42 protein-coding genes (2 of these 42 cut by a window edge) are annotated in these 57,671 nt (G+C 62.3%); 28 read left to right on the plus strand and 14 right to left on the minus strand.

All coding sequences use genetic code 11. The features are described 5' to 3' along the window. Positions 1–1,224, plus strand: the 3' portion of a protein-coding gene (locus tag PLANPX_RS02185; RefSeq protein ID WP_152097140.1) for a sulfatase. It extends 210 nt beyond the left edge of the window; the window shows 1,224 of its 1,434 coding nt (coding positions 211–1,434); its start codon lies beyond the left edge, outside the window; the stop codon is at positions 1,222–1,224. 168 nt (positions 1,225–1,392) lie between these two features. Here the strand turns inward: PLANPX_RS02185 and PLANPX_RS02190 are convergent, their stop codons facing one another. Next, entirely contained in the window at positions 1,393–1,977 is a 585-nt protein-coding gene (locus PLANPX_RS02190; RefSeq protein ID WP_152097141.1) for a hypothetical protein, read from the minus strand. Positions 1,978–2,546: 569 nt separating this feature from the next. Here PLANPX_RS02190 and PLANPX_RS02195 point away from each other — a divergent pair. Beyond that, positions 2,547–3,608 (plus strand): 3-isopropylmalate dehydrogenase, encoded by a 1,062-nt coding sequence (locus PLANPX_RS02195; protein WP_152097142.1) that lies wholly within the window; start codon positions 2,547–2,549, stop codon positions 3,606–3,608. 165 nt (positions 3,609–3,773) lie between these two features. On the opposite strand, the gene PLANPX_RS02200 is transcribed toward PLANPX_RS02195, so the two are convergent. Further along, entirely contained in the window at positions 3,774–4,268 is a 495-nt protein-coding gene (locus PLANPX_RS02200; RefSeq protein ID WP_152097143.1) for a pyridoxamine 5'-phosphate oxidase family protein, read from the minus strand. 314 nt (positions 4,269–4,582) lie between these two features. On the opposite strand from PLANPX_RS02200, the gene PLANPX_RS02205 reads away from it, so the two are divergent. Beyond that, positions 4,583–7,024 carry a hypothetical protein gene (locus tag PLANPX_RS02205; protein WP_152097144.1) on the plus strand — a complete coding sequence of 814 codons (2,442 nt, stop codon included), beginning with the start codon at positions 4,583–4,585 and terminating at the stop codon, positions 7,022–7,024. A 280-nt stretch (positions 7,025–7,304) separates the two neighbouring features. Here PLANPX_RS02205 and PLANPX_RS02210 read toward each other — a convergent pair whose 3' ends face one another. Continuing rightward, positions 7,305–8,801, minus strand: a complete 1,497-nt coding sequence (locus PLANPX_RS02210) for a hypothetical protein (RefSeq protein WP_152097145.1) — start codon at positions 8,799–8,801, stop codon at positions 7,305–7,307. 294 nt (positions 8,802–9,095) lie between these two features. On the opposite strand from PLANPX_RS02210, the gene PLANPX_RS02215 reads away from it, so the two are divergent. The 3 genes from PLANPX_RS02215 (at position 9,096) to fhcD (ending at position 12,739) form a co-directional block, all read left to right on the plus strand. Next, positions 9,096–10,283, plus strand: a complete 1,188-nt coding sequence (locus tag PLANPX_RS02215; protein ID WP_152097146.1) for a TlpA family protein disulfide reductase — start codon at positions 9,096–9,098, stop codon at positions 10,281–10,283. Positions 10,284–10,629: 346 nt separating this feature from the next. Further along, on the plus strand, positions 10,630–11,787 hold the full coding sequence (locus PLANPX_RS02220) for an STN domain-containing protein (RefSeq protein WP_152097147.1): 1,158 nt from the start codon (positions 10,630–10,632) through the stop codon (positions 11,785–11,787). A 64-nt stretch (positions 11,788–11,851) separates the two neighbouring features. After that, positions 11,852–12,739, plus strand: a complete 888-nt coding sequence (gene fhcD / locus PLANPX_RS02225; RefSeq protein WP_152097148.1) for a formylmethanofuran--tetrahydromethanopterin N-formyltransferase — start codon at positions 11,852–11,854, stop codon at positions 12,737–12,739. A gap of 129 nt (positions 12,740–12,868) precedes the next feature. On the opposite strand, the gene PLANPX_RS27865 is transcribed toward fhcD, so the two are convergent. Then, a complete protein-coding gene (locus PLANPX_RS27865) occupies positions 12,869–13,048 on the minus strand; it encodes a hypothetical protein (protein ID WP_232536279.1) in 180 nt (59 codons plus the stop codon). Positions 13,049–13,073: 25 nt separating this feature from the next. Here PLANPX_RS27865 and PLANPX_RS02230 point away from each other — a divergent pair, with 25 nt between their 5' ends. The 5 genes from PLANPX_RS02230 to PLANPX_RS02250 all read left to right on the plus strand — a co-directional run bounded on the left by PLANPX_RS02230 (position 13,074) and on the right by PLANPX_RS02250 (position 18,529). After that, complete coding sequence (locus tag PLANPX_RS02230; protein WP_232536280.1) at positions 13,074–14,129, plus strand: amidohydrolase family protein; 1,056 nt, start codon at positions 13,074–13,076, stop codon at positions 14,127–14,129. Between the two features lie 259 nt (positions 14,130–14,388). Then, the gene (locus PLANPX_RS02235) at positions 14,389–15,891 is read left to right on the plus strand and encodes a 30S ribosomal protein S1 (protein WP_152097149.1); all 1,503 of its coding nucleotides are present in this window, start codon (positions 14,389–14,391) and stop codon (positions 15,889–15,891) included. 261 nt (positions 15,892–16,152) lie between these two features. Next, positions 16,153–16,611 carry an SRPBCC family protein gene (locus PLANPX_RS02240; RefSeq protein WP_152097150.1) on the plus strand — a complete coding sequence of 153 codons (459 nt, stop codon included), beginning with the start codon at positions 16,153–16,155 and terminating at the stop codon, positions 16,609–16,611. Further along, entirely contained in the window at positions 16,598–16,945 is a 348-nt protein-coding gene (locus PLANPX_RS02245) for an ArsR/SmtB family transcription factor (RefSeq protein WP_152097151.1), read from the plus strand. The genes PLANPX_RS02240 and PLANPX_RS02245 overlap by 14 nt, the downstream gene beginning before the upstream one ends. A 117-nt stretch (positions 16,946–17,062) precedes the next feature. Further along, positions 17,063–18,529: an Nramp family divalent metal transporter gene (locus PLANPX_RS02250; RefSeq protein WP_152097152.1), complete on the plus strand. Its 1,467-nt coding sequence runs from the start codon at positions 17,063–17,065 to the stop codon at positions 18,527–18,529. Positions 18,530–18,659: 130 nt separating this feature from the next. On the opposite strand, the gene PLANPX_RS02255 is transcribed toward PLANPX_RS02250, so the two are convergent. The 3 genes from PLANPX_RS02255 to PLANPX_RS02265 are packed head-to-tail and all read right to left on the minus strand — an operon-like array spanning position 18,660 to position 22,781. Continuing rightward, the gene (locus tag PLANPX_RS02255; RefSeq protein WP_152097153.1) at positions 18,660–20,342 is read right to left on the minus strand and encodes a J domain-containing protein; all 1,683 of its coding nucleotides are present in this window, start codon (positions 20,340–20,342) and stop codon (positions 18,660–18,662) included. After that, positions 20,342–21,055, minus strand: a complete 714-nt coding sequence (locus PLANPX_RS02260; RefSeq protein ID WP_152097154.1) for a hypothetical protein — start codon at positions 21,053–21,055, stop codon at positions 20,342–20,344. The genes PLANPX_RS02255 and PLANPX_RS02260 overlap by 1 nt, the downstream gene beginning before the upstream one ends. Then, positions 21,048–22,781: an Hsp70 family protein gene (locus tag PLANPX_RS02265; protein ID WP_152097155.1), complete on the minus strand. Its 1,734-nt coding sequence runs from the start codon at positions 22,779–22,781 to the stop codon at positions 21,048–21,050. The genes PLANPX_RS02260 and PLANPX_RS02265 overlap by 8 nt, the downstream gene beginning before the upstream one ends. A gap of 253 nt (positions 22,782–23,034) precedes the next feature. Between PLANPX_RS02265 and PLANPX_RS02270 the strand changes: the two genes are divergently transcribed. The 3 genes from PLANPX_RS02270 (at position 23,035) to PLANPX_RS02280 (ending at position 26,984) form a co-directional block, all read left to right on the plus strand. Continuing rightward, positions 23,035–24,699, plus strand: coding sequence for an arylsulfatase (locus PLANPX_RS02270; protein ID WP_152097156.1), 1,665 nt, complete (start codon positions 23,035–23,037; stop codon positions 24,697–24,699). A gap of 47 nt (positions 24,700–24,746) precedes the next feature. Continuing rightward, positions 24,747–26,000, plus strand: coding sequence for a dockerin type I domain-containing protein (locus PLANPX_RS02275; protein ID WP_152097157.1), 1,254 nt, complete (start codon positions 24,747–24,749; stop codon positions 25,998–26,000). Between the two features lie 102 nt (positions 26,001–26,102). Beyond that, positions 26,103–26,984: a hydroxypyruvate isomerase family protein gene (locus PLANPX_RS02280; protein ID WP_152097158.1), complete on the plus strand. Its 882-nt coding sequence runs from the start codon at positions 26,103–26,105 to the stop codon at positions 26,982–26,984. A gap of 445 nt (positions 26,985–27,429) precedes the next feature. Here PLANPX_RS02280 and PLANPX_RS02285 read toward each other — a convergent pair whose 3' ends face one another. The 3 genes from PLANPX_RS02285 to PLANPX_RS02295 form a co-directional block, all read right to left on the minus strand. Then, a complete protein-coding gene (locus PLANPX_RS02285) occupies positions 27,430–28,128 on the minus strand; it encodes a hypothetical protein (protein WP_152097159.1) in 699 nt (232 codons plus the stop codon). Between the two features lie 30 nt (positions 28,129–28,158). Next, on the minus strand, positions 28,159–28,866 hold the full coding sequence (locus PLANPX_RS02290) for a YndJ family transporter (RefSeq protein ID WP_152097160.1): 708 nt from the start codon (positions 28,864–28,866) through the stop codon (positions 28,159–28,161). A gap of 698 nt (positions 28,867–29,564) precedes the next feature. Further along, a complete protein-coding gene (locus PLANPX_RS02295; protein WP_152097161.1) occupies positions 29,565–33,056 on the minus strand; it encodes a choice-of-anchor Q domain-containing protein in 3,492 nt (1,163 codons plus the stop codon). 711 nt (positions 33,057–33,767) lie between these two features. On the opposite strand from PLANPX_RS02295, the gene PLANPX_RS02300 reads away from it, so the two are divergent. The 4 genes from PLANPX_RS02300 (at position 33,768) to PLANPX_RS02315 (ending at position 42,593) form a co-directional block, all read left to right on the plus strand. After that, a complete protein-coding gene (locus PLANPX_RS02300) occupies positions 33,768–34,154 on the plus strand; it encodes a DUF1801 domain-containing protein (protein ID WP_152097162.1) in 387 nt (128 codons plus the stop codon). A 264-nt stretch (positions 34,155–34,418) separates the two neighbouring features. Further along, positions 34,419–39,860 (plus strand): FG-GAP repeat domain-containing protein, encoded by a 5,442-nt coding sequence (locus PLANPX_RS02305; RefSeq protein ID WP_172991814.1) that lies wholly within the window; start codon positions 34,419–34,421, stop codon positions 39,858–39,860. A 253-nt stretch (positions 39,861–40,113) separates the two neighbouring features. Next, positions 40,114–41,277 (plus strand): Gfo/Idh/MocA family protein, encoded by a 1,164-nt coding sequence (locus PLANPX_RS02310; protein ID WP_152097164.1) that lies wholly within the window; start codon positions 40,114–40,116, stop codon positions 41,275–41,277. Between the two features lie 164 nt (positions 41,278–41,441). Then, positions 41,442–42,593 (plus strand): Gfo/Idh/MocA family protein, encoded by a 1,152-nt coding sequence (locus PLANPX_RS02315; RefSeq protein ID WP_152097165.1) that lies wholly within the window; start codon positions 41,442–41,444, stop codon positions 42,591–42,593. A gap of 104 nt (positions 42,594–42,697) precedes the next feature. Here PLANPX_RS02315 and mutY read toward each other — a convergent pair whose 3' ends face one another. Continuing rightward, positions 42,698–43,810: an A/G-specific adenine glycosylase gene (gene mutY / locus PLANPX_RS02320; RefSeq protein ID WP_152097166.1), complete on the minus strand. Its 1,113-nt coding sequence runs from the start codon at positions 43,808–43,810 to the stop codon at positions 42,698–42,700. Positions 43,811–44,266: 456 nt separating this feature from the next. Here mutY and PLANPX_RS02325 point away from each other — a divergent pair, with 456 nt between their 5' ends. The 4 genes from PLANPX_RS02325 (at position 44,267) to PLANPX_RS02340 (ending at position 45,854) form a co-directional block, all read left to right on the plus strand. Then, positions 44,267–44,464, plus strand: a complete 198-nt coding sequence (locus PLANPX_RS02325; protein ID WP_152097167.1) for a cold-shock protein — start codon at positions 44,267–44,269, stop codon at positions 44,462–44,464. A 93-nt stretch (positions 44,465–44,557) separates the two neighbouring features. Further along, complete coding sequence (locus PLANPX_RS02330) at positions 44,558–44,776, plus strand: hypothetical protein (RefSeq protein ID WP_152097168.1); 219 nt, start codon at positions 44,558–44,560, stop codon at positions 44,774–44,776. A gap of 32 nt (positions 44,777–44,808) precedes the next feature. Beyond that, complete coding sequence (locus PLANPX_RS02335; RefSeq protein WP_152097169.1) at positions 44,809–45,540, plus strand: hypothetical protein; 732 nt, start codon at positions 44,809–44,811, stop codon at positions 45,538–45,540. 56 nt (positions 45,541–45,596) lie between these two features. Further along, complete coding sequence (locus PLANPX_RS02340) at positions 45,597–45,854, plus strand: DNA-directed RNA polymerase subunit omega (protein ID WP_152097170.1); 258 nt, start codon at positions 45,597–45,599, stop codon at positions 45,852–45,854. 3 nt (positions 45,855–45,857) lie between these two features. Here PLANPX_RS02340 and lpxA read toward each other — a convergent pair whose 3' ends face one another. The 3 genes from lpxA to PLANPX_RS02355 form a co-directional block, all read right to left on the minus strand. Beyond that, a complete protein-coding gene (gene lpxA, locus PLANPX_RS02345; RefSeq protein ID WP_152097171.1) occupies positions 45,858–46,652 on the minus strand; it encodes an acyl-ACP--UDP-N-acetylglucosamine O-acyltransferase in 795 nt (264 codons plus the stop codon). Between the two features lie 310 nt (positions 46,653–46,962). Continuing rightward, complete coding sequence (locus PLANPX_RS02350; protein WP_152097172.1) at positions 46,963–49,011, minus strand: hypothetical protein; 2,049 nt, start codon at positions 49,009–49,011, stop codon at positions 46,963–46,965. A gap of 225 nt (positions 49,012–49,236) precedes the next feature. Beyond that, positions 49,237–50,769 carry a carboxypeptidase M32 gene (locus PLANPX_RS02355; RefSeq protein WP_232536281.1) on the minus strand — a complete coding sequence of 511 codons (1,533 nt, stop codon included), beginning with the start codon at positions 50,767–50,769 and terminating at the stop codon, positions 49,237–49,239. 340 nt (positions 50,770–51,109) lie between these two features. On the opposite strand from PLANPX_RS02355, the gene bshB1 reads away from it, so the two are divergent. The 6 genes from bshB1 to PLANPX_RS02385 all read left to right on the plus strand — a co-directional run. After that, positions 51,110–51,799: a bacillithiol biosynthesis deacetylase BshB1 gene (bshB1, locus tag PLANPX_RS02360; RefSeq protein WP_152097173.1), complete on the plus strand. Its 690-nt coding sequence runs from the start codon at positions 51,110–51,112 to the stop codon at positions 51,797–51,799. A gap of 439 nt (positions 51,800–52,238) precedes the next feature. Beyond that, complete coding sequence (locus tag PLANPX_RS27870; RefSeq protein WP_232536282.1) at positions 52,239–52,508, plus strand: hypothetical protein; 270 nt, start codon at positions 52,239–52,241, stop codon at positions 52,506–52,508. A 170-nt stretch (positions 52,509–52,678) separates the two neighbouring features. Beyond that, the gene (locus PLANPX_RS02370) at positions 52,679–54,004 is read left to right on the plus strand and encodes a hypothetical protein (RefSeq protein ID WP_152097174.1); all 1,326 of its coding nucleotides are present in this window, start codon (positions 52,679–52,681) and stop codon (positions 54,002–54,004) included. 296 nt (positions 54,005–54,300) lie between these two features. After that, complete coding sequence (locus tag PLANPX_RS02375; RefSeq protein ID WP_152097175.1) at positions 54,301–54,552, plus strand: hypothetical protein; 252 nt, start codon at positions 54,301–54,303, stop codon at positions 54,550–54,552. A gap of 288 nt (positions 54,553–54,840) precedes the next feature. Next, the gene (gene xerC / locus PLANPX_RS02380) at positions 54,841–55,740 is read left to right on the plus strand and encodes a tyrosine recombinase XerC (protein WP_152097176.1); all 900 of its coding nucleotides are present in this window, start codon (positions 54,841–54,843) and stop codon (positions 55,738–55,740) included. Positions 55,741–56,439: 699 nt separating this feature from the next. After that, positions 56,440–57,671, plus strand: partial view of a sigma-54-dependent transcriptional regulator gene (locus PLANPX_RS02385; protein WP_152097177.1) — the 5' portion only. It continues 148 nt past the right edge of the window; only the first 1,232 of its 1,380 coding nucleotides appear in the window; its start codon is at positions 56,440–56,442; its stop codon lies off the right edge, out of view.

The following is a 57,671-nucleotide window of genomic DNA, read 5'->3' on the forward strand; positions in this document are numbered from 1 at the left end:
GCGCCCACCTGCACCGCGTCGCGGGCTGCCTTCATGACCGGCTGCTACCCGGTGCGCGTTGGCATGGGCGACGTGATCGCGCCTCGCGCCGATGGGACTGTTTCGCCAAGTCGCGTGCTCTGGCCGAACTCGCCGTTCGGCATCAGCGCTGACGAAGTCCTCATCCCTGAAGTACTGAAAAAGGTCGGCTACACGACCGGCCTCGTCGGCAAGTGGCATCTCGGCGATCCGCCGGCATTCAGCCCGGTGAAGCATGGCTTCGACGAGTTCTTCGGCGTCTACTTCAGCAACGACATGAAGCCATATCGTTACTACCGCAACGACGACCTACTTGAAGAGCCGATCGAACGCGACCTCCAAACAAAGCGCTACACTACCGAAGCGGTCGACTTCATCAAACGCCACAAGGACGGACCGTTCTTCCTCTACCTCGCCCACGCGATGCCGCACATCCCGCTGGCGGCCTCGCCCGAGTTCCGCGGCAAGAGCAAGCGCGGCCTGTACGGCGACGCGGTGAGCGAAGTCGATTGGAGCGTCGGCCAAGTCTTCGAGACGCTCAAAGAACTCGGCATCGACGACAACACGCTCGTGATCTTCAGCTCCGACAACGGCGGCTGGTTAATGCGTGGCGAAGAAGGCGGACTCAACACTCCTCTCCGCGGCGGTAAAGGCGGGACCTACGAAGGGGGACTCAACGTCCCGACGATCGCCTGGTTCCCCGGCAAGGTGCCGGCCGGCTCCGAGTGCAAGAAGCTCGCCTCGCAAATGGACCTGCTGCCGACCTTCGCCGCGCTTGCCGGCGGCGAGACGCCGCAAGATCGCATCATCGACGGCCACGACATTACGCCGCTGCTGTACGGCGAGAAAGACGCCAAGTCGCCGTGGGAAGCGTACTTTTACTACTTCGGCAACGAACTCCACGGCGTCCGCAGCGGCAAGTGGAAGTTTCGTGCGAAGAACGTCCTTAAGAACGAGAACATTTACTACGGCCTGTGGCGCGACACGGAAATGGGCGACTCGCCCATGCCGCCTGCGCTGTACGACCTATCGCGCGACATCGCCGAGACCAAATCAGTCCTCGATAACCACCCGAATATCGCCAAGCGGATGCGTGGCTACATGGATCAGGCCCGCAACGACCTGGGCGATTCGCTCACTGACGTGAAGCCCACGAACGTCCGCGAAATCGGCCGCCAAGAGGTGAAGAGGGATTTCCCCAAGTAGCCGCCGGTCAACGACCGGCCGGAGCGGCGCTCAAGCGACTCGCACCAAACGAACAAAGGCGGAATCACCCTTAGTGGTTCCGCCTTTGTCTTTGTTGATCGGTGCGCGCACTTGATCGGCTTGCAGCGTTGCGATCTCCGCTCCGGCGGCTCGTTGAGCCGCGGCTACTTATTCGCTGGGGTCGGTCGCGCGACCGAGTCCTTCCGGCGGCGTGGCGTCGATCGGTTCGGCAGTCTTCGGCGCTCCCGCCCCGCGGCCAAGTTCATACGCCACGAGCGCTCCGATTGCTATCCACACGAACTGCCACGGATTGAGATCAGAGGCGCGCGTTTGCATCGTCCCCATGCCGCCAAGCGCAGGGTTCGCCGTTTCTTGGGGCGTCTCCACCGGTTCTTGAGCAGTGGCGGCCGCGCCGTCCGCCGCTTCGTCACCAGTCGCCTCGTCGACGGCCGTTGTAGCAGGCTTCGCCGCGATCGAGACATCCCGCTTCTTCATGATTTCGGCGATCACCACCGTGCTGCCATAGATCGCCGCAAGCGCGACGATGCCGGAGATGGCGCCGCGGAGGTAGCTCCGCTCCATGTGCTGCCGATTCGCTTGCCGGACGCCGACGCCGGTTAGCAGTCCGATGATGATCGCGAACCACGACGCTTCGATCGGTTTGCCGAGCAGGCCGGTCTCCAGCAACGTGTGCAGGCCCACGCCCACGGCCGCTCCCACGATTCCGCCCAGCAGAGTCGGACCCACGCCCATCGCGACCACCTTTGAGGGCAACCCTCAATCGAGAAGAGGCCTCCGGCGCCGCGAGCCCCGTCATCCGCGGTTCGCCCCCGAAGGTCGCCGCTGATTCTAGGGACTAGTAAGGACTTACGTCAAACTTTTCCGCCGTTTGGGGCCCGTTTCGCACCCCCCGCCGAGCCGCTAAAATCAAGGATTCGCTTGCCCTCGCCGGTGGGCGGTAAAGTCTCTCGCAAAGACGCAAAGACGCAAAGACGCAAAGACGCAAAGACGCAAAGACGCAAAGAAGAATAGGGAAATGCGTTTAACCACGAAACACACGAAAGGAACGAAATAAGAAGTTAGAGATAGATGCCAGCGCGGCGGCGGCGAGCAGTGAATGCCGCTCTCGGTTTTTTTATTTCTCAATTTTTATCCACCCTTTCGTCCTTTTCGTGTGTTTCGTGGTTAATCCTCTCCCGAACGTCCGAGCGAGCACGAACGCAACGCATTCTCTGCGTTCGTCCTCTGCGCCTTAGCGCCTTTGCGAGAAATAATTTCTTCGCCTTCCAACTCACACGACAACCATTCAACGGAAAGTAGCAATGAACATCGCAGTCATCGGCGGCGACGGCACCGGACCTGAAGTAGCGGCCGAGGGCGTCAAAGTCCTCAAGGCAGTCGCCAAGCTCGAAGGCTTCGACAAAGACCTGAAGCTCACCGACCTTGACTGGGGCGGCGACCGCTACCTGAAGACCGGCGAAGCCCTCCCCGCCGACGCTCTCGACCAGCTCCGCAAGTTCGACTGCATCCTCCTCGGCGCCGTCGGCCACCCCGACGTGAAGCCAGGCATCCTCGAGCGCAAGCTGCTGCTCGACCTTCGCTTCGGTCTCGACCAGTACATCAACCTCCGCCCGGTGAAGTTGTTCCCCGGCGTCGAGTGCCCCATCAAGGGCAAGACTCCCGAGGACATCGACTTCGTCGTCGTTCGCGAGAACACCGAAGATCTCTACTGCGGCGTCCAGGGCTTCATGCACAAGGGCACGCCGAGCGAAGTCGCGACCCAAACCGCTCTCTACACCCGCAAGGGTTGCGAGCGGGCGATCCGCTACGCCTTCGAGCTTTGCAAGAAGCGTAACAACCCGAAGGGGAAGAAGCTCACGCTGGTCGCGAAGACCAACGTGATCCTCAGTCACGACCTCTGGTGGCGCACGTTCCAGGAAGTCGGCGCCGAGTATCCGGACATCGAGAAGGACTACAACCACGTCGATGCCTGCTGTATGTGGATTGTCAAGAACCCTGAGTACTACGACGTGATCGTCACGACGAACATGTTCGGCGACATCATCACCGACCTCAGCGGCATCATCCAAGGCGGCATGGGCGTCGCCGCCGGCGGCAACATCAACCCCGACAAGGGGGGCGTGAGCATGTTCGAGCCGATGGGCGGCAGCGCGCCGAAGTACACCGGCACGGGCAAGATCAACCCGATCGCCGCCATCAACGCCGTGAGCATGCTGCTCGACCAGCAAGGCCACCCGAAGGCCGCAAAGCGCGTGATGGACGCGATCATGAAGGTGACCGCGACGAAGATGAAGAGCCAGAACGCGGGGAAGATGGGCTACACGACGAGCGAAGTCGGCGATTTGGTCGTCGAAGCGCTGTAGTCGTTCATCACGTTGCGATAACGCGTTCTCAATCCGAACCGCTCACTAGCCCCCGGCCCTCCAGGCCGGGGGTTTTTTGTTTCCCTCTTCAGGGCATGGTCAGTCGCTCCTCAGCGGAGGATGACTTCGCGAAGTGTGCGCCACGAGGTTATCGACGTTAGCCGATCACAGCGCCACCTTCGCATGAATCTTCGTATCCCCTTCCACATCAGGCCGCGTGCCGCTGAGGTACGCCTTCCCCGCCTCGATGAGGTACTTGATCCCGCTCGCTCCGCTGTTGTCCCAGTACTCGCCCGTCTCGCCCTGCACTTTCAATAGCACGAGATGCGGATCGTTCTTCCCGCCGGGGAACCACACCTTCCACGCCTCGTTCCATAGCTCTTCGACCTTGCGGCTATCCTTCACGAGCGCCGCCTTGCCGCTGATCGAGACGAACTTCAGCGACGATTGCATCGCGACGTTCACGTGATGATCGGTGTTGATCTCGTCGATCTTTCCCGAATCGTCCTGCGTGAGAAACCAGAGCGTTCCGTCGGCGTCGAGTCCTGCCACAGCCATCGGCCGCGACCGCAACGCCCCATCGGGCCGCCGCGTGACCAACATGGCGGCGTCGAAGTCGTCGAGCAGTTCCCGAAGTTTGTCATCGGCGGCGGCAGTCATGGCGATTTCTCCCGCGGGAGTGAGCGAGTTCAGTCCATCTTGGTCGAGACGGAAAAGAGTCAAAGCAAATCGCGGGCCACGCTCCGTACCTCAAACGTTCATCGCCAAAAACGCCGCCGCATTCCCCCCTTTTCGGATGGGCTGATATACTGTCTTGGCTAGCTTCATTTTCGCTCCCAGGCGTGCCTCGTGGCGCTGGGTCTTCCTTGTGAAACAGTTGAAAAACGCTCTTCTCGAACGGTGCGGAGTCGATGGCTCACCCAACGCGACCTCCTCTTTCAGATCAGCCGCATCCTCCCCATGCACCGTCAGGCATGTCGTCGAAGAAGATCGCCGCGATTGTTTCCGCCGTTTTGCTGTCCATCGTGCTGGCTTACTTGCAAGAGGTCTACGTCAGCCGCAGCTTGAGGAACTCGTGGGCGCCGCAAGAAGCAAAGCCCGCTCCCGGCGGCAATCGCGGACGACAAGCGAACAATTCGCCCGCGCCGCCCGCCCGCGACAACTCTCCTCGCTTCGACGCCTGGGATGCGGATCATCTGCCGCTGATGAAGAGCTCCTACTCTGCGGCGCCGATCAACCGGAATCTGCTGCTGGGGTCGGTCGAGAAAATCGAGGGGTTGGACGTGCAGCGACTCGATTTCCAGCTTCCCCGTCTTCATCTGTGCGCCTGGAGTTCCGACGGTAAGACGCTGTATGTCGCCGATGAAGATGGAGTGCTGCGCATCGATGCGACCACCTGGCAGGCGACGCATCGGTTGGATCTCTCGAGTGCGAACGCGCCGATCAAAGGCGTGGCGCTAACCTCCGAGGGGGTCGTGGTGGCGATGCGTGCGGTGAACGCCGACAACTGGGAAATGCCGACCCCCAATGGCCAGCGGATGATCCGAATCGACCCGCGCACGGGCCGCCCTCCCGAGACGCGCAGCTTTCGGCTGCTTGTCGTCGCCGATCCGGACAACCTGCAGGTCGTGCGGCAATTCATTGGCCCGTCGAGCAAATTAGCCGGAGCTCCTAACTCGCCGGTGGTTTGCGTCAGCGAAGTCGATGAGCCCGCAAAGTTAGTGGATCTGCGCACCGGCGAGGTTCTTGATCAATCGCAAGGGCGGGCGAATGAAACTGATGCCTATGTTCCCCAAATCACTGGCTTTGACGATGTGATGATGTCGCCGGACGGGGCGAAGCTTTATTACACGGCGTCGCGAAACGGCGTTTTTGAGACGGACGTCTCAGCAGGAACGTTCGGCCCAACTCGCGAGTTGGAGCCGTCGGCGGACATGATGAGCAACGTTCCATTCGAACATCAGTTGCTTCGCCTATCGCACGACGGGCGACATCTCGCCGTGAACGTCGGCGATTCTCTGCATGAGGGCGGATACTCGATTATCGATACTGCGGGCGATGGTCGCGATGTGGAGCACCATTTGATCGCCACCCGCAGCACGGCATTCGCATTCGCCGGACCTGCGAATCGTCGAGTGGCCAATTCCAACGTGATGGAAGGAATCAACGCGAACGACTTGCAGTGGGTCGATTACGACCTCGTGATCTTGTCGGAATACGGCAAGCCGTCCGAGCTGCGTCAGCTGTCGAAAGCCGGAACACTGGCGGAAGCGACGATGCTCGGCGTGCCCACTGCCGACTACGTTCTCATGGATTCGGGCCACGAGCCCACGGTGCTCGTGAAGCTACCCGCCGGTGCGTCGACCAAAAAAATCGCGAGGCGCCCCACTGCCCTGCGCGGCGAAAGCCCCGACGAGCCGCGGAGATTTGCAGTGCGGAAATCTGAGAATTCTTGGGGTCCGCCGCCGCTGCTGACGGTTGCCGCTCTCCCTGGTTCGTCGATTTCGCTGTCGGAGCACGGAGATTGGCTCTATCTCGTTTCGCGAGACGGCGTTCTCAGCGCGTTCAATACGACGACCTTAGAGGAGATTCGTCGCGTTCAACTCGGCTCTCCTCCGTCGGGAGGTCGTTTTACGCTCTACCCGACGGCGTCCGGACTGCTGGTGGAACATGGCGCGCCTAATTCTTACGTCCTGCTGAATTACGAAACGCTCGATGGAGAAGCCGTTTTGGAACTTCCTCGCGGTCTCATCGCGACGGATCAAGGTTCCAATCTTATCGTCGTCACCAACATGGGGCCCGGGTCGAAAGCTTTAGAGGCATACGACGTTCGCAGCGGCGAACTCGTTACGCGTCTCACGCCGATACAGTTAGATGCCTTGGAGCCTGCGGCGGCGGACGACATGCCCTATATGGATCGCCCCATTCGCGAGCTGAAGTTCGTCGAACAAGGCAAATGGTTCACCTGTCGCTATCGTTTCTGGCATCTCTTCTCCGTTACTGACAGCGAAATGTCGCACAAGGCGACGCTCGTAGCGCCCGACGACTCCAGCGGTCCCATTCAAGGTTCGATCCATCCAATCCCTGAACGTGATATCTGTTACGTCCAGAAGTACAACCTCGAAGTTCACGAGTTTCCCAGCCTCGAAGACACGAAACGAACCGTCGCTCTCGACCGGAAGGACGAGATTGTCATGTACGACGCAGAGGGTCGCATCTATTGCCGCCGGCAAGACTCGTTGCTTATGCGCGTCTACGACATGGAAGGCAAGGTCGTGCGGTGGGGGGAAGCCGTGGAAGGGAAGAATTACCCGATTGAGCAGGCGATCCCGATGCATGGACGGCCCGAGCGCGTGTTTGTGCTCGTCGACGGATCGTTGTACTGCGTTGATCTCGTCCCTTATGCTCCCAAGTGACGCGGTCTTTAGAATCGTCGCCGACGACGATGTGCGGCATGATTTAGCCTCGCCCCGCCGCCTCTAGCGTTGCCAGATCGAGCTTATTCATCTGAAACAGCGCCACCATCACCCGCCCCGTCTTCGCCTTATCGGGCCCGCTCGCCAATTTCTCAAGCGCCCTCGGTACAACCTGCCACGACAGCTCGACCCCTTCCGTCGCTTAGTATCGGTCAAAAAAATCGGCCCGTCGGATCGACGATCTGACGGGCCGATGAACACATTAGACTGCCATTCAAGCTCAATGCTTGGCCAGCGTGGCTGATTGAACGCTGTACACGTTGTCGAGCACCCACTGCGGCCGGCCGTTGATGTATTCCCAACCGGTTTGGAACAGCTGATCGACCGCCGAGGGCGAGAGCCGACGTAAGCTGTCGACGCCAGCGCCGCCGTCGAGGGTGAGCTTCTTCGCCCGCAGGTGGGCGATCGTCATGTTGTCGTTACCTTCGCCCATGCGGATCTCGGCCGTTTCGTACAGGAAGCCCGCGGCGAAGCCGGTGTCGTTGCCGGCGCCTGCGTCGACGATCACGTAGCCGCCCCAGTTGCCGGCGGTCAGGCTGAACTGATCGTCGCCGCCGCCCAGCCAGATGTATGTCGCGAAACCAACCTGGCCGATCGGAATCGTCACCTTGTCGGCGTCGGTCTCGGCCAGCGAATCGTACGTTTGGATGATGAGCGAGCCGTTGATCTCCGGCATCGGATCGCCGACGTCGATCAAGCTCGAATCGAAGTCGACCGTCACGTCATCGGCGCCGGCGCCTGTGTAGAGCAGCAAGTTGCTCCAGTGCGTCGGGCCGTTGCCGAACTTTGCGGCGGAGATATCGACGACGTCGTCGCCGGCGCCGAGGTAGGCTTGGAAGTTACTGTTCGTCATGAAGCCGATTCCCGTGAAGTACGGGTCGGTCGAATCGCCGAGCCACAGATTATCGGCGCCGCCGCCGGTGTAGATGCTCACGTCGCCAGTGACGTAGGTCGGACGCGTGTTGAACGAACTGTCGAGCGCGCTGTCCATCCACACCATGTCGGCGTCGTTCTCGTTGACGTTCGCGTAGGTTTGAATTCGCAGGTTGCCGAGCAGCGTCGTGCCTTTGATCGAGGCGGTATCGGCGCCGGCGCCGGTGTTGATCGTCAGATTGTCGTCGCCGAGTCCGTCGCCGAGGAACGAATTGCTGATGAAGACCCAGTCGTTGCCGACGCCGGTGTTCACGTTGACGGCGCCGCGGGCGTTGAAGCCCCAGCCAAAAAATTGATCGGCGTCCGGAGGGTCGAACGCGCCGCCGACTCCGCCGATGCCGCCCTTGGCGACCTGAGCCTTCTGGGCGATCACCAAATCGGGGGCGGCCATGTTGATGTTGACGTTGTTAAAGCTCGGAGCGCTCGATCCGCCGTCGAAGCCGAGGTGCAGCCGATCGTTGCCGGCGCCGAGGTTGACGTTCAAGTCGCCGCTGATCGCGAAGTCTTGGTACAGCTGCCCGTTGATGCGGCTCAATGAGCCGTCGTTGTTGTTGGCTTCGGCCCCCTGCACTCGCACGATGCCGGGCGATACCTGGTAGATCCGCACGCCGTTGTCGAGCCCCGTCGAGCCAAGGGCTTCGTTGATGTAGAGGTTGCCGTTCACGACCGAGGCGGCGACGTCGCCGGCCATCATTTGGCGATTCTCCAGCATTTCCATGCGGAACCGCGACGGAGCGGACGACGTGGGTTTGTTCGGACGGCGGCGAAGGAGTTTGGAAAACATGGGAGAGGCCTTTGCTTGAAACTGTGTGAGGTTCCGAGGCAGGCAATCGGCCTCGCTGCATTGGGAGGCGCGAGGCCCGGCCGAGTGTTACAGCGTTTGTTTCTCGCGATTGACGACGATTCCCGTCCGCAACGCGCACAACTGCGCGGCGGCGCCGGAAAATCCCCTATTTTGCCACTCGCTTGCCTTCACGCCCCAGATCGCCAAAATGACAGCTTCGCAAGCCTACTTAGGCCGCGGCGGCAGCATCTACCCGGCCACCTACCTCAGCGCTCCGATAAGCGAGACCTCTGCATGACACGCTCTCTCCTTGGTTCTTTTCGCGTCCTCTGGTTCTTGGCGCTGGCACTGGCAGCGGGAGCGACTCTGCAGCACGCCGCGCCGGTCCACGCTCAGGCGACCGCCGAGGCCGATCTCTTCACGGTGCCTGAAGGCGACGTGAAGAAGCTCGAAGAGTTCATGAAGAAGCTCGCTCAAACGGAACCGCAAGGCGAGACCGACGAAGAAAAGATGGAGTTCAGCATCAAGGCGCTGAACGCCTTGGTAGAAGCCGCGAATCGGTTGCTCGCGGCCGAGCCGAGCGACGATCAGGCCGCGCAAGCCTACGCCTACAAGTTTGAGGCGCTACAAGCTCTCATCCAAATGGAGCAACCCGATGCGCTCAAGAAGTTCGAAGAGACGCTGGCAGCCGCCCGCGAGGACAAGCGTGACGATATCATCGGCCTCGGCTGGCAAAACACGATTATGTACACCACCAGCCAGTGGCCGGAGCTCGATGCAAAGCAGCAACAAGCCTTCCTTGATCTGATCGTCGACAAAGTCAAGGCGGGCCCCAAGCCGATCGACGTTTCGATCGTCCAAGTCACCAGCATGCGGCTCGATGGCTCGGCGGACGACGCGGTCGCCAAGATGCTGGAGCAGGTAATTCCGATCTTGGAAAAGAGCCAAGACAAGAAGGTGCAAGAAAAGCTGACCGAGGCGAACCTCCCCGGCGTGCTGCGGCGGCTGACGCTCCTCGGCAATCCGATGGAGATCACCGGCACGCTCCTCGACGGCAAGGAAGTCGATTGGGCTTCGTATCGCGGCAAGGTCGTCCTCGTCGACTTCTGGGCGACTTGGTGCGGCCCGTGCCGTGCCGAGATTCCGAACGTTCTCGAAATGTACGAGGCATACCACGACAAGGGTTTCGACGTCCTCGGCATCTCGCTCGATGCGACCCCCGAAGCCGCGAAGAAGTACGTCGACGAGAACAAGCTGCCGTGGGCCTCGATCTTCCCGAAGAAGGAAGACGAGCGTGAGTGGCAGAACCCGCTCGTAACCTACTACGGCATCACGGGCATCCCGACCGCGATCCTCGTGGGCAAAGACGGCAAGGTCGTCAACATGAACGCCCGCGGCCCGGTGCTCGGCGAAGAACTCGAAAAGCTCCTCGGCCCGCCCGCGGAAAAGCCGGCAACTGAGAAGGAAGCCGCCGCGAAGTAGAAGTCATAGAACTATTGCCGCAATAAGTCGCAGAGGACGCAAAAGGCTCTCACGAGTTTTTTGCGTCCTCTGTGCGTTTCAACGGCCCCTGTTTTCCCACCTTCCTCTCCACGTATTTCCTTCGCGCCTCTGCGCCTTTGCGTGAGATCTGAATTAAGAATGTCTCACGCAAAGGCGCAGAGGCGCAAAGAAGACTGCAAAATGAGCCAGATCCGAGAAATTTTTGACATCCGCTAGCTAGCCGATCTAAACTGCCGCCCATCTGCGAGCGGGCGTCCGGAACCGCCCCTCGCCGGCAACTTCTCTCAAACGACCTGCCCCGCGGGGCCAGGCGAGGAGGCATCTCATGGGCCAGATGTGGTGGGGACGGCGTGTTCTTTTGTCGGCTGTTTGCGCGACGGCAAGCGCGCTCACGGCTGCTTCGTTGTCGGCGGAAGAACAAACGACGGCAAGCGCCCCGACTGTCGCGAAGCCAAAGTCTTACGCCGCGGCCAACGCGGCTGCGGAACGAATTGAAGCGGCGCTGGATCAAAAGCTGAGGGCGCCCCTCTCGGAAGTCGAGGCGCCGCTCAATCAGATCCTCATGGTAATCGCGGAAGACTACGACATCCCGATTATCTTCGATGCCGCCGCTCTCGACGCCGTGGCGGCGAGTCCCGAAGTCGAAGTGTCGATCGAAATCAACAACGTCTCCTTGCGCTCTGCGTTGGACCTGATTCTCAAGAACGCGGGCGAGGATCTGACTTACATCATTGATAAGGAGGTTTTGTTCATCACCACGCAAGAGGAGGCGGAGAAGCGGTTGGAAGTTCGCGTCTATGTCGTGGGCGATTTAGTTCGCGAAGCCTCCTCGCTCGTGTGGAATGAAGACGACGGCTTCGATTCGCTGATCAACGCGATCATTTCGACTGTCGAGCGAGAGTCCTGGCTGGAGAACGGTACTGGCGAAGGCGAAATCCAACCGTTGTCGCCGGGAATGCTCGTCGTCGCGCAAACTCGACGAGTGCACGAGCAAATCGGCGATCTGCTGCAACAGATTCGCGAGGCGAAGAGTGAAGTGAATACGGAAGCGAGCGAGCAGCAGGCCGCGGCGGCGAATCGTCCGGTCTTGCGGTCGATTGCCTTCTCTGATGAAGCGACGGCCAAGTGCGAGGAAACTCGCAACCAGTTGAGCGAAGTCATTAAAAAATCGGTTGATTGGGATCGCGAAGCAGAAGGAGGAGGAGATCTGGTGCTGCAGGTCCTTCCTAATCGTGTGTTGGTGCGGCATGTGCCGGAGGTAGTCGAGGAAGTTGCCCGCGTTGTGCAGCACGTGTTTCCAGCGACGCAGATGTTCCACTGCACCGGAGGCGGAGCTGGAATGGGGGGAGCCGTCGGCGGAGCGAGCGGTTCTGCAGGAGCAGCGGCTGCAACTCCGGCGGCCAGCGCCCCTGAGCTTGCCGAGTCGCCTGCGGGCGGTGAAAATGGCGAGCAGCGCCAACCATCGGGATTCGGCGGCTTCTAGGCCGTGGCGGTGAGGCGCTCCGGCGGGTCGTTGACCCGCGGCTACTGTTACTTGGCGCCTTCGCATGCTGCTTGGTTCGACGCTGATTATCGATACGTTCGCCGAGGCGTTCCGCATGCGCTACGCGCGGCTGATCGTCACGGCCCTCGACGCCTTTTGGCTCGACGCCGCTCTCCGCGAGTTTTGCGGCTACGGCTCGAGCGTCATCGGCTGCGACGCCGAGGTCGGCGTCGAGCGTTTCCTCACTCCTGAGGAAACGCCCGACGCCCGGCCCGGCGCTGCGGTCCTCGCGTTCGGCTTTTCCGTCGACGCGCTGGCGAAGGCGCTGCTCAACCGCGCTGGGCAGTGCTTGCTCCCTTGCGCGACCTCGGCCGTGTTCAACGGGCTGCCCGAGGGCGAAGACCAGGTCCCACTCGGCAAGAACTTGCGGTTCTTCGGCGATGGTTACCAAAAGAGCAAGCTTGTCGGCGATCGCCGTTACTGGCGGATCCCGGTGATGGACGGGGAGTTCATCGCCGAGGAACAAGTCGGCGTCGCCAAAGGGGTCGCCGGCGGCAACATCATTATCCAGGGCCAGACGCAAGCGATGACGCTCGCCGCCGCGCGTCGCGCGGTCGACGCGATCGCCGACATGCCGGGCGTCGTCACCCCCTTCCCCGGCGGCGTCGTCCGCAGCGGCAGCAAAGTCGGCTCGAAGTACAAAGCGCTCCGCGCGTCGAGCAACGACGCCTTCTGCCCCACGCTCCGCGGCCGCGTGCCGACGGAACTCGTCGCGGGCGCCGAATGTGCGTACGAGATCGTGATCAACGGCGTCGACGAACAGCACGTCGCCGCCGCCATGCGAGCGACCCTCCACGCCGCCGCGGGCGACGGCATCCCCGCGATCAGCGCGGGCAACTATGGCGGCAAGCTTGGCAAGTTCCACTTCCGGCTGCGCGAAGTGCTGGCTTAGGCGGCGGGATGGAGGAATAGGTCTCTCGCAAAGGCGCAGAGGCGCAAAGAAATACGCAAAGAAGACAACAGAGAGATGAAACCCGATTCGTCGCGTCTTTGTCGTTCGGCAGCTTGAAGTTGTTAATAATTAAAAAGCTCCGAGAACAAGAGTGGATGCGACTATCAATTCTTTCTCTTCAACCGAGATTGCTCCGATGAACGCAATATCTCTCTCCCGCATTTGCATTCTTTTCGTTTTTCTTTGCGCCTCTGCGCCTTTGCGTGAGACATCAAAAACCCAAGCAGAAGAACAGACCAAAGCGCTCACGCTCGACCAATTCCAACCCCGTTCGATGCTCGTCCTCCCGGAGCACCATCCCGCGCGAGCGAAGTTTCCCGCTGTCGACGTGCACGTTCATTGCCGGCACAAACTCCGCCAATCGCCCGAGGCCCTCGCCGAGTACGTCCGCCTCATGGACAACCAAAACATCGCGATCTCGGTGAGCCTCGACGGCGAACTCGGCGAGCGAATCGAAGAGCACAAGCAGTTCCTGTGGACGAAGTACCCCGATCGATTCGTGATCTTTGCGAACATCGATTGGCAAGGCGACGGCAAAGCCGATCAACCCGCCACCTGGGATTGCCAGCGGCACGACTTCGGCCGCCGCATGGCCGTCGCACTCGCCGATGCGAAAGAGCGCGGCGTCTCAGGGCTGAAGGTCTTCAAAGACTTCGGCCTCGCGTACCGCAACCCCGACGGCTCGCTGATCGCCATCGACGACCCTCGCTGGGATCCCATCTGGAAAGCGTGCGGCGAACTCGGGCTGCCGATTCTGATCCACGCTGGCGACCCGGCTGCATTTTTCCAGCCGCTCGATCGGTTCAATGAACGCTACGAAGAACTCTCCCGGCACCCCGACTGGCATTTCCCCGCCGATAAGTTTCCCAGCTACGCGGAGATCTTGGCCTCGTTCATCCGCGTGGTCGAGCGCCATCCCAAGACGGTGTTCATTGGCGCCCACTTCGCCAATAGCCCGGAGGATCTGACTCAACTTGGCGGCTGGCTCGACAAGTTCCCAAATCTCAACGTCGAACTCGCCGCCCGCATTGCGGAACTCGGCCGCCAGCCCCGCGCGGCTCGGGCGTTCTGCCTGAAGTACTCTGACCGGATTTTGTTTGGCACCGACGGCCCGCGCGACATGAAGCGGCTCGCTCCCCACTGGCGGCTCCTCGAAACGGCCGACGAATATTTCCCGTACGCCGAGGACCAATACCCGCCGCAAGGCTTTTGGAACATCTACGGCCTCGACCTGCCCGATGATGTTCTGCGGAAGATTTACAACAAAAACGCCGCCAGATTGATCCCCGGAGTGAAAGAGCGGCTTGAGCGGCAACACATCCCCCTCTAGCCCCGGGCTCCGCCCGGGGGTCGGTCGCTATTCCTTCCTGTGGGCGTTGCCGCGCGCGGCGCGACCCCCGGGCGGAGCCCGGAGCTAGATTCTAGTTTGGCACGTCGCTTGCCCAAATTCCGCCGCCGCGCCTATCTTCTCGACTACTTCCAACTACCCCTGCATCACCCGTTGCCAGGGCCACTCCCTGCTGGTTAAACTGCGCGGTCAGGCGCGGCCCAGTGTGGGTCGTTTTACTTCTCCTTGGACTGCTGAGTTTATGACCGCCGATCACGATCCGACGGAAACCCAATCGACCGCCGTTCCGTCGACCTCTGCGACGCCCGCTGCTGAAGCCGCCCACGCCGACCACAGCGCCGACGCTCAGCGACCCAGCGAACGCATCCAAATCGGCACCCAACGGGAGGCCGAGGCCGACGCCCCCGCGCTTGCTCCGAAGCCAGTGAACCCTGGCCCGGCGAATCCCGCGCGCGTCGTCGATCAGGGGCGTAAAAACTATCCGCCGCCGAATATCCGCGCCCAGCTGCCGCCCGAACTGGAGCAAGAGCTGCAGGCCGCCCTTGCCGAAGGTTCGGTTGACCAGCTGATGGAGTCCTCCACGTCCGCGACGTCGCAGGCGGAACTCGCCCCTGAAACTCGCGTGAGCGCGACCGTCGTCAGCATCCATGGCGAAGACGTCTTCTTCGATCTCGGCATGGGCCGCAGTCAGGGCGTTGCTCAATTGAAGCAATTCGAAACGCCGCCCGAGATTGGCGCTCAGATGGAGATGGTCGTCACCAAGTTCGACACGGAGCAAGGGATCTACGAGATCAATCGCTCCGCCGCTGCGGTAAGCGTCGGCAACTGGGACGAAGTCCACGAAGGCCAGGTGATTGAAGTCGTCATTACCGGCGCCAACAAGGGCGGCCTTGAGTGCACCGTCTCGAACATCCGCGGCTTCATGCCGATGGGTCAGATCTCGATGTTCCGCGTCGAAAACGCTGAAGACTACGTCGGCCAGCGTCTCGCTTGCGTCATCACCGAAGCGAACCGCAGCCGCAAGAATCTTGTTCTCAGCCACCGCGCCCTCATGGAGCGCGAGCGGAAGGAGAATCGCGAGAAGATCCTCGCCGAGATCGCCCCGGGCCAGATTCGTGAGGGAACGGTCCGCAGCCTGCAAGACTTCGGCGCCTTCGTTGACCTTGGCGGCGTCGACGGCCTCATCCACGTCAGCCAGATGAGCTGGGATCGTATCGGCCACCCGAGCGAAGTCCTCCAGGTCGGCCAGGCCGTGAAGGTTCGCGTCGAGAAGGTGAACCCCGAGACCGGCAAGATCTCGCTCGTCTACCGCGACATGGGCGCCAATCCTTGGGCCAACGTCACGTCGAAGTACGGCATCGGCTCCCGCGTGAAGGGAACCGTGTCGAAGCTGATGCAGTTCGGCGCCTTCGTGAAACTCGAAGCGGGCGTCGAAGGGCTGATCCACATTTCCGAACTCGGCCACGGCCGCGTGATGCGTACCAGCGACGTGTTGAGCGAAGGCCAAGAGGTCGAGGCCAAGGTGCTGTCGGTCGATCCCGACGCGCAGCGGATCAGCCTCTCGCTGAAGGCGCTCATCGCCGCGCCGGAAAAGCCGGAACAGCGTCGCCCCGAGCCGGAACCGGAACGCGAACCGACGCCGGAAGATCTCAAGCGGCAGGAACAGCGTCGCAAGGCGAACGAAAGCCTCAAGGGCGGCGTCGGCGCCCCCAGCGGCGGCGAAAAGTTCGGCCTCAAGTGGTAGCCTAGTAGCCGCGGGTCAACGACCCGCCGGAGCGGCACTCGCAGCGGTCTCTAGCTACCTCCGCTAGTTACTAGTTCACGGCGTCAGATTGCGCAGTTATTGACGCGCGATGCTGAATGGTCGGCTTGCGCGCCGCTCTCCGTTTAATTCCCTCCCCTTTCGAGCACCGCTCCGGCGGGTCGTTGACCCGCGGCTGGTCGTGGAATAATATGCAACTTATTGGTTGCGTAATTCTCCGCTTGAATCCGAGGCTCGAACTCCATGCCCTCCCCTACCGATCGCATCGAGAAGCAAGTTCAGCTCAACGCCTCGCTCGACCGCGTCTGGAACGCCCTCACCGATTCCAAACAGTTCGGCGAATGGTTCCGCGTCAATCTCGAAGGGCCGTTTGTTCCCGGCGAATTTTGCCGCGGGCAGATCACTCATCCTGGGTACGAGCACGTGACGATGGAAGTGCTCGTCGGCGAGATCAAGCCTCAGGCCTACTTCTCGTTCTATTGGCGACCCTACGCAATCGATCCGCAGGTCGATTACTCTGCGGAAGAGCGAACGCTGGTCGAGTTCACGCTCGAACCCAAAGATGGCGGCGTGCTGTTGCAAGTCGCCGAATCGGGCTTCGACAAGATTCCTGCTGGACGCCGCGACGAGGCATACCGCATGAACTCGGGCGGCTGGGCCGCGCAGCTCAACAACAACATCAAGGCGTATGTCGAAAAGTAGCCGCCAGGCCGCCACGGTCCGCCTGCTGAAAACCGCCGCGCTATTCGCGGCGCTCGGCGACGGCACGCGCTTGGAGATCGTTGCGCGGCTGGCCGACGGTTCGCAGCAGTCGATCACGCAGCTCACGGAAGCGGCGACCGTCACGCGGCAGGCGATCACCAAGCATCTCAAAGTCCTGGAAGGCGCCGGGATCGTCCGCAGCGAACGAAGCGGCCGCGAAACGCTGTTCGCGCTGCAGCCGCGCTCGCTCGAAGAGGCCCAACGCGCCTTAGCCGCCGTCTCCGAACAATGGGACGCGGCCCTCGCGCGTTTAAAAGATTTCGTAGAAAAGTAGCCGCGGGTCAACGACCCGCCGAAGCGTCCCCCAAAAAAGGCTCACTCCCCACCAGCATTCCTCCAACTCTCATCCCTCCCCCTTCCGTCGGCATTCTCCGCATCTACAATCCGATGCATGCCAAACTCTCCTCTCGCGCCAGCCCCGCTGCAGGGTCCGCTGGCTGAACCCTGGTCGCCCGGCAAGCTCGTTCGACTGCTCGGCATGTTCGGTCCCGCGGCGGTTCTCGCTTCGGTCTCGATCGGCGCCGGCGAGACGATCGTCGTCGTGCGCACCGGCGCCTGGATGGGCTACGGCCTGCTGTGGCTCATCTTGTTGGCGGCCCTCACCAAGGGCGTCTGCGTCACCTACTTCCTGGGGCGTTACACCGCGGTTAGCGGCGAATCGCCCGGCCAGCGGTTGGTGAAACTCCCTGGCCCGCGCGGTTGGCTGCTTTTCCTGCTGGTTGCGCTTGAACTCGGCGCGGCCGGACCGTTGTGGGGAGCGCTCGCGCGCCCCTCCGGCGAACTGATGAGCTACCTCTTCTTCGGTAGCGGCGACCATGGCATCGCGAACCGCGTCCTCGCCACGATCTTTATCTCGATCGCGCTGTTGCTCAGTTTGCCGACGAGCTATCGCAGCCTTGAGCGGCAGCAAGTCATCATCTGCGGCATCCTCGTCACCGGCACCTGCATTGGCACGCTGCTCGTGCGGCCCGACTGGTTCGCCGCGCTGAAGGGGTTGTTCTCGATCGGCCACATCCCCAGCGTTCCCGAGTCGGCGCCTCCGCTCTTCCGCGACAGCGTCTGGCCGCTCATCGCGGTGACGATGGGCTATGTCGGCGGCAGCGTGATGACCTACCTCGTCTACCCCGACTTCATCGCCCTGCATGGCTGGGGAATGACGGGCCACAAAGATCGCCAGGAATTGCTCGAACGCGCCGCCGCCGGAAAACCGGGCGACTACCTGCCGACTGATCCGCAGCAAGTGCGGGAGATTCGTCGCGCCGCCGGGCCGATCCGCTACGACGTCGCCTTTGGCGCCTTCGTGTTGCTCGTCGTAAGCGCCGCGTTCATGATCGCCGGCGCCGCGGTTCTCTACCCGAAGCAACAAGCTGGCGAAGACATCGCCAAGTTCGACGGCTGGGGGCTCCTCACCGATCAGGCCGAGATTTGGAACGCGATCCACCCGTCGCTGGTGTGGGTCTACTACCTCTGCGTCGTCGCGGCCTTGTGGGGGACGCTGCAGTCGTATCCCGACGTTTACGCCCGCGGGGTGACCGAGTATTTCCGCGCGATTTGGCCGCAGCGGCAATGGAACCAGCGCAACATTCAACTTGTCATTTGCGGGTATGTCTTTCTGGCGACCAACGCTGTTATTTGGAGTTCGATGAACTTCGACGCGATGACGCAGACGGTCAACTTCCTCGCCACGAGCCTCGGCGTCTGCATCGCGATGTTTGCGGGGCTGTACCTCAACTTCCAGCTCCCGAAGGCCTATCGCACCCACTGGTGGATGCTGCTCTGCGGCACCGCCTCGGCGATCATCCTCACCGGCGTCTCCAGCATCGCCGGCTGGGGCCTCTGGCAAACGCTGAGTAAGTAGCCGCGGGTCAACGACCCGCCGGAGCGAACCTCAAAGTGGTTAGCCTTCATCAAGAAGATCTCTCGCAAAGTCGCGAAGACGCAAAGTAAATCGCAGAGAAAGAGAGCAGCACTACAGGCGGATCTGTAGCTTATACCTGGAACCGCAGCGCCATCGCATAAATCGCCAGCGCATAATCCTGCTGAAAGTGATCCGCCGTGCTTTGCGCATAGTTCAAGTTGGTGATGTCGGCGTTGAACAGCAGATCGCGCAGCTCTTGATGCGAAAACTGCGAACGCTGCAAGAATCCCGCCAATTCTTCACGGCTCACTTCTGCGTAGAGCCGCGTCAGTTGCGTCTGTTCGTACGCCTTCCACTTCGGGCGCACGTAGCGGAACTGAATGAACAGGCAGAGGCAGATCGCTCCCCCGATGGCGAGCCACGGCATGATCATGTCCCAGAAGAAGCCGCTGCCAAGCATCGGCAAGGTGAGCAAGCCTGCAATACATGCCGCCACGAAGTATACGGTTCCGACCGCAATGCGGTAGAGCGTGCTCATCATCGTCCAGCGCGCGTAGATCTTCGATCGCATGAGACGCTGCTCGATGCCTTCGTAAATCGCCCTGCCGCGTGAGATCCACGCACTCACGTTTGCCGGCTTTCGCTCCACAACGTGCCGCTCCGCCACGTCGGCCGACACGTAACACCACAGAGTGTAAAAGTTCGAGTAGTCCTCGTCGGCCTTCAGCGGAAACGCCGCTAAGGCCGCAAGCGGATCGGCCGCCATCTCGACCTGACACTGCAATACCGTCCGATCGCGTTTGGCCGCATCACCGGAGAAAAACTCTCGCAGCGCCTCGTCGATTCGTCGCCGCAGCGGATGGGCCGTCGCCAAATCTGGCCGGCCTGCCACGTAGTTCCGTAGAAAGTCGAGCAGATCGAGATCGTTCTGCACCTGCGGCGGAATGCGTTGAAAGTTTTCCTCGATCAGCCCGAACGCCTGGGCAATCCAAGCCGGATCGGCGACCCAGATGGCCGACTTAAGAATCTCGATCGTGAACGCCAGCCGCGCATCGATGCGGATATCGCGCAGATTCGCTTCGCACACTTCGAACGTCTTGCGAAATTCAGCGAACGGCCGCTCGCGCAGCAAGCGATGCCACAGGCTTTCCGTTAGCGGGAAGAACTCGTCGGTCCGCACGGTCTTCGAAACTGCGACGAGAATCTTCGCAACCGTTTCGATGGCGAGCGGTCCGCGGAGATACTCGTACAACAAGTTGAGCAGTGCCCGATCGCAACGATGTTCGGCAAGCCCCTGCAACAACCAGCGGAGAAACTGCTGCCCATCTTTGCGATCGACCGCGTCGGACATCACGGCCAGCGCGTAGTAATCGTACGGCAGCTTGTGCTGCTTCTCGGCCAACTGGCGGTAGACGTTCGCCAGCGGCTCGTGGCGGATTCGCTGATGCAGCGGTAGCGGCGCCGGCGTAGCGGGAAGTTCCGGCGCGCCTCCTGCCGCCGACTCAACTGGCTGTTGCGACGCGGCGGATCGCTCGGCGGCAGTCGCCGGTTTCGCCGCGCCGTCATCCGTTTGCCACTTGTATTCCGGCGGGGCGGTCGCCGCGGCGCCGTAACGCTGCTGGTTGTCTAGCAACTCGTACGCCGCGCGAATCTGCTGGAACTCGTTTGGATGCTTTTCCGGCTTGAACTGTCGCAACAGCCGGTTGTAAGCCCGTTTGAGATCCTTCCGATCAAACGTCGGAGCCAGGCCGAAGAACTTCAGCGGCTGGTGCGGGAGCAAGCTCCAGTCGACCTGGGCGTTCTCGTCACTCATTACTTATCCGACGCTAGGCTCAGGAACAATCGAATGAGTGAAACGATAACGAGGTAGCCCCACCACGGGAACGAGAAGCCGGAGCGTTCGTCGACGAAGTGATCCTGCGAAGACTGCGCAGCGCTCACCGTACCTCGTTGAGCCATCAGCGATTTGAGCCACTGCGACTCAAGCTGATGGAAGTACGGCAGTTCCCGCTCGATGAGCTTGATCATCCGCGTGCCGCGCTTGCGGAGCTTACGTTCGCCGAACGCCACCAGCGCTCGTTCTTTGACAATCGCCGAATCGCGCGGCGCCGCGATTAGCACGTCTTTGAAGACGCGGAAAAAGTCGGGATCAAAATCCTTCTGTCCCAAGATGCGCGGGATCTGGTCACGATGCTTGGCGACGAGCGTCAGTCGCCGCACGACCGCGTCGACGTCGGGGAACTCCTTCGCGTCGAGTTGCGCCAGCGATTCTCGCAGCGTGTCGAGCTTCATCGTCCAGAAGGTGGCGCGAATCGTTTCGATCTGCTTGAGGAGCGTTTGCCGTTGGGCGCTTGGGTCGATGGAGCCTTGTCCGCGGTTGGCTGCCGGCGCTACGGCCGTCTCCAAACCGAGTAGCCGATTGCGGCGGCGAATGATTGCGGCGCTTTCCTGCAGCGGGTTCTGCCGGAGGGCCCGTTCGACGTACTGCAGCAGCTTGTCATTGTCGCTGGGAGCGGCGTTACTCATCGACGGCTCCAAATTCGTAGCCCAGCAGCGCCAAAATCTGCAGCAGCCCCTGTCGCGAGAAGCTCACCAGTTCCTGATCGCCGTGCCCCATCGCCGATTCGAGGCTGTCGATCGCCTCTTCCAGCTGTCCGCGCTGAAAGGGACTCACCTCGCCGACGATTCGCTCGCTGAAGCGGAGTAGGTTCTGAATTTCCGCATCCTCGCGCGGGTAATACTTCAGATTCTGCAGCCGCTCGACCGCCTCGGCGAGTTGCTCGGCACTCATGTGGTGCGCATGCTGCGTGAGGACGGTGCGAAACTTTTGCGTCGCCCCGGGAACGTACGCCTCGACTTCGAGGATGCCGTTCACATCGTAAGTGAAGCGAATGCAGATTGTTGTGCCCGCGGGTCCAGGCGGAATCCCGACGACTTTTAGTTCGCCCAGCTTGTGGTTTTTCTCGACGAGTCGATTCTCGCCCTGGTAAACGTCGACCACGACCTCGCGCTGATTGGCGTGCATCGTCCCGAACGTCATCTCCTTCGAGACGGGGATCGTCGTGTTGCGGTGGATGATCGGCGTGAAGTAGCCCGACTTCACTTCCGAGCCGAACTCCTTCGCCGTCTGCACGCCGAGCGTGAAGGGGCAAACGTCGGTCATCACCATGTCGTCGACGGCCTGGTCGTCGGCAATCAGCGCCGCCTGCACCGCAGCGCCGAGCGCTACGACCTCGTCCGGATTGAACGTCGCCAGCGGCTGGCAGCTGAGATAATCGGCGACGAAGTTGGCGATCACCGGCATCCGCGTCGCGCCGCCGACGAAGATCACGTCATCGACTTCCTCGGGCCGGCAATCGGCGTCGCGCAGCACCTTGCCCAGCGGGCCCTTCAGCCGTTCGCACAGCGATGCGGCCAGCTTCGCAAACTGCTCGCGGCTCACTTCGACGCGGCGCGACTTGTCGTCGAGCTGCCCCTGCTCGTCGGGCAAGCGAATCGAGGCCTTCTCTTGCGTCGTGAGCGTTCGCTTCGCCTCTTCGCACAGCTGCCGCAGCCGGGCGACTTGTAGCGGGCGCTGCAACTCGGCGACTTCCAACTGAATGTTCTGCGTGCGCAAGACGCTGGAGACGAGCCGTTCCGTAAAATCTTCGCCGCCCAGAAAACTCTCGCCGGCAGTGGCGACGATTTCGAGCGCCCCTTCGAACACATCCATCAACGTGACGTCGAACGTTCCGCCGCCGAGGTCGACCACCAGCAGTTTTTTCTCCGCCGTGCGGTCGTGGAATCCGTAGGTGAGCGCCGCCGCCGTCGGTTCGTTGAGAATCCGCCGTACCGTGAGCCCCGCCAACTGCCCGGCTTGCTTAGTGGCGCTCCGCTGGTGGTCGTTGAAGTACGCCGGCACCGTGATGACCGCCTCGGTCACTGGCTCCTTGAGGAAGTGCTCCGCATCTTCGCGGAGCGATTTGAGCACGAAGCTCGAAAGTTCCACCGGCGTGAACGAACGCTCGCCGAGCGTGATCGACTTGTCGGAACCCATCCACCGCTTGAAGCACGAGACGCACCGCTCGGGCTGAGTGACGCGCAGCTCCTTCGCCGCGGCGCCGACGACGATCCGATCGCCGTCGACCAGTCCCACGACCGATGGCGTCAGCAACTGCCCGACGCCGTTAGGGATCAACACCGGCTGGCCGTCGCGGAAGACGGCGCACAGCGAGTTGGTAGTCCCCAGATCAATTCCAATAAGTGCAGCCATACGATCCGCGGTCCGACGCGATCCACTGAGTTGAGAGGCGACGTCGATCGGGGCGTAGCGGCGGCCAAGCGATCATTGCCCCAAGCGACAGTCGCATTGTAATTAATCCTGAGAGACAAGTCGTTAGAGCAGTTAGTTCAGGGAATCGGCAGGATTGCCGTGGTTTTCGGCACGAGCTCGACCGCCCACTCGCTGCCAGATTTCGGTACAATCGAGAGATCAACTCCCGCCCCAGCACCCTGCCAGCGCTTCTATGTTGCTCCCTCGCCCGCTCGTCATTGTTTGCTTGCTGCTGGGAGTCGCGCCCGCGGCGACTGCCGCCGAGGCCCGCCGACCCAACATCCTCTTCATCCTGGCGGACGATCTCGGCTATTCCGACCTCGGTTGCTACGGCGGCGAAATCGAGACGCCCAATCTCGACGCGCTCGCGGCTCGCGGCCTGCGTTTCACGCAGTTCTACAACACGGCCCGCTGCTGGCCGTCGCGGGCGGCGTTCCTCACTGGCTACTACGCCCAGCAGGTCCATCGCGACGACCTTCCCAAGCTCGGCGGCGGCAACGACGGTACGCGGCAGAAGTGGGCCCGCCTGCTGCCCGACTTCTTGAAACCGCTCGGCTACCGCAGCTACCACAGCGGCAAGTGGCACGTCGACGGCAGCCCGCTCGCCGGTGGGTTCGACCATTCGTTCATGATGCAGAACCAGGGCAACTTCTTCACCGCTCGCGGCAACTTCGTCGACGACGTGGCCGTGACGCCCGACGCCGATGAGTCGGGCTACTACGCCACGACCGAGACTGCCGATTACGCAATCGATTGGCTGAAGGACCACGCGAAGAACCACCCCAATCAGCCGTTCTTCGAGTACGTCGCGTTTATCGCGCCCCACTTTCCGCTCCATGCGTTGCCGGAAGACATCGCCCGCTATCGCGATCGGTATCTTGAAGGCTGGGAGCGGATGCGGGCCGAGCGCTACGAACACCAGCAAGCGATGAAGCTACTCGATACGCCCCTCTCGCCGGTGGAACACGATCTCGGCCCGCCGTACGATTTCCCAAATGTCCTCGAAGGTTTTGGCCCCGGCGAAGTCAATCGCCCGCTGCCATGGGACGACCTCACCGACGAGCAGCGCCGCTTTCAAGCGACGAAGATGGCGATCCACGCCGCGATGGTCGATCGCATGGATCGCGAGATCGGCCGTATCATCGATCAACTGAAGGCGATGGGCGCCTACGACGATACGATCATCATGTTCGCCGCCGACAACGGTGCGAGCGCCGAGCTGATGATTCGCAACGGCGGTCACGATAAGACCGCTGAGCCGGGCAGCGAAGCGACCTATCTTTGCCTCGGCCCAGGGTTCTCGAACGCCTGCAACACGCCGTTCCGCCGGCACAAGGTTTGGGTGCATGAAGGCGGCATCAGCACGCCGCTGATCGTTCACTGGCCGAAGGGGATCGCTGCGCAAGGCGAACTCCGCCGCACGCCCGCGCACCTCATCGACATCGTGCCGACGCTGCTCGATGTGCTCGACGCCGAGAAGCCGACTGAATGGAACGGCAAGCCGATCCCCCCTGCCCCGGGCCGCAGCCTGCTGCCGGCGTTCGCGGCCGACGTGCCGATCGAACGCGATTCGCTCTGGTGGTCGCACAACGGGCACCGCGCCGTTCGTCAGGGCGATTGGAAGCTCGTCGCCGCTCGGGGCGAGCCGTGGGAACTGTACGACATGCGGACCGATCGCGCGGAGTCGAACAACCTCGCAGCGCAGCAACCGGAACGGGTGCAGGAACTCGAAACGCTCTGGAACAAACAGCAGGACGAAATGATCGACCTCGCGAAGCAAACGCCGAAGTTGGGGCGAACGGGCGCTAAGCAGAAGAAAGCGAAGCGCCAACAGCCTCGTTCGCAGCCGGCGCCGTGATCTCCCGGTATCTCCCCGCCTTAAAATCGAATCGTTTGAGAACTCCAGTGCTTTCCCGCCGTTTTGATTTGCTCGCACTCGCGTTGGTAGCGCTGAGCGTGCTGCCGACGTCGCTGCTGCAAGCCGCCGACGTGCTCGTCGCCGACCGCCTCTCGAACAGCGTCTATCGCTACAGCGAAACCGGCACGCTGCTCAACACAGTCGTCACCGACAACGCGAACATCAACCAAGCGACCGGCCTCAGCCTCTCGCCAGACTTGCAGCATCTGTATGTCTCAAGTTTCAATAACGCCCGTGTGATGCGTTACGACTACAACGTCGCCACCGGCACGGCGACGGGCGGCGTCATCTTCGCGGACATGGCCGACGGCCTCGCGAACCCGAGCCAGATTCTGTTCAGCCCAGACGCGCAGACGATCTACGTTTCCAACCTCGGCGGCACGGGCGTCGCGCGGTTCCACCTCGACGGCACGAGCGCCGGCGATCCGATCGCGTTCGCCTCGCCTGCCGGCATGGAGCACTTTCAATTCTCCGGCCTCGCCTTAGCCCCCAACGGCAACCTGTTGGTCGGTTCGTTCCAAAACTTTCCGGCCGGCACGCATGGCGCCATCGGCGTCGTCGCGCCGCCCGCGGCGACGATGAACTATCTCGTCAGTCCCACCACCGTGCTCAACGGCGCCTCGGGGCTGCTAGTGCACGACAATCATCTCTATGTCACCGGCATGTTCGCCGGCACGATTCGGCGATTCAATCTTAGCGATGGCGCCATCGACCCCACGTTTGCCGTCAACAATCTCGCGTTCCCGCAGGGACTGATGCTCGCCCCCGACGGCAACGGCTTCCTGGCCGGCATCCTCGGCGTGTCGAACGGCGCGGGGCACATCGCTCATTACGATTTCAACGGCGCGCTCGTTGGCGACGGCGTCTTCGCGATGACGGGCGGCGGCGGTTTTACCGAAGGGACCGCGTTCGTCACCGTGGCCAATCCGACGGTCGAGCCGATTCCTGGCGACTTCAACGGCGACCAATTGGTGAACGCCGCCGACCTCGGCATTTGGCGGACGAACTTCGGCAACTCCAGCGGCAGCGCCACCGTCGCGATGGGCGACGCCGACGGCAACGGCCGCGTCGACGGCGCCGATTTTTTGGCGTGGCAGCGGCACTTTACGCCGGCGGCCGCAGCACCGCTGTCGCAGGCGGTTCCCGAGCCGCACGCGGCGGTTCTCGCTTTGTTCGCAGGCCTTGGTTTCCTGCACCGTCGGCGATTGGCCATAGGCAGGCTTTTCGCGATTGTTGCTTGATGCGAGCGCATCGGCGAGAATCGTAGCTACTCATCAGCGTAAGTTCAGCATCTTCTCGCGTCACTCCTCTCATTCGCTCAGCGCAGCGTAAGGAATCTCGGCATGGCCCAAGCGGAACATTGGAATCGTCGGACTGCAGCGAAGGCGGCCGGTGCGGCCATCGTCGGAGCCGTCGGCGCGTCGCTCGCCAGCAGCGAATCGCGCGGCGCCGAAGCGGCCACGACTCCGAAAGGAAACGTAAAACAGTCGCTCTGCCGCTGGTGCTACAACGGCATCCCGCTGGAGAAGCTTGCCGCCGCGGCGAAAGGCATGAGCTATCAATCGATCGAACTCCTCACGCCTGCGGAGGTCCCCGTCGTCCAACAGGCGGGCCTCACCTGCGCGATGCTCAGCGGCGCCGACGCGATCAACCGCGGCTTCAATCGGAAAGAGCATCACGACCAACTCGAAAAGGACCTCGGCGAGCATATCGAGTTCGCTGCGAAAAATGGCCTACCGAACGTGATCTGCTTTTCTGGCAACCGCAACGGCATGTCGGAGGAGGAAGGCCTCGACAACTGCACCGCAGGCCTCAAGCGGATCGTCGGCCTCGCCGAGAAGAATAACGTCACCATTTGCATGGAACTCCTCAACAGCCGCGTCGACCACGGCGACTACATGTGCGACCGCACGCCGTGGGGCGTTGAACTCGCCAAGCGGGTCGGCTCGCCGCGGTTTAAGCTGCTGTATGACATCTACCACATGCAGATCATGGAGGGAGACGTCATCCGCACGATCCGTGACAATAAGGACTACATTGGCCATTATCACACCGGCGGCAACCCGGGCCGACATGAGATCGACGAAACACAGGAGCTGAACTATCCGGCGATCATGCAGGCGATCGTCGCCACCGGTTACGAAGGCTACGTCGGCCAGGAGTTCATTCCGGCTCGCGATCCGCTGACGTCGCTGGCCGAAGGGTTTAAAGTTTGCGACGTGTAGGTCGCGCTGCGGGTTTTTTAGCCCCGGCTTCGCCCGGCGGCAGGCGTGAAGTAAGGACGACGATCCTCGGCATGGTGCGCGACCCCCGGGCGGAGCCCGGGGCTAGGAGTCGCGTCGCTTCCAAGTCGTGAAGCGATTTTAGGCGACATTAAGGGTTTTCTCTAAGTGCTTGTCGGCGTTGGCGTTGCGGTGATGTCGCGTTGATGTCGTGTCGCATTGGCGACAGGTGGGGCGGATCTCGAGACACGAGAAGGCCGGTTCCTGCTTGCACGCGCGCCGCCGGTTCTGCTTGGCGTGGGTTTTCAAAGAGCGCACGGCTCCCGCCGAGACGGAGTGCCGTACCTCTGAACCTAGCTGATGAGACCTGGTTTGGCAGCAGGTGATTTTCGGCCACTCGTTGAAAGTGGGCGGGCGATGGAAACACAGCGGCGAGTTAGGCAGTTCCTCATTGGGGAACGATGCCGCTCCGCCCGGCCCACTCGCCATGTTCCGCAATCGCTCGAAAGCGGAGCGTCGTGAACTGGAAGTGAAAATCCTTGCGGTTGCGTTCGGCCATCGCCGCGGCGTGGCGGCCGGCGTCGAGCAAGGAGCCGCGGCCGTGAACCATCTCGGTCATCTCCCGCTGGGAGCGCCACACCGAAAATGTGCTGAAGGTGCGCGGGGGGCGGAACGCCGCCAGCGCTAAGGTCGCGCCGGGGTGGTCGCGCACGAGCTTCTCCACCGGTTTGCCCCACCGAATGAAGCGAGCAAGCTGCGGAAGTTTTAGTCGGGCGAGCGTCACCGTCACGACGGGCTGCGCGGGGTCGGCGTCCGCGATGTTCGCCGGCAACTCGCCAAGCTCCGCGAATCGACCCCATTGGCGGAGGAAACTGAGACGGACGTGCCAACCCGCCGCGAGCGTGCGACCGAGCTTCGTCTCCGCCAGGAACGCATCGAGCGCGGCTTCGCTCTCCCATGAGGCAAAAACGGCGAGGCTCCGCAGTTGCATCCGCGCCGGCGAGAGGATGGGCGAGCCGAGCGTCATCGCCGCCATGCACTCGGCATGACGCAGGCCGGCGACGCTGCGATTCGTGAGGGGGCGGCACATGGCGCCCGCCGTCGTCGCCGGCGTCGTCCTCGCGAGATGGAAGCTGAAGATTTGCATGCTGGAACAACGCGAAAAGAGCGCGAAGCGTTACGCTTGGGGCGCCCGCGGGGCGATGGTTTGAATGGGTGAGTGCGACGGCGGACGGCCGCAGGCGAAGGCGACGAACGCGAGTCCAACGTGGCCGACGGCGTTCACGATGCCATGGTAGTAAACCATTTGCGACATCTGAAGAATCGGGCGACCCCAAGCCCAAGCTAGCGCGAGCGCCATCGTCGCCAGGGGGACGGCGAGCGCCAGCACGAGCAGCAGCCACGGGCCGCGGGCGATGCGACCGGGCCGCCCGAGGACGACGGCGCCCCACTGCGTCGCAAAGATCAGCGCGTAGCTCGCCGCCCCCGCCTCATCGCAGTAGCGGAAACCAAGGATGCCGGCAGCCGTCACCAGGTACGCGAGCGGATGCGCTATGAGCAGAAGCCGCAGGGTTTTCAATGCGTGTCGATTGGAAACGACGCGACACGAGAGAGCGGTGACGGTGAGCGCGCCAAAGCCCGCAAACGCAAAATGGGCGGCGGTGATCCATGTCCACGGCGCGCTGAACCCGAGCAGCGTCGATTCGCTGAGAAACGCTCCGAGCCAGACCAAGCTGCCGACGAGGAAGACCCAGGCGGCGGCGAGTGCGAATTCTTCGGGCAGACGCTGCGGTCGCGCGAAGGCTCGCTTCACCAGAACGACGCCCGCAGAAATCGCCAGCAGACACGGCGCCGCGAGGATGGCAATGGCGGTGGCGTAGGTCATGACTGGCGGCGCGGATTCTTGTGTTCTTGGCGGTTGGCGAGCCGCGACGCGGGCGGCCTCAGTCTAGACCGCCAAACCTGCTCGAACTTAACCGAGCGGGGGTGAATTGTAGCGCACGTGCTTTTGGGCGATCCTTGGGGCCGTCGGCGATGCCGAGTTGGCCGGATCGAGGAGCGTTACTGCTGAGGGCGGTCGTGTACCGGCTACAGAGCAGGCAGGAGGCCAGTGAAGCCCGGCGGACGTTTGGGAGCATGTCTGGGGCGGGAAGGCTCTCGCCGGGGCGCGGTGGCCCAGAGGATTTTTGGGATAGCCGCGGGAGGCTGTGGTGTGGAGGCGTGGCCAGCGTCGCGCTAGGATCGATCGAACAAAGCGTTCTGCTGATAGGCAACTTGGCCAGGCTCGCCGCTAATATCGGCCATCCGCGTCTCTGTCTTCCAGGCTGCTTGCAAGGCGATCGGGTGGCATGCCGTGGCGGCACTTCACACTGGCGACACGCCACTGGCACACGGAGTTAGCTTGCCAGTGCCACCCGCCGAAAGTTTTCAAAGAGCGGGCGGGTTCCGTCGAGGTGGAATGCCGTCTCTTTGAACCGACCAGGCAATTCCGCGCTTGGCATGCAGTCGATTTTCGGCCACCCGATGAGAAAGATACGCCCCGCCGCGGAAGCCGCGGCGGGGCGTATCGCTAGAAATTAGCGGCTACGAATAGTATTCGCCAGTCCGTAACTCGACGGCTCCGATATCAACTAATTCATCAATCGAAAATGGATTGATGCGATCGGATCCACGCTGATCGAATACGATATCGAAATCGTCGATGAAGCTGTTGTCGCCGTGATCTATGACTTCGCTATCGTAGTACGGCACGTGGGTCTTCGTCGGCCCGCCATTGTCGGCTAGCGGTGCAAGCCGAGCGTTTCTCGCCGAGACGGTGCCGCGAATGTTATCGTACGGCGAGGCGGACGAAAAGTAGTTGTTTGAGTCGAGTCCGATGAAGTTGTGAGAGCTTGTGCCAATGATCGACGCGCCAGTTCCGGTGTCGACAAGGACATCTCTCGGGGCGTTATCGTTCAGTCGATTGCCGGCGATAATCGTGTTGTGAATCAGAACGTCGGCAGACCCAGAGACTCTCAGCCCGCCTGGAAGCAGCGTACCTCCATATGAAGTCTCGTAGAAGGTCAGATTGTTATAGATAGTGCTCTGAATAATCTCATTAACGCCGGAACCGAGAGTAACGATGCCACCTGCCTCATAGCCTTGATTGCCGGAGATGGTGCTGTTTAGTACAGTGAGATCGCCCGCGCCTTGAAACCAAATGCCGCCTGAGTAAACGCTGCCTGAGTTGTTGCTGATGGTGCTGTTAATAACTGTTAAGTCGGCGCCGTCAGCGAATACAGCGCCATACCATCCGCCATTTCCGTCGAGCGTGCTATTCACAATCGAGAGTGAACCGCCATCGGCCCAAATGCCGCCGACGGAATCAATGCCCTGATTGTCGAGTAAGCGAACGTCATCTAGTGAGACGTCCGAGGATGTTGCGTAAATACCCCCGACGTAGCTGAGGGAGTTATCGTAGCCATCCGAGATAGTGACGCCGCGAACATTCACCGTCGATGACGAAATTGACAGCACAGCGCTGTTGCCATTCGCGCTGATCACCAGGTCGCTTGCGCCGGGACCGGCGATATCCACGTTCGAAGTAATCGCCAGCGGCGACGAGAGTGTGATGGTGTCATCGGTCCAGCCAGTTTGATCGAAAGTGATCACCTCGTCGCCAGCGAGCGCCGCGGATAGGGCGAGCGCCTCACGCAACCTTAGCGAATCAGTCGTCGCTAACTGGTCGACGGAGTCATTGCGATCGCCATCGCTGCGGACGATCAGCGTCGTGCCGGTGCTGGCCTCGTAAGCGCCGATGTCGCGGAAGCCGTCGGCGTCGGGGTACGTGCCGTCGGGCAGATCGTACTTGCCCGTGAAGCCGAGACCGCGCTGATCGTAGGTTGTCGCATAATCCTCACTTCCCTTATCGATCGCCGGGCTAGTGGTCTTTAAGGCGTGCGTCTTCGTCTTACCGCCGTAGTCGCCGAGCGGGGCCAAGCCGGCGGTGTTTGGACTGCTTAGTATGATGTTGCCGTTCGTGTTGCCCAGGCCGCCGGCTCCCCCGCTGCCGATGAGGTTGTAGGTACTGTTTGTTAAGTCGACTGAGCCCACGATATCCAGTTTGGTGCTGGTTGTGCGAGCCGTGTTCTCTGAGATGATCGTGTTGTGGAGAACCGGGTCCGACGTGTTGTTAAGGCGATGGAGACCGCCGCTATCGTTGCCGCGGTTGTAAGCAATCGTCGAGTTGGTGATCGTCGTGGGAGCGAGATTGTTCTGGAGCCGAATGCCGCCGCTGTAGAGCGCCTCATTTCCCGAGAAGGTGCTATTGACGATCTCCACGGTGCCGGTGGCGCTGCCGGCGATGGCGAGTCCCCCTCCCTCGGAGTAGGTTGACGTTGCGATGCCGAGCGCAATATTGTTGGAGATCGTGCTGCCTTCGATCTTCAGCAGTTCGTCCACGACGTTAGCGTAGATGCCGGAGCCGTAGGACGCGTGATTGTCGTCAATTGTGCTGTTGATCACCTGTAGACGCGAGTAAGTCGTCGAGCGAATTCCGCCGCCCGCGCCGTTGGCGGTCGTCGTGTTACCTGAAACGACGACCGAGTTGAGGGTGAGATCGCCGTTGTTCAGGATGCCGCCGCCGGCGGAGACGTTGCCGCCGCCAGTGATGGTGAGGCCGCTGATGGTTGCCTCGACTCCGGAGTCGACGGAGAAGACGCGGCTGGAGCCGCCGCCATTGATCGTTAACTTGTCCGCACCGCTGCCTTTAATAGCCACTTCATCAGCGATAACAAGTGGCGTTCCCGCTAAGGCAATATTACCGATGCCCGGTGCAAAGAGGATTGTGTCGTCATCGCCCACAGAAGCGTCTGACATCGCAAGCGCCTCACGCAAAGTCAGATTGCCATATGTCTTGTCGGCGTCGACGGTGTCGCCCTCAGAGGATACCACGAATGTTTTGCCCACTGGGTAATCGGCAGCAGCGTTAGACCATAAGGCTAAGTCGTCCTCGTCAACATCACCATCGTGATCTAAGTCGCCGTCTGGGCCAATCACAGGGGGCGTAGATCCAATGCCAGGTCCCCTGCCAAGGTTGTCGATCAGTATCTTCAGGTCGTCCTCGTCAACTTTGCCGTCTTGATTGAGGTCGTTGCAGTCTGGGGTGTCTGGGCTGCCGCTCACAATTCCCCATGCTGCGCTTACTTGAGCCCAGTTCGCATTCGCCGAGCCATCCCCCGCGCTATACGCATATGTTGAACCACCGCTGGTGGCGGACATTGATACCGTCGCTCCTTCTGAAATGGGAACGACGAAGTGCACGAATATATTAAACCCTCCAGTCGGGTTCGCTACTTCTACATAGTTCAGTTCAGGATAACCGGGAACCTTTACCGTTTTGTGCCAGTGAGGGCCGGGGATTATCTCACCAGTAAACGAGTCTTCCCACTTATATTCGCCTCCAACACTGGCGGTTGTGTCGTCGACTGTTATGGAAGCATATGCGCTATACTCGGTAATTGCGGTCGTCTCTGAATCCGCCGTAGTGACTCCGTAAGTCGCAACGAGGATGAAGCCATGAAACCATTGAGCGGTAATGCCATCGTCAACATCATCGAACTCAAAGATGGCTCCAGACTCAGCACTCGCCCCAGAGCCTCCTCCGCCCATAAATGCTGGGGGGCTGTCGAGTTCATAGCTCAGTAAGTGCGCAGACGCGTTGTTCACAAATGGAACGAACGTAGTGCCGCCGACATATGTCGGCGTTTGAGACACAGACTGCCCTACTCCGTGAATGTCAGCGCCATCGATGTTAAGATTGGCGGTGTGGGCGGACTTGGCTATCAGCTCGTCCGCGTCAGTTGGTACGCCTCCTTGGATTGCTGTGACATATCCCAATTCTTCGTGGCTAGTCGCGCCACTCGAGCTAGCGTCAGTGATGTTTCCAAACCCCCCTGTTCGGACGAATGCTCCAATAGCACCGACGTCGAACACGCGGCGATCTTCAAGCGCTTCGACGCCGTTAAGTCTTTTCGAACTCGCCGGACGTACGCGCTTGTTTCGGCTGAGAGCCCTGCGAAGCCCCAGCTTTGCCATCGTCCGGTCCCAAGAGCTAGGAAGTCTGCGCATTGGTAGCCTCTCATCCTATGGTTGCTGGAAGACGCAAGTTCCGTGCGGCGCATGGAAGAGATCAACCGAAAACCACGAGATCGTGGGCAGTTGAGCGGGCGTCGCTTCGCCGGTTGTATCGTAAATGACTATTCAAATCAACAATTGTCACGCAATAGTCGAGAAGAAAATCTCGATAAAAACTTGTGCGTGTTCAGCGTCGTTTTCCTAGCTTGCCGCGCCGCGTTCGCGGGCGTTGATTCATGTGACATCGCTGTTAATGGAATGCGGTTAGGCGCATGCGTAGCGATGCGTGCTGCGCTGTCGTTGCATGCAGCTCAGCGCGCTGCTTGCCTTATATTGCGATTTCTTAATGTCGTTGGCGCGTTGACAACGCCGCGCGTCGTGTCGCCGATACGAGCAAGTCGAACTCCGTGCTGGTCGGCGCTCGCCGCAGCATGTCGACGCTTCGCGGCAACATGCCACCCAGTGCGGTTCTTCTCTGTGGCGTCGCTGGATGCTCGTCGCTCTGTTTCGGCCGGCATCAGGTTGATGCTGGGCAGCGTCGACGCCAGTGCCTACCCTACGGGCTGCGTCGATTCGAGCAGGCGCACAGAGTGGCGGCAGTATTTGAGATGGATGCCGACCCCCGGGCGGAGCACGGGGCTAGAGGGCGTGTGAGTTCATGGGAGTCGAGGCATGAAAAAGTCAACCGCTGCCGTGACTCCCGACGCGTATGTGGCCGCGCTCAGCGGCTGGCGCCGGGAACTCGTCGAGCAGTTTCGCTCCGGCGTCCTCGCGACAGCGAAGCTAGAAGAGGTGATCAAGTGGCGCCACCTCGTCTACTTCTCAAGCGGTCCGGTACTGCTCATTCGCGCGGAAGAGTCTCGCGTCCTCTTCGGTTTCTGGCGCGGGCAACGACTGCGGGAGATCGAGCCGCGGCTCAAGGCCGGCGGGAAGTACGAGATGGCGACGCTTGAGCTTCGTGAAGGAATGGCAATTGACGATAAAGTCGTGCGGCGGCTCACGCGCGCGGCGGTAAAGCTGAATCGAGAGTTGGGGGATCCGACGAAGGTTGGGGAGTGAGTAGCAAGTGGGCAGCGGACAGACGGGCGGGTTTTGGGCCTGTTTGGGGAATTTGCTGTCGTTGCCGGGAACGGTTAAATTGGATTGGCGTCGTTTGCTTTCCTCACCGGAAGTCGAGACGACGTTCGACTTTGCGGTCGATTGCGGCGGTGTGTCTCATCTGCTTTCACCAATGCCGGCGTTACCTTTTCTATGCCACGTCGTTCTGCTCCTCGACGAGTCGACTCGCGGCGCCCTGCGGCACGCGGGTTGCGATTTGAAGCGTTGGAATCTCGCGAACTGTTGGCGGCCGACTTTGGCGATGCGGCTGTGGCGGCCGGCCAGTATGCGACGGCTGCTCACGAGGCCGTGGGGCCGCGGTTGGGGGAGCTGCGCGATGCGAATCCGTATGCGCACAATCAGCTCTCGACCGGCGATCCGGCCGATGAGGATGGGGTCGTGTTCGGCGTGTGGCGGGCCGGGGCCGCGGCGGTCGTGACGGTGAACGTGCAGAACGCTCTGGCGGGGGCGAAGCTGAGCGCGTGGATCGATTTCAATCGCGACGTCGACTTCGCCGATGCGGGCGAGCTGGTGATCAACAACGCCGCGGTCGTCGCTGGTGACAACAAGTTCACCTTCAACATTCCGGCGGGGATCGTCGGCGGCGACAATTGCATTCGCTTCCGGCTGAGCACCGCCGGCAACTTGGGCCCTGCCGGCTCGGCGCTCGATGGCGAGGTCGAGGATTATCTGATTCCTGTCGCGGACGCCGGGAGCGGGTTGTTCGGCGGGCAGCGGGTGATCGCCTACGACGACGCCGAGGAGATTGTGGTCGTCGATCTCGACGGTGACGGGACGGTCGACGTGCTGAACGGCAATCTCCAGTGGCGGAGCAATGTGCAGGGCCAGTTTGGGCCGCTGCGGACGACGGGCGTCACGGCGTCGTCGTACGGGATGCTGGCTGCGGCCGACGTCGACGGCGATGGCGACATGGATTTCTTCGCAGACTACGGGGGCGCCGTCTGGTACGAGAACAACGGGAGCGAGACGTTCACGCGTCGCATGATCGACAACGCTCTCAGCCCGCAGGGGATGACGCCCGTCGATCTGGATGGCGACGGCGACATTGACCTAGTGACTGCGACGAGCGGGTCGTTCGTCGCCTGGTACCTGAACAACGGCGCCGGGGCGTTCACGAAAGGGATCGTCGCCGCTTCGCTGGGATTGATCTCGCACGTGGCGGCGGGCGACGTCGACGGCGATGGCGACGTCGACATACTGGCCGGGTCAAGCTCGGCGATTGGTTGGTTGGAGAACGACGGTGCGCAGCACTTTACGGTGCGCACCATCGGGACGCCTGCGGCGAATCTCACCGACTTGGCGCTCGGTGATTTCGACGATGACGGCGATCTCGACGCGATGGCTGCATGCACCTCGCCGAAGAGTCTCGTGCTGTATCAGCGCGGCGGGGACGGGACGTTCACTGCGGCGAACGTCGATGCGACCGCCTGGGGGGCGGCGTCGATCGACGTGGCCGATCTCGATGGCGACGGCGATCTCGACGTTGCCGCTGCGGGACTCAATCGCGTCGCCTGGTACGAGAACGACGGAACGGCGGCGTTTACCCGGCGGATCGTGAGCGGTGCGCCGGGCCAGCATCGCAATGTGACCGCGGCCGACGTCAACGGCGACGGGCGGCTCGATCTCGTCACGGCGGGGGGATTTGTGACGCCGCTCGCGTGGTACGAGCAGCTGACCGACATTCCATACGACTACGGCGACGCCCCGCGGCCGTATCGCGTGTATGCCCAGGACCAGGGGCCGCGACATGTGGCGACGGGCCCGCAGCTGGGCGCCACGCGCGACGCCGAAGCGGACGGGGCCCACGCGCCGGCTGGAGCGGAGGCCGAGGACGACGGCGTCGTCTTCGGGACGTTGACGCTCAACGCAGCGACCGGCACGGCGACGGTAATCGTGCAGAACGCGCCGGCGGGGGCAAAACTTGATGCGTGGATCGACTTCGACGGCGACGGAGCATGGGGGCTCGCGGGCGAGCAGATCGCTCAGGGGCTCGCGGTGGTCGAAGGAGACAACGCGCTGACGTTCGTCATTCCGCAGTGGGCGGTCGCGGGCGCCACGTACGCGCGCTTCCGGCTGAGCACGGCCGGCGGGCTGGGGCCGCTGGGGATGGCGCTCGACGGCGAGGTGGAGGATCATGCGGTCGTCATCGGGCCGCGCGCCGCTGCGACGGGGTTGTTCGGCGACCCGCGAACGGTGATCTCGTCTACGGATACCACCGGCTCCGCGTTTATGGCGACGGCCGACGTCGACGGCGATGGCGACGTCGACGTGGTGGCGAAGGCGGGCGTGGGCTTCGCCTGGTACGAGAACCAGGGCGCTAGCGGATTCGTGGCGCATACGGTGACGGCACCCTCGCCGGCGATCAGACTTGGCGGTGAAGATATTGCCGTTGGAGATTTAGACAACGACGGCGACGTCGACTTCGTCGGCTACGGCAGCGTTATCGCGTCCAGCTTGCGAGGCGCACTGATTTGGGCTGAAAATGACGGCAACCAGAACTTCACGATCCGGACCTGGCTGTTGCCGACCGGCGTCGCGAGCGAGCATTTTGTCTCCATGACGATCGTCGACCTCGACGCCGATGGCGACATGGACCTGCTCACGACGGCGCTGGGGGCGGGCGTTTACGTTTTCGTCAACGACGGTGCTCAGGATTTCGCGCCAACCTTCATTGGGCGTTTGGGGAGCCTTGCCACCAGCGTTGTCGCCGCCGATATGGATCATGACGGCGATCTCGACGTCGTGGCGGGCGGCATTGGCGGCGTCATCAGCGGCTCGCCGCCTGCCATTCACGACGTTGGTTGGTTTCAAAATAACGGCGGTTTGAGTTTCGCGTGGCACGGGATCTTGCTGCAGCCGACGTCTGTGTCGAGAAGCGGCGCCATTGAGAGCGTCGCCGTCGGCGATATCGACGGCGACGGCGACCTCGACGTCGTGTCCGCAGGGGCGTCCGACTCTGCTTCCTCTACCACTTCCCCGACATTGTGGTGGCACGAGCAGACGGCCGACCAAACGTTCGTCTCGCGTACCATCAGCTTTGAAAGAGCCTACCGCTGGGCTACGCTTGCCGATTTCGACGGTGACGGCGATCTCGACGTCGTTGCCAGCGGTTACGCCAGCTACCAGGTAGGCGACAAGTCGCGGCTCGACTACTACGAGAATCTGGGCAACAAAAGTTTCGCGTATCGCGCGCTGGCCCAGCCGGTCGGCCTCGGGTGGAGCAACGCGGCTGCCGACATGGACGGTGACGGCGATCTCGACGTCGTCGGTCTGGGGATTCTCGATCCGTCCGGCGTCGTGTGGCTGGAGAACAAGAACCTCGTCGAACCCGACTACGGCGACGCCCCGGCGAATTACCCGACCGCGCGGGCCGATAGCGGCGCGGTGCATAACGGCGGCGGACCGCGATTGGGGGCGAGTCGCACCAGCGAACCAGACGGCATTCCTGCCGCTGGGGCCGACGCCGATGCGGGAGACGACGGCGTCGTGTTCGCGACGCTGCAGGCGGGGCAGGCGTTGGGTAGCGTCACGGTGAACGTGCAGAACGCCCCCGCGGGCGCTCGGCTCGATGCGTGGATCGATTTCAACGGCGACGGGGCGTGGGGAGGCGCCGGCGAGCAGATTCTGGCGTCGCGCTCGGTCGTGGAAGGCGACAACGTCTTTAGTTTCAACGTGCCGGGGAGTCTCACGGCGGACTCGGTCGTCGCTCGCTTCCGAATTAGCGCCGCGGGCGGCTTGCGCCCCGGCGGAGCGGCGCTCGATGGCGAAGTCGAAGACTACGTCATCCCGGTCGAAGCTCCGGCATTGGCCACCGGCGAGTTCCGCACGGCCACGTGGATCGCGGCGATGGCGAACTCGTTGCGGATTGCGGATATCGACGGCGACGGCGACGGCGATTTTCTAACAGTCGCTCAGAACGATTCGCCGCGGCTCGCGTGGTACGAAAATTTGGGCGACGGAGCGTTCTTGACGCACACGCAGCAGTTGTACGGCGCTCAAGCGCTCGATGCGCGGCCAGTGGATCTCGATCGAGACGGCGACGTCGATTTCGTCGTCTCCCTCTCCACTGGACTCGGCTGGTTCGAGAACGACGGCGCGCAGAATTTCACTTACAGGCAGCCAGCCTCGACGTTTAACTTTCGCGGCGCGTTCGACCTTGCCGACGTCGATGGCGACGGCGATCTGGACGCGATTGGCGTGCGTAGCAACTCGGCGTCGCAGCTCGGCATCTTGTTGAACGACGGACAGCAACGATTCTCGCGGGTGATTTTGCCGACGACGCCCAACTTCGTTCATTCCACGGTTCGCGCCGCCGACGTGGATGGCGACGGCGACCTCGACGCCGTCGTGGGGGTTGACGCCGGAAGCTCGTTCACCGGCGTCGCCTGGTACGAGAACACGGGCGGTCAGTGGCTGTATCGCGAAGTGACGGCTGCTCCCGGCGACTCCGTCATCGGACGAGACGTCGTGCCCATCGACTTCGATCGCGACGGCGACATGGACTTGGTCGCCACGACGATCGCCGGAAGCCGCTTCTCGCTGCAACTGTTCCGGAACCACGGCTCGCAGGGCTTTGTGCGCGAGACGCTCGCAGAGTCCCCGACGAGCTATTCCCCACAGACTGTGTTGGGCGAACGGCTGCACGTCGCCGACATCGACGGCGACGGCGACTACGACGCCGTCGCCAGCACGACGCGCGCGACGCTCATGTTCCGCAACAATGGCGCGGCTGGTTTCGAGCATACCGTCGTGCAAGAGTATTCTCCTTGGTCGCACAACGCCGTGGCGGTCGGTAATCTGGATGGCGATGGTCGATTGGAGATCATCGCGTCCGGGTTCTCCCGGGGGATCTACGGCTTCGACGACGTCCCCTTCGGCGACTACGACCGCAACGGCTCGGTCGATCAGGCCGATCGCGATTTGTACGAGGCGACGCTCGGCCAGCCAGCCGTGCCGCCCGGCTCGGGCGCCGACGGCGACCGCAGTGGCGTGATCGATGCGGCCGATCTCGCGATTTGGGAAGCGAACCAGGGAACTACGGCGCCGCCGCGGGTGCTAGCGGCAGACTTCGACAAGAACGAACAGATCGACGGCGGCGATTTCCTGCTCTGGCAGCGCAGCTACGGCGCCGAGTCGCCCGGGATAGGAACCCTGCCGGCCGACGTCGACTTAAACGGCGTCGTCGACGGCGGCGACCTGACTGTTTGGAAGCGGCATTACGGCGGAGGCTTGTTCCCTGCCGTTGAAGCGACAGTCGCCGCCGTTAGTGCGCCGGTTGCTGCAGCAGCGGCTGTGGAGACATCGCGAACTGATGCGCCGACGGCTGAGTTTGAGGCGACTGCCGTCGAGACTTCCGAGTCGCTGGCGGTCGTGGCGTCGGCGACGTTTGCACTGCCGAAAAACGCCGTCCTCGCACGGCCAGAGGAGCTGAAGCAGCTGACTCGAGAAGCGGAAGATCGCCGGCGCCGTTGGAACGCCGCCGCCCTACGCGACGCCGCGCTGGCGTCGTGGACGCTGCCGCCAACGCTCGTTCGCCCGTTCCACACGACTCTTCACAGCGGCGAAATCACGGCCCGAAGGCTCCAGCCTTTCGTGGCGACGCCAACGTTGGTCGACGAACTGCTGGGCAGCTTGCTCGACGATTAACGGCGTGGCGCTCGGCTTGGTCGCTGCGTCGTCTTCGTTGAAAAGTTGCGTTCTTTTCGCAGCGGCCCGTCGCGGCGGTGCAGATTCCGCCTGCGGGATCGCTTTTTCGTTTTTCCCCTGGCCGTCGGAACCTACCGGCCCGCCGCCCACCTGATAAAATGGCGGCCCCGCCCCTCGCGGCGGTTTGACTGCCTCGTCGTGCGGTTCGACCAGCCCCGTGCTCTCCGTCTTCCAGTGCAAGGATCTTCGTTCGATGGCTCAGAAGAAGCTCAACGTCGCTCTTATCGGTTACAAGTTCATGGGGAAGGCCCACAGCCAGGCGTGGCGGACCGTGGGGCGGTTCTTCGATCTCGACGCCGAGCCGGTGATGAAGGCCGTGTGCGGTCGCGACGAGGCGGCGGTGGCGGAGTTCGCCCGGCGTTGGGGCTGGGAGACCTCTTCGACCGATTGGCGCGAGGTGATCGGCCAGAAGGACGTTGACGTCGTCGATATTTCGACGCCCGGCTACACGCATGACGAGATTGCAATCGCCGCGGCCGAAGCGGGGAAGCATGTCTTCTGCGAGAAGCCGTTGTGCTTTACCGTCGCCCAGGCGAAGGCGATGCTCGCCGCCGTGCGGAAGGCGGGGGTGAAGCATATGGTCAACTTCAACTATCGCCGCTGCCCCGCGGTGGCATTGGCGAAGAAGATGATCGATAGCGGCGCCATCGGCCAGATTCGCCACGCGCGATTCACTTACCTGCAAGACTGGCTCGTCGATCCGCAGTTCCCGATGAACTGGCGGATGCGGGCCGAGGCGGCCGGCAGTGGCGCGCATGGCGACTTGGGCGCCCACTCGATCGACCTCGCCCGCTACCTCGTCGGCGAGATCGGCGAAGTCGTCGGCATGCAGAAGACGTTTGTGACGGAGCGGCCGGCCGAGGGGACTTCGCACGGCATCAGCGCTACCGCCGGCGAAGGGACCGAGAAGGTGACCGTCGACGACGCGTCGGTCTTCTTGGCGAAGTTCACCGGCGGCGCGATCGGCACGTTCGAAGCGACCCGCATGGCGCCGGGCCGGAAGAACTTTAACCGGTTCGAATTGAACGGCAGCAAAGGCACGCTCGTGTGGTGCTTCGAGGATCTCAACTACCTCGACTACTACTCGACGGAAGATCCCGGCGATCGGCAAGGCTTCCGCCGGATCATTGCGACCGAAGGCGTGCACCCGTACGCCGGCGCCTGGTGGCCGCCGGGCCACATGATGGGCTACGACCACACCTTCTCGAACGCCGCGGCCGACCTGGTGCAGTGCATCGCGAACGACAAGTCGTGCAGCCCCTGCTTCCAAGACGGCGCCCAATGCGTGGCGGTGCTCGAGGCGGTCGACAAGTCGATCGACGGCGGCAAGTGGGCGCAGGTGGAAGTGATTAAGTAGGGCAGGATTTTCAGTACCCCTTCGCGCCTTTGCGTGAGATCTAAATCAAGATGGTCTCACGCAAAGGCGCGAAGGCGCAAAGAAGAATGCGGAGATGATTCGTTTCTTTGCATTGGTCGATGGTTAAGAAAGAAGTTCACAACCGAACAATAGGCTCTTCTCTCATGTCAAAAATCAAAGCAGGCATCATCGGCACTGGATTCATTGGCCCGGCTCATATCGAGGCGTTGCGGCGGCTCGGGTTCGTCGAGGTGGCGGCCGTGTCGGAGCGGGATCAGGGGCTCGCCGATCGCAAGGCGGCGGAGCTTTCCATTCCGAAGGCGTACGGCGACTACAAGCAATTGCTCGCCGATCCGGAGATTCAGGTCGTGCACAACTGCACGCCGAACCATCTGCACTTCGGCGTGAACTGCGACATCATCGCGGCCGGCAAGCATGTGATTAGCGAGAAGCCGCTGGCGATGAACTCGACCGAGTCGCGCGAGCTGGTGAACCGCGTCGAGAAGGCGGGGGTGATCAACGCGATCAACTTCAACTATCGCTACATGCCGCTGGTGCAGCAGGCGCGGGCGATGTGCCAGAATCACGACGACGTCGGCCGCGTGCTGGCTGTGCAAGGGAGCTATCTGCAGGATTGGCTCTTCAAGGAAACCGACTGGAACTGGCGGCTCGTGCCGGAGCTATCGGGCGACTCGCGGGCCGTGGCCGACGTGGGAAGCCACTGGTGCGATCTCATTCAGTACGTCACCGGGCTGAAGATCACCCGCGTGATGGCCGACCTCGTGACGCTCCACCCGACGCGGAAGCGGCCGAAGGTCGAGGTCGAGACGTACGCCGGCAAGGTGCTGACGCCGGAGGAAATGGAAGACGTCGAGATCGGCACCGAGGACTACGCGTCGATTCTGCTGGAGTTCGATTCGGGCGCCCACGGCGTGATGACCGTCAACCAGTGCGCGGCAGGGCGGAAGAACCGGCTGTTCTACGAGATCAACGGTTCGAAGTGCGGCCTGTCGTGGGACCAGGAGAAGCCGAATGAACTGTGGATCGGCCATCGCGATCGGCCGAACGAAGTCCTCATGAAGGACCCGAGCCTGCTCTACCCCGAGGCGCGGGAGTACGCCCACTACCCGGGTGGCCACAACGAAGCGTATCCCGACGGGCCGAAGAATTTGTTCCGCAACGTCTACGGGTTCATCGCCGGGAATCGCCAGGGGGGCGACTTCGCGACGTTCCTCGACGGGCACAACGAGATTGCGATCTGCGACGCCGTGCTGAAGAGCGGACGAGCGAAGCAGTGGGTTGACGTTGAGTATTGAGGTTTTGGTTTGATTAGGATCTCACGCAAAGGCGCGAAGACGCAAAGGAATACAATTGAATTGCATTTTTCTTTGCGCCTTCGCGCCTTTGCGTGAGACCTAAATCAACCCTGCTTAGTTATAAGCGTCGCGATTTTGCGAGCAGTCACGCTCAGCGGTAGATCGCCAAGTTCTGCGAGCGGCGTCCAGCGCACCGAGCTCTCGTCCGTCGACTTCACGCGGCCGCCAGTTGCGCGGGCTTCGTAGCATTCGAGCGTGATGCGGTAGCGTGTGACGCCGTGTTTGATTGTCGTGAGGAGCGGCCCCGGCTCGATGTCGACGCCCGTTTGTTCGCGGACGTTGTCGACCAGTTCGCGGCGGACGAACAGCGGGCCTTCGCCGTCGAGGGCGAACCGCGGGAAGTCCCACATCCCCTCCCAGCGTTCCCCCTTGGCTCGCTGTCGCAGTAGCACGCGGCCCGATTTACGGACGACGACGGTCCCTTCGCGGACCGCGGTCACTTTTACTTTGGCGGCGAGCTTCGGGATCTCGTTCTGCAGCCCACCGGCGAACGCGGCGCAGTGGGCAGTGACGGGGCACTCGTCGCAACGCGGGTCGGAGGGTTTGCAAACGAGCGCGCCGAGTTCCATCAGCGCGAGGTTGTACGTGCCGGCGCCGGTGGTCGGCAGCAGCGCTTCGGCGGCGTTCCAAATATGCCGCTGCCCTGCTCCGCCGACGACTTCGTCGCGATAGCCGGTGAGGCGGGCAAGGACCCGCTGCGTATTCGTTTCCACGATCGGCGCCGACACGTCGTACGCGAACGAGGCGACGGCCCCCGCGGTGTACCGGCCGACGCCGGGAAGCGCCATCAGCGACTTCACGTCGCGCGGCAACTGGCCGTCGTGCTCGGCGACGATCACTTTCGCCGCCGCATGCAACCCGCGAGCGCGGCGATAGTAGCCGAGGCCTTCCCACATGCGGAGGACCTGCTGCTCGTCGGCAGCGGCCAAATCGTGCACGGTGGGGAACGCCGCGACGAACACCGTGAACTTCGGGCCCGCCATCGCGACGGTCGTCTGCTGCAGCATGATCTCGCTGAGCCAGATCTGATACGGATCCCGCGTCCGCCGCCACGGCATGTCGCGTTTGTGCTTCCCGAACCAAGCGAGCAGCCGACGGCGGAGCGATTGGCGTTCTTTGGGATCCTTCAGCGTCTCGGCGGTGCAGTCCGTTGCCATCGCCCCAGTTTAGTTGATCTCACGCAAAGGCGCGAAGGCGCAAAGAAGAAGGCAATTAAATTGTATTCCTTTGCGCCTTCGCGCCTTTGCGTGAGATCTTCTTCCCTGATGACTCAGCGAGAGAAAACCAGCTCCGCTAGCCCGCAACTCCGCTGATTTGACCATTCAGTCGATTTAAGGTATCATCAAAGCACTAAAGATAGCGAAGGCGCTGCTAGACGCTTCGCCAAGGCGAATGATTGAAATTTGCCAGCGGCGTTACTTCTCGTAGATCTAGCCCTTCGTCGGGACGACTTCTCCGATAGTCGTTCCGCTTGTTGATCCGCTGTGCGGGTCATTTTGCTCTCTTATGCGAAGGTCGCTCTCAAGACCTTCCATTGCCCGGCCACTTGCTGGTTTGCACGACGGCGCGGCCGTGCGCTCTATCCATATGATGCGTGCTGGAGAAAAGACGAAGTGTCGCAAGGAACGATCAAAAAGTTGACCGACAAGGGTTTTGGATTCATTGAAGGCGAGCGCGGAGACATCTTCTTCCACTCGTCGTCCGTTGCAGGTTCGGGCTACGACAGCCTGTTCGAAGGCCAAGCGGTTTCCTACACCGAAGGCCAAGGACCGAAGGGCAAGCGGGCCGAGAACGTCCAGCCGGTCGCGTAACCGACGAGCGACTGCGGCAGTCGGTTCGTCGACTGCCGCAGCCTCCATTCGATGCGATCGCCGCCGCGCAGCCACTGGAATCCGGAGGTTCTCATGCTTCAGAAATTCGTCGACGAGTCGTGTAAGAAACCCGCTCCGCTCTACTCGACGCCCGCCGGAAAAGAGTGTCCGGTTTGCGGCAAGCGGTCTTACTCGCTGCGAGGAATCCACCCCCAATGCGCCGTCGTGCAGGCAGACGCCCCGCGACAAGCGGCGCTGGCCGCCGCGAAGCGCGAGCTGGCGCAGACGCAAGCGCCTCGCCGGGCCAAGTAGCTCACCGCCGAACGGCGCCTGAAGGATCGAAAATGTCAGTCGAAGAAGTCAACCTAAACGGCTCTGCAGCGTCAGAACGGGCGGAATCGCCGCTCGCGCATTTTCTGACAGCTGCTTGGCGCAATGCGCAACTTTCCATCGATCGGCATCATGAACACTTCGAGGCGTTGGCGGAAATCGACGTGATTTTCAACATCCTCACGGCGTTCAGCGATGAAAGTCGCGAGCGCGTCGCCCGGTCGATGCTGATTCAGACGCACGGGGCGCTGCGAGCCGCGTCGTTGCTCGCGCTCAGCGGACAAGTCGCTGAATCCTATTCGCTGATGCGCACCGCGCTGCGAGCCGCCATGCATGGCGTGTTCATGGCGGGCGACGAGGAGCGGCAACGAATTTGGCTCGCCCGCGTCGATGACGATCGATCAGCCGACTTGAAGCGAACGACGTTCGCCAATGGGCTGATGGTGCGTCACCTGCGTCAGCTCGACGCGGCGACCGCCGGCATCTACGAACGGCTCCACCATCGAACGATCGACCGCGGCCTGCATGCGAACTGCCACGGCGGCGGCAGTGAGAACGACGCCGGCTCGTCGGCGGAGTCTGGCTGCGACGACTTCGCGCTCGACGACGAAGTGCAGCGATCGGCGCTCCGCTCTGTGGCGCAGATCGGAATCTGCACGCTCAGCATGTTTTACTACGTCTACGGCGACCTGTTTCGGAAGCATAAGCTCGACGATCGACTCGCGAAGCTCCGTCACGGCCACTAGTCGTATTAACTCCCGTCGTTTGGCGGGCGTTCAACTCTCAAATCAGCGGACCAAGAATGATCGATGCCCTCAAAGAAGAACTGATCGTCAACAAAGTCGGCGGTCGCTTCAAGCTTTCGGCCCTCATCCAGAAGCGACTTGCTGCGTTGAATTCAGGCGCCCGCCCGCTCGTCGATCTCAAGACGAAGTTTCCGATGGAAATCGTCATTCAAGAGATCTTGCAAGATAAGATCATGCTGAACGCCGACGACAGCGTTCGCATCGTCGAGCAGCGTCGGCAAGGGCCGATGGACTTCGATCTCTCGCAACTGTAGGCATCACGCCGCTTGCTGCGGATCGAACAATCTTACCCGCGAACTGCGTGCGGAATCGTGCGCGTAGAAGCTGAGCAATCGACGGCCAGCTTCCGTTTTGACGGTCGCCTCCAAGTATCGCATCGCCTCGTTTCGCCCGATGCCTTTACGGTAGATGGCCGCGAACGCTGCCTTCAGCTCGTGTCGTTCATCGACGGTGAAGCCCGCGCGCTTCATGCCGACGCGATTCTCCGCCACGACGGTTCCTTCCTGATCGGTGATGCAAAACGGGGGAACGTCTTGGGTGATGCGAGCCAAAATCCCCACCAGGGCTAGCTCGCCGATTCGCACATGTTGGTGCACGGCTGCGTTCCCGGAGATGATGGCGTTGGCGCCGACCTGCACGTGCCCGCCGAGCAAGGCGCCGCTCACCAGGATGACGCCGTCGCTAAGCTGGCAATCGTGCCCTACATGACTATTCGTCATGAGCATGCAGCGGCTGCCGATGACGGTCGCAGAGCCAGGCGCCGTGCCGCGATGAACGGTGGCCCCCTCGCGGATCGCCGTCCCTTCGCCGATCCGACAGAAAGAAACGGCGCCGCCGTATTTGAAGTCTTGCGGAGAGTCGCCGACCGTAGCAAACGAATGAACGCGACAACCGGCGGCAAGCGTGGTGTGCCCCATCACGACCGAGGAGGGCAACAGTTCGCAGTCGGGGCCGATCTCGACGTTGCCCGAGACAACGGCGTGCGCCCCAATGGATGCACTCGGATGGATTTCCGCTGCACTATCGACGACGGCTGTGGGATGGATTGGCATTGAGGTGGGCGAGCTTCGCAGAGATAGGGGCGCCGGTCAATTCCAATCGGTGCTTGCTGCTTGTGCTGGCTGGGCTGGTTTTCTCTCGCAAAGCCGCCAAGGCGCAAAGAAAACGCCGAGCAGAGGAAAGAATGAACATCGCATTATTCCTCTGCGCCTCCGCGCCTCTGCGAGAAATCTATTCGCCAGAATCAGCCTCTCGCAGAGGCGCAGGGTGCGCAGAGGAATTACACACGCATTCGCATTTCTTTGCGATCGTTAGCGTCTTCGCGGCTTGGCGAGAGAATACCCGGCAAGCCAACCGGAACGACTAAGGCGTGAAGAGATCCGCCGTCGCGCCCGTTTGCGGGGCCACGAAATCTTCCGGCGCGAAGGCGAAACCCGCGACGACCACTTGCTTTGCATCGCCCGTGTAGCCGGCAATCGCTTGGCTTGGATCGGCGACGATCGCACCGACGACGGCGACTTCATCGCCGAACTTGAAGTCGATCTTGTCCATCAGCACTTTGTTGACCGACACGGTCGAGCCGAGCGGCGTTTCGATCGTGTATTCGGTCCACTGTCCTTGCGGCTGCAGATCGGTGACGCGGCCCAGCAGCAGCACGCCCTGGTTGGGGCGGCGGGCATGTTCGAGCCAGCGGCCGGCGATCATCGCTAGATCGTTGCGGCGGGCCGGATCGCCGACGGCGCCGCGGAAAATCAGCTTCGCGGCCATCTGCTTGGTGACGAGGTCGTTGCCGAAGTCTTTGGGGTCGGTCAGCGTGAACCGCTCAGCCAGCTTGCAGAGTTCGATGTACGCCTGCCCCATCGCGGCGACGTCTTCCTTACGAGCGAGGTCGCCCGCGAGGAACGTGCGATGGGCGGCGTCGGCGCTGGCGATGTGATCGCCCAGGTCGGTGACGCTGAAGAGTTTGACGCCTTTCAATTCACCGACGATCGGCGTGGTCGGCCAGTGAATGGCTTCGGCGGCGGCGGTTGGCATGACGGCCTCGTCGCGGTGGATCGTCGCGGGAGGCGTGAGAGGCTGTGCTTCCGTAGCGGCGGGAGCATCGGCCGCGGCCAGTTCGTCGCCCGCCGGCGGCTGCGGTTCGTCGGCGAATTCGAGCTTCGACTCGCCAAGTGGCTGCAACGGCGCAGCGGCTTCGGCCAGCGGAGCCGCGTCGACTGGCGCAGGCGCCGGCAAGCGATCGTCGGCAATGCTCAGCGGCTCTTGCGATGCCGGAGCGGCGGCGCCCGGCAGCATCGAGGCAGGCAGCAACTTCGCGATGCCGAGCAGGTCGCCGTCGGGGCCTTTGAGCCACAGCAGCGCGTAGCCGGCGAGGAAGATGCCGATGAAGCCGCCGCCGACAACGCCGACCAGCGTCTTCACGACCGATGGGCGCTTGCGGCGGATGGGGACCGTGCGTTCGAGTTCGTCGAACTCTTCATCGCTGGTCCACTGCTCGTGTTCTGGATCGGTCTCAGCGCTTGCTTCGTAGGTGACGTCGTCTTCGCCGTCATCGGTTTGCGTGGCAGCAGCGCTCGCTTGCAGACGCTGCCAACGGTCGTCGAACGACTCGTCGCTGGCATCGCCGTATTCCGAATCGTCGGCGGCGATCTCCGCGTATTCGGGTTGCTCATGCTGATCTTCGGTCGACTCGTCTGCGTCGAACTCCGCAAAGGTCGGTGAATCGGCTAGCGAAGGCGCCGTTTCTGCATCCGCCGCGGCTGGCGTCGCCGGGGCGAGCGGCGCCGGCGGCGTCTTCATCAGGTCGGACAGCAATTGGTCGAGACGGCTGCCGCCGAGTTTTAGTTCGTCGGCTGCGGACGCGGCGGGGTGTGCGGTTTCTGGATCGGCGTCGCGGTAGGCTGCGTCGAGCGTCGCGCCGAACGTTTGCCGCGGGGCGTGATCGTTGGGGATGATGCGGTCGTCGATCTCGGCTTCAAATTCCTCGAACGATGCGACTTCCGCCGTCGGTTCGTCGGCCTCTTCCGCGTCGTCTTGCTCCGCAGCTTCAGGCGCGGACGCGCCCGGCAACTGCCAACTGGAGGTCGATCGCAAGAGTCGCGAGAGTTTGTCGTCGGTCGATTCGGCGACCGGCTCGTGTTCCGGCTCCGGCGCCATGTCTTCGTCGTCGACGATGATGCCGAGCGGCTCGCGCGTCGGCGTCGCTTCATCCATCAACTCGTCGTCGTTCTCCGACGACGGATGATGAATGTCTTGCTCAACAAGCCGCACCTTCGGAATGGCGCGGGGGGCGACCGAAGCGAGCAGGAACTCCGCTTCGCAGATCGGGCACTCGACGAGCGACGTCGGCGTGAGGCCGGCCGGCAATTCGAGGTGCGATGAACAGCGCGGGCAGAGGGTGATCGACGCCATGGAATTCCTACGTTTCGACTCCGTTACACTCATCCCGCATCAGTGCGAGACGCGACACATGCTCCGCCGCCGCGGGTTCTTAGTTTAACAATACGCCGGTTGTTTGTCGGCGGCAGCGCGAGAATTCTAGCGCCCGTCGGGACGCTAGCTACGCCGCGGGGCGAACTTCGATGTTGCGGGGCGTTTCTTGCAAACGCGGGCAGCGGGCGGTTGCCGCTGCAATCGCTACAGGCCGTAAAGTTCGCCGTACTTCGCGCGCATTTGCTCGATCCACGGGCCGTGGCTCAGCGGCTGTCCAGTGACGTTGAGCGCCAGTTCGCCGGCCGAGAAGCGTTGGCCGTGGGCGTGGATGTTCTTGCGGAGCCACGCGAGCAGCGGTTGGAACTCGCCCTTGCGGAACGCAGCAGGCAGGTCGCCGAGCTCCTTGGTCGCTGCCGCGTAGAACTGCCCTGCGTAGAGGTTGCCGAGCGAGTAGGTGGGGAAGTATCCGAACAGCCCCGCGCTCCAGTGGACGTCTTGCAGCACGCCGTCGGCGAAGTTCGGCGGGGTGATGCCGAGATACTTTTGGTACTTCTCGTTCCATGCCGCGGGAAGGTCTTTTGCCTGCAGGTCGTTTTCGATGAGGGCGCGTTCGAGTTCAAAGCGGATGAGCACGTGGAGGTTGTAAGTGACTTCGTCCGCATCAACGCGGATAAGCGACGGGCGAACTTCGTTGATGGCGCCGTAGAGTTGGTCGAGCGAGACGCCCTTCAGCGCTGCGAACTGCTGCTGTCCCTTGGGCAGAAAGTGTTCCCAGAACGCTCGGCTGCGGCCGACCTGGTTCTCCCACATCCGCGATTGCGACTCGTGAATCCCGAGCGAACATGCTTCGCCGGTGGGCAAGCCAAACTGGTCGGCCGGCAACCCTTGCTCGTAAAGACCGTGCCCTGCTTCGTGGAGCGTGCTGAAGAACGCGTCGCTGAAGTCGTTGATGTTGTACCGCGTCGTGATCCGCTGATCGTGCGGACCGGCGCCGGCGCAGAATGGATGATCGGTCGTATCAAGCCGACCGGCGTTGAAGTCGAACCCAATCGCCGCCGAGGCCGCCTTGCCAAAGGCCTCTTGCGCGTCGACGGGGAAGTCGCGCTTCAGCAACTCGGAATCGGGCTTGCGCGAGCTGCCGACAATCTGCTCGACGAGCGGCGTGAGCGCATCGCGCAAACCGCCGAGCGCGGCGGCGACTTCCGCCGTCGTTGCGCCAGGTTCGTAGTCGTCGAGCAGCGCATCGTACGGCGTGACCTTGTAGCCAATCGCGGCCGCTTCTTGCCGTTTCAGTTCGATGGTCTTTTCCAGAAGCGGCTGGAACTTCGCAAAGTCATCAGCCTTGCGAGCCTCAACCCACATCTGCTGGCCGAGCACCGAGGTGCGCGACAGTTCTTCGACGAGCGCCTGCGGCAGCTTCGTCTTTTTGTCGTACTGCCGCTTGAGTTGCCGGATGACCGTCCCCTCAACGCTGTGCGAATCAGCGGCCAGCGGACTGCCGACGAGTTCGTCGAGCCAACCCGCAATCTGCGGCGTCGTTTGTCGCTTGTGGATCTCGCCGGCGAGGAACGAAATCTGCTCCGCGCGGTACTCGCCTGCAGCGGTCGGCATCTTCGTCCGCTCGTCCCACTCGAGCAGCCCCATGATGCTGGCGAGCTTGGCCGTTTCGCGGGCGTGGTTGCAGAGGGATTCGTAGGCGGCAGTTGTGGACATATCAGTCGCTCGAGAGGCAGTCATGTGTTGAGTTTAAGGAGGCGTCGATTGGTGAGCCATTGTGGCTGAAGATCAATGGGGCGTCGATGGATCAGCCCCGGGAGGGGCGATATCATGTAGCCAGGGGCGTGAGCCCCTGGAATTGATCGCCGCGAAGAGGCTGAGCCCCGGAGGGGCGACACCAGAAGATGTGACGAGCTCGGCGAAGGGCTCTTGAATGGTGCCGCCCCTCCGGGGCTCAAGCAGCCTTAAACTTTCGAGTCCAGGGGCTCACGCCCCTGGCTACAACATTTCGCCCCTACCGGGGCTCGTGACCGGATGAATTTCCTTCGCGTTGCAGCAGCGCACACGGTTTAATACGCCCATGCTCGACATCCTCGTCATCGCCCCGCACCCCGACGACGCCGAACTCGGCATGGGGGGGGCCATCATGAAGTTCATCGCCGAGGGGCGACGCGTGGGGGTGCTCGATCTCACCAGCGGCGAGCCGACGCCGCACGGGTCGCTGGAGATTCGCGCTCGCGAAACGGCGGCGGCCACCAAGATCATGGGACTCGAGTGGCGTGAGAACCTCGGCCTGCCGAATCGTAGCCTCGAAGCGACGATCGAAAACCGTGCGAAACTCGCCGCGGTCTTCCGCCGTGAGAAACCGAAGTGGCTCTTCGCCCCCTACTGGATCGACGCCCATCCCGATCACGTCGCGGCGACCGAACTCGTCGACGCGGCCCGCTTCTGGTCGAAGCTCACCAAAACCGACCTGCCAGGCGAGCCTCATCACCCGACGCGGATCTACAACTACTACTGCATCCATCTGAAGCAGGCGCTGCAGCCGGCGTTTGTGCTCGACATCACCGCGGAGTGGGACCGCAAAGTGGCGGCGGTGCGAGCGTTCGAAAGCCAGTTCATCACCGGCCGGCCAACGGTGTCGCCGACGTTCTTCGAACACTTCGAAGCCGAGGCGGCCTACTGGGGCAAAACGATCGGCGTCCGCTACGGCGAGCCCTTCACGAGCCGCGAACCGCTCGGGCTGCGGTCGATGGGAGAGTTGGTGTAAGGCGGGCGGACAGAAGGCCTGCGATCCCGTCAAAAACTCGAAGCGACAACGATGCCAGATTGGTTTAGGCCGGTCGTTTCGCAAGTGCTATAATTGAGACATGACCGATCGCAGCCACTGGGTAGTCAAGAAGTCTACACTCGCGGAGCAAGGCTTCGAGGATGACCTCGCTCATCTATCGATGGGCGAATGTATGGCGTTGGTCTGGCCGCTAACAGTTCAAGCGTGGGCGATAGCCGGTGAACCCGTCACTGAACAAGAATTTCAGAGACATGTTATCCGCGTTGAACGACGCGGAAGTTGATTACCTCGTCGTTGGCGCTTATGCCCTCGCTACCCACGAGCAACGGGCGATCTAGATATTTGGGTGCGTCCAACCAGCGAAAATGCGGATCGGGTTTGGGAAGCGTTGCGTCTCTTCGGAATCCCTAGGAGTTGGGTGAAGGAACCGATTGAGCTAACGGACTCGAACGCCGTTTTCAGTTTCGGCGTTCCGCCTGAGCGGATCGATATTCTCACGTCGATTACTGCTATTGGTTTCGAGAATGCTTGGGGGAATCGCAGCATCGCAGAATACGACGGCGTCTCCACGCCCGTATTACATTGGCGAGATCTCCTCGCCAACAAGCGGGCGACTGGGCGACTCAAGGATGCGGCTGACGCCGAATGGATCGAAGCGGCGATGCGTGGGCGTGGTGAATCGGTATAACTTGCCCAGCTAGCGACCAGCGCAGCTTTTCCCTCAAGCGACCCTGCGGATTCTGCCGATCCTACCGACTGACGCGCACCAGCGGCTCGTGCTTGCACTCCGCTCGCCCGTCAAAACCGTGCCTTGAATGAAAGGGGGGCTCCTTTCATTGCGGTAGGTTCTTCTCGATCGTGCTCCGTCACTTGCTACTTCTGCTAGCAGTCTGCTTCGCCATCGCAACATGCGGCGGTTGCCAGATCATGTTTCCTGAGATCACTCAGGAACCGACGATCCGCAACCCCTTCCCGCAGCTGCGTCGCGTGGCCGTTGCGCCGTTCTTCAACCAGAGCGATTCGCCCACGGTTGACGGTCGCGAGTTCGCGATGGCTTATTTCACCGAATTGCAGCTGACGCCCGGCTTCGAAGTCGTGCCGCTGGGGGTCGTCGAAGAAGCGATCATCGCCCATCGGATCGATCTCAACCGTCCCGGGGAAGCCCGCCGGCTGGGGCAACTCTTGGGCGTCGACGCCGTCGCGATTGGCGCGGTGATCGACTACGCAGAATACTACCCGCCGCGGATCGGCATGCGCGTCGAATGGTACGCATCGAACCCCGGCTTCCACGAAATCCCCGCGGGTTACGGCCTACCGTGGGGCACGCCGGAGGAAGAGTTCATTCCCGACTCGCTCGTGTACGAATCGCAAATGGCGCTGTTCCGCGCGGAGATGCAAGGAATCTCGCCGCAGTGCGACGAAGCCTGCATGCCGTTGCCTGCGCCGCCGACCGGCAATCAGCCGACGGCGCCAGCGCCGCTAGTCGATCCGTCGCTTCGCGAAGATCACTCCGAAGACGACGACGGCGATGGCGCAGGCCCTGCGGAGAACAATCCGTTCTTCGATCCGAACGAAACGTCGAGCATTCGCATCGTCGACCAGAACGTCCAACGTGCAGACCTTGAAGTCGAGATGCCCGAAACGACCAAGCCGACGCGAGCGCCGTCTGCGAAAGCATCTTCGTTGAAAGCGTCATCGCTGAAAAAATCGGCGGCGAAATCCCAGCCGAAAACCCCGCAGCGCGTCGCCAGCAATGCCGCCGCTGCGAGCGTCCCGCAAGCTGTCGCAACCGCGCCAGCCGTTGCAGCCGGCGCTCTCGGCGCCGCCGCTGCAGCCGCTGCAGGTTATCCGTTGCCGCCCGAGGCATGTGCTTGCGGCCCCGACAACAACTTCGGCGGCCTGTACGCGATGGGCCCTGGCCGGGCCGCGTGCGTTCCGTTCAACGGCCCAGTGCTCTCCCACTCGGCGATCTACAACGGGGCCGACGACAAGATCACCGAGGCCCTGGAAGGGTACGTCTTCTTCCGCGACGACCAGCGCTACGGCGGCTGGCAGCCTTATCTGTCGCGCAGCAACGAGTTCATCCGCTTCTGCTGTCACCTGCACATCTGCGAGATGCTGTCAGCTCGCGGCGGGGGGAGCGCAAAAATGGATGTGCTGATGCGGTGGCCCGAACGCCGATAAGGCGTAAGGAGCATGGTTCGGTCAGCGCGAACCGGCGGAACAATCCGCACAATCGCGCAGGCGTCGCCGACGTCCACTTGTGGGCGGAACCAAACTCTCCGCGAGTCAGTTTTCAGGACAGAGACAGCCAGCAGGTCGAACGCCGAGCGTTCGACGCTGCAGCACCCAGGCCGAGCATCAAGGACGACCGTGTGCGCACAAGGCCCTTCGCCACGGCGGCCGCCCACCCCCGCAACCGACGCTACCAGCGACGCACGTCGGCTGCCCACTGCTGCCGCTAGGAGGCCCCGCAAGCCGTGAACGACGACATTAATGTGCTAGCGCTCGTCAAGGGACGCGAGCGTTACATCTTCCTCTACGAAGATTCCCAGCGCGCCGAAGCGCTGCGCACGCTTGGCCGTTTCGCCTCGAACCCCGAGCTGAGCTTCACCTGGTACGACGCCGCCGTGCTGAGCCAAAAGGTTCGCAACAGCGCGTCGGAAAGCGTGCCAGAGATGAAGGCGACGCTACCCCGCCGCATGAACCTGCCGCAACCTAGCGATGATTGAGGCAGATGCCTCGTTGAAGCCCCGGAGGGGCGACATGATGTAGCCAGGGGCGTCAGCCCCTGGTTCGCGGGTTCGTTCGAAGCTTAAGCCCCGTGAGGGGCGACACTGCCCGCGCTGGACGAATCGTGCCGCCCCTCACGGGGCTAAGATGCCTTCGTATCGTGACGGACCAGGGGTTCGCGCCCCTGGCTACTCGATATCGCCCCTGCCGGGGCTAAGAGCCGAGGTGAACCACGCGTCGCCGGGCGTTTTCGATCGTGCGCCCGTTTTCCAACTAGCGCCTACCCCATGCAACGACAGATCGCGCAGTTCCTGACCTACATGCGCGTCGAACGGGGCGCTTCCGACTACACGGTGAAGAGCTACCGCGAAGATCTCATCGCGGCGACCGATTACTTTGCCGAGGAAGACGGAACCTGCCCCGCGCCCGCGAGCATTACCGCGGTCGAACTGCGCGGCTTCCTGTCGGCGCTGCATGAAGCAGGCTACGCGAAGACCTCGATCGCGCGGAAGCTCGCGTCGCTGCGCAGCTTTTACCGGTACGGCCAGCGCGAAGGCTGGGCAACGAGCAACCCCGCTCGCGCGCTCCGCAACCCGCGCAAGGGACGCTCGCTGCCGCACTTCCTGACGACCGAGGAAATCGGCACGCTGCTGTCGGCGCCGCCGGCCGAGTCGCCGATGGGGATCCGCGATCGGGCGATTCTCGAAACGATGTACTCGGGCGGCTTGCGCGTCAGCGAAGTCGTCGGCCTCTCCGACGCCGACGTCGACCTGGCCCAAGAGATTCTGCTCGTCAAAGGCAAGGGCCGCCGCGAACGGCTCTCGCCGCTTGGCTCGTACGCAACGCGCGCGTTGAAAGCATGGCTGCGGCAGCGCAAGCTGTCGCCCAGCGAGAAGCAAGGCCGCGAGGCCCCAGTCTTCACGAACCGCTTCGGCACGCGGCTCACGACCCGCAGCGTCGGCCGGATGCTGGAGAAGTACCTCAAAGAAACAGGCCTCGACCTGCGGACGAGCCCCCACACGCTGCGGCACAGCTTCGCAACGCACCTACTCGACCGGGGCGCCGACATCCGCAGCGTCCAGGAATTGCTCGGCCACAAAAGCCTGGTGACGACGCAAATTTACACGCACGTCAGCACGGCCAACCTGCGGGCGGCGTACGAGAAGGCGCATCCGCGGGCCAAATGACGAATGACGAAGCCCGAATGACGAATGAAAAACGCTTGCGTCCCCCATTCGTCATTCGGGCTTCGTCATTTTCTCCGCTGGCCGTGTAACGTCCGTCGCCGCTTACCGCTCTAGACCGTGTCGAATCAGCCAACTGACGCTGATCGGCCGCGGTTTCAGTTTATGAGCAGGCAAAGCGGCGTATGTTATGCGCCGGCCGCGGTTCGATCGGCGACCCTCCACCGTCGCGGGGCGGTCTGGTCTCTTCCTCTCCCAAGGCCGGGCCGCCCCAGCTTTTTGCGCAAGCCCCCCTACCTCTTATGCACTTCTGGCTCCCTCCCCCTTGAGGGGAGGGCTGGGGAGGGGGTAACGAACTCTGGTACACGCATCTTCACCCCTCCCTAACCCTCCCCTCAAGGGGAGGGGACCAGAAAAGCAATGCAGTGAATCGCGTCGCCCGTATAATCATCACAAACGGCCCGCGCTCTTCGCAACTCCTCAGCAACCACGTTGCCCCAACGCATCCTGCGACGTAAATAATTCAACAGGCCATGGCGAAATCTCCCCGCCACCGGCTCGGCGTTGCCATAGGCGACGCCGAAGTCCGCTGGACGCCCGGCCACGACAAGTTGAATCCCGTGGTGCGCGCCGCCCCTGGCGACGCGTCGGCCGCGTTACGTTCGAGCCGCCTTGCGCGGCTTCAGTTGGGGGAGTCTGCATATGCTTCACGGTTCACTGCTGCTGGTTGACGACGATCGTCAGGTGCTCGATTCGATGGCCGACTGGCTCCGCAGCCACGGCTTGCAAGTCGACGCAGTGCGCGGCGTCGCCGAAGCGAACGAGCGGCTCGCCCGCAAGTCGTACGATCTGCTGCTCGTAGACGTGAGACTGAAGGATGGCGACGGCCTCGATCTGCTCGAGCAAGTCCGCCGCTCGCACCCCGAAAGCCAGGTCATCCTCATGACCGGCTATGGCGAACCCGAAGCCGCGGTCGAAGCGTTGCGCGCCGGCGCCCTCGACTACCTGACGAAGCCGCTCATCGACGACGAACTCCTCGTCTCGATCGAACGCGCTTTCACGCAGCACAAAGTCATCGAAGAGAACACGCAGCTCAAGCGCGAACTCGACAAGCGCAAGGGGATGGACAACGTCGTCGGTCACGACGCCCAGATGCGACGGATCTTCGACGTCATCGACAGCGTCGCCGATACGAAGGCGACCGTCCTGGTGACCGGCGAAAGCGGCACCGGCAAGAGCATGATCGCCCGCGCGATTCATCGCCGCAGCCGTCGCAGCGGCAAGCCGTTCATCGAAGTCGCCTGCGGCGCGCTGCCTGAAAATTTGCTTGAGAGCGAACTCTTCGGCCACGTTGCTGGTTCGTTCACCGGCGCCACCGGCAACAAGGTCGGCAAGTTCATGCAAGCCGACGGCGGCACGATCTTCCTCGACGAAATCGGCACCGCCAGCCCGGCGATGCAAGTGAAGTTGCTCCGCGTGCTGCAAGAACTGCAGTTCGAGCAAGTCGGCGGCGACAAGACGTTCAAGGTCGACGTGCGGGTCATCCTCGCCACGAACGAAGATCTGTCGAAGGCGGTCGCCGAAGGCAAGTTCCGCCAAGATCTCTACTACCGCGTCAACGTCATCAACGTCGAACTGCCGCCGCTCCGTGCTCGCCGCAGCGACGTGCTGCTGCTCGCCCAAACGTTCCTCAACGAGTTGCGCGAAGATACGAATCGCAAAGTGACCGGCTTCACCGAAGAGGCAGTCGCCGCGCTCGAAGCCTACGCTTGGCCCGGCAATATCCGCGAGTTGCAGAACGTCGTCGAACGAGCCGTGCTGCTCGGCAAGGGGGAACTCATCACCCCGGCCGACTTGCCGCGCGACATCATCGGCGGCTCGGCGATCCGCGTTACCCGCGGCGGCCACCGCACGCTCAAGGAAGCGCTCGAAGA

It is taken from the genome of Lacipirellula parvula (genome assembly GCF_009177095.1).
Classification (GTDB): Bacteria; Planctomycetota; Planctomycetia; order Pirellulales; family Lacipirellulaceae; genus Lacipirellula; species Lacipirellula parvula.

Excerpts from the sequence above, each read along its gene's own strand:
- PLANPX_RS02190 (WP_152097141.1), bottom strand. The coding sequence starts at position 1,977 with ATGGGCGTGGGTCCGACTCTGCTGGGCGGAATCGTGGGAGCGGCCGTG.
- PLANPX_RS02195 (WP_152097142.1), top strand. The coding sequence starts at position 2,547 with ATGAACATCGCAGTCATCGGCGGCGACGGCACCGGACCTGAAGTAGCG.
- PLANPX_RS02200 (WP_152097143.1), bottom strand. The coding sequence starts at position 4,268 with ATGACTGCCGCCGCCGATGACAAACTTCGGGAACTGCTCGACGACTTC.
- PLANPX_RS02205 (WP_152097144.1), top strand. The coding sequence starts at position 4,583 with ATGTCGTCGAAGAAGATCGCCGCGATTGTTTCCGCCGTTTTGCTGTCC.
- PLANPX_RS02210 (WP_152097145.1), bottom strand. The coding sequence starts at position 8,801 with ATGTTTTCCAAACTCCTTCGCCGCCGTCCGAACAAACCCACGTCGTCC.
- PLANPX_RS02215 (WP_152097146.1), top strand. The coding sequence starts at position 9,096 with ATGACACGCTCTCTCCTTGGTTCTTTTCGCGTCCTCTGGTTCTTGGCG.
- PLANPX_RS02220 (WP_152097147.1), top strand. The coding sequence starts at position 10,630 with ATGGGCCAGATGTGGTGGGGACGGCGTGTTCTTTTGTCGGCTGTTTGC.
- fhcD (WP_152097148.1), top strand. The coding sequence starts at position 11,852 with ATGCTGCTTGGTTCGACGCTGATTATCGATACGTTCGCCGAGGCGTTC.
- PLANPX_RS02230 (WP_232536280.1), top strand. The coding sequence starts at position 13,074 with ATGCTCGTCCTCCCGGAGCACCATCCCGCGCGAGCGAAGTTTCCCGCT.
- PLANPX_RS02235 (WP_152097149.1), top strand. The coding sequence starts at position 14,389 with ATGACCGCCGATCACGATCCGACGGAAACCCAATCGACCGCCGTTCCG.
- PLANPX_RS02240 (WP_152097150.1), top strand. The coding sequence starts at position 16,153 with ATGCCCTCCCCTACCGATCGCATCGAGAAGCAAGTTCAGCTCAACGCC.
- PLANPX_RS02245 (WP_152097151.1), top strand. The coding sequence starts at position 16,598 with ATGTCGAAAAGTAGCCGCCAGGCCGCCACGGTCCGCCTGCTGAAAACC.
- PLANPX_RS02250 (WP_152097152.1), top strand. The coding sequence starts at position 17,063 with ATGCCAAACTCTCCTCTCGCGCCAGCCCCGCTGCAGGGTCCGCTGGCT.
- PLANPX_RS02255 (WP_152097153.1), bottom strand. The coding sequence starts at position 20,342 with ATGAGTGACGAGAACGCCCAGGTCGACTGGAGCTTGCTCCCGCACCAG.
- PLANPX_RS02260 (WP_152097154.1), bottom strand. The coding sequence starts at position 21,055 with ATGAGTAACGCCGCTCCCAGCGACAATGACAAGCTGCTGCAGTACGTC.
- PLANPX_RS02265 (WP_152097155.1), bottom strand. The coding sequence starts at position 22,781 with ATGGCTGCACTTATTGGAATTGATCTGGGGACTACCAACTCGCTGTGC.
- PLANPX_RS02270 (WP_152097156.1), top strand. The coding sequence starts at position 23,035 with ATGTTGCTCCCTCGCCCGCTCGTCATTGTTTGCTTGCTGCTGGGAGTC.
- PLANPX_RS02280 (WP_152097158.1), top strand. The coding sequence starts at position 26,103 with ATGGCCCAAGCGGAACATTGGAATCGTCGGACTGCAGCGAAGGCGGCC.
- PLANPX_RS02285 (WP_152097159.1), bottom strand. The coding sequence starts at position 28,128 with ATGCAAATCTTCAGCTTCCATCTCGCGAGGACGACGCCGGCGACGACG.
- PLANPX_RS02290 (WP_152097160.1), bottom strand. The coding sequence starts at position 28,866 with ATGACCTACGCCACCGCCATTGCCATCCTCGCGGCGCCGTGTCTGCTG.
- PLANPX_RS02295 (WP_152097161.1), bottom strand. The coding sequence starts at position 33,056 with ATGGCAAAGCTGGGGCTTCGCAGGGCTCTCAGCCGAAACAAGCGCGTA.
- PLANPX_RS02300 (WP_152097162.1), top strand. The coding sequence starts at position 33,768 with ATGAAAAAGTCAACCGCTGCCGTGACTCCCGACGCGTATGTGGCCGCG.
- PLANPX_RS02310 (WP_152097164.1), top strand. The coding sequence starts at position 40,114 with ATGGCTCAGAAGAAGCTCAACGTCGCTCTTATCGGTTACAAGTTCATG.
- PLANPX_RS02315 (WP_152097165.1), top strand. The coding sequence starts at position 41,442 with ATGTCAAAAATCAAAGCAGGCATCATCGGCACTGGATTCATTGGCCCG.
- mutY (WP_152097166.1), bottom strand. The coding sequence starts at position 43,810 with ATGGCAACGGACTGCACCGCCGAGACGCTGAAGGATCCCAAAGAACGC.
- PLANPX_RS02330 (WP_152097168.1), top strand. The coding sequence starts at position 44,558 with ATGCTTCAGAAATTCGTCGACGAGTCGTGTAAGAAACCCGCTCCGCTC.
- PLANPX_RS02335 (WP_152097169.1), top strand. The coding sequence starts at position 44,809 with ATGTCAGTCGAAGAAGTCAACCTAAACGGCTCTGCAGCGTCAGAACGG.
- PLANPX_RS02340 (WP_152097170.1), top strand. The coding sequence starts at position 45,597 with ATGATCGATGCCCTCAAAGAAGAACTGATCGTCAACAAAGTCGGCGGT.
- lpxA (WP_152097171.1), bottom strand. The coding sequence starts at position 46,652 with ATGCCAATCCATCCCACAGCCGTCGTCGATAGTGCAGCGGAAATCCAT.
- PLANPX_RS02350 (WP_152097172.1), bottom strand. The coding sequence starts at position 49,011 with ATGGCGTCGATCACCCTCTGCCCGCGCTGTTCATCGCACCTCGAATTG.
- PLANPX_RS02355 (WP_232536281.1), bottom strand. The coding sequence starts at position 50,769 with ATGACTGCCTCTCGAGCGACTGATATGTCCACAACTGCCGCCTACGAA.
- bshB1 (WP_152097173.1), top strand. The coding sequence starts at position 51,110 with ATGCTCGACATCCTCGTCATCGCCCCGCACCCCGACGACGCCGAACTC.
- xerC (WP_152097176.1), top strand. The coding sequence starts at position 54,841 with ATGCAACGACAGATCGCGCAGTTCCTGACCTACATGCGCGTCGAACGG.